The 51,166-nt window shown below is 67.6% G+C and carries 53 protein-coding genes and 1 tRNA gene; 30 read left to right on the forward strand and 24 right to left on the reverse strand.

The annotated features are described in order from the left end of the window. The 3 genes from OK17_RS03795 to OK17_RS03805 all read left to right on the forward strand — a co-directional run. Nucleotides 1–1,062: serine/threonine-protein kinase (locus OK17_RS03795; protein ID WP_461416710.1), on the forward strand; the 1,062-nt coding region annotated here is incomplete at its 5' end. Further along, nucleotides 1,062–1,979, forward strand: coding sequence for a serine hydrolase (locus OK17_RS03800; RefSeq protein WP_461416711.1), 918 nt, complete (start codon nt 1,062–1,064; stop codon nt 1,977–1,979). The genes OK17_RS03795 and OK17_RS03800, both read left to right, overlap by 1 nt. 149 nt (nt 1,980–2,128) lie before the next feature. Further along, complete coding sequence (locus OK17_RS03805) at nt 2,129–2,974, forward strand: hypothetical protein (protein ID WP_232719264.1); 846 nt, start codon at nt 2,129–2,131, stop codon at nt 2,972–2,974. A 10-nt stretch (nt 2,975–2,984) separates the two neighbouring features. On the opposite strand, the gene OK17_RS03810 is transcribed toward OK17_RS03805, so the two are convergent. The 5 genes from OK17_RS03810 to OK17_RS03830 form a co-directional block, all read right to left on the reverse strand. Then, nucleotides 2,985–4,316, reverse strand: coding sequence for a YibE/F family protein (locus OK17_RS03810; protein WP_232719213.1), 1,332 nt, complete (start codon nt 4,314–4,316; stop codon nt 2,985–2,987). Between the two features lie 89 nt (nt 4,317–4,405). Then, entirely contained in the window at nt 4,406–5,344 is a 939-nt protein-coding gene (locus tag OK17_RS03815; RefSeq protein ID WP_006867468.1) for a MetQ/NlpA family ABC transporter substrate-binding protein, read from the reverse strand. 70 nt (nt 5,345–5,414) lie between these two features. Continuing rightward, a complete protein-coding gene (locus OK17_RS03820; protein WP_232719212.1) occupies nt 5,415–6,122 on the reverse strand; it encodes a methionine ABC transporter permease in 708 nt (235 codons plus the stop codon). After that, nucleotides 6,119–7,192, reverse strand: coding sequence for a methionine ABC transporter ATP-binding protein (locus tag OK17_RS03825; RefSeq protein WP_461416712.1), 1,074 nt, complete (start codon nt 7,190–7,192; stop codon nt 6,119–6,121). Before OK17_RS03825 ends, OK17_RS03820 begins: the two co-directional genes overlap by 4 nt. Before the next feature lie 13 nt (nt 7,193–7,205). After that, nucleotides 7,206–8,663, reverse strand: a complete 1,458-nt coding sequence (locus OK17_RS03830; RefSeq protein WP_308196031.1) for an LLM class flavin-dependent oxidoreductase — start codon at nt 8,661–8,663, stop codon at nt 7,206–7,208. 92 nt (nt 8,664–8,755) lie between these two features. On the opposite strand from OK17_RS03830, the gene OK17_RS03835 reads away from it, so the two are divergent. Further along, a complete protein-coding gene (locus OK17_RS03835; protein ID WP_232719210.1) occupies nt 8,756–9,259 on the forward strand; it encodes a mycothiol transferase in 504 nt (167 codons plus the stop codon). Between the two features lie 12 nt (nt 9,260–9,271). Here OK17_RS03835 and OK17_RS03840 read toward each other — a convergent pair whose 3' ends face one another. Continuing rightward, nucleotides 9,272–10,255 carry an AraC family transcriptional regulator gene (locus OK17_RS03840; RefSeq protein ID WP_232719209.1) on the reverse strand — a complete coding sequence of 328 codons (984 nt, stop codon included), beginning with the start codon at nt 10,253–10,255 and terminating at the stop codon, nt 9,272–9,274. A 53-nt stretch (nt 10,256–10,308) separates the two neighbouring features. Between OK17_RS03840 and OK17_RS03845 the strand changes: the two genes are divergently transcribed. Next, nucleotides 10,309–11,034: an alpha/beta fold hydrolase gene (locus OK17_RS03845; protein WP_461416713.1), complete on the forward strand. Its 726-nt coding sequence runs from the start codon at nt 10,309–10,311 to the stop codon at nt 11,032–11,034. A gap of 44 nt (nt 11,035–11,078) precedes the next feature. Here OK17_RS03845 and OK17_RS03850 read toward each other — a convergent pair whose 3' ends face one another. Beyond that, entirely contained in the window at nt 11,079–11,495 is a 417-nt protein-coding gene (locus OK17_RS03850) for a DUF6764 family protein (protein ID WP_461416714.1), read from the reverse strand. 143 nt (nt 11,496–11,638) lie between these two features. On the opposite strand from OK17_RS03850, the gene OK17_RS03855 reads away from it, so the two are divergent. After that, nucleotides 11,639–12,571, forward strand: a complete 933-nt coding sequence (locus tag OK17_RS03855) for an LLM class F420-dependent oxidoreductase (RefSeq protein ID WP_461416715.1) — start codon at nt 11,639–11,641, stop codon at nt 12,569–12,571. A gap of 13 nt (nt 12,572–12,584) precedes the next feature. Here OK17_RS03855 and OK17_RS03860 read toward each other — a convergent pair whose 3' ends face one another. The 3 genes from OK17_RS03860 to OK17_RS03870 are packed head-to-tail and all read right to left on the reverse strand — an operon-like array spanning nt 12,585 to nt 14,769. Continuing rightward, nucleotides 12,585–13,313 carry a pirin family protein gene (locus tag OK17_RS03860; RefSeq protein WP_461416716.1) on the reverse strand — a complete coding sequence of 243 codons (729 nt, stop codon included), beginning with the start codon at nt 13,311–13,313 and terminating at the stop codon, nt 12,585–12,587. After that, entirely contained in the window at nt 13,313–13,795 is a 483-nt protein-coding gene (locus tag OK17_RS03865; RefSeq protein ID WP_461416717.1) for a MarR family winged helix-turn-helix transcriptional regulator, read from the reverse strand. The genes OK17_RS03860 and OK17_RS03865 overlap by 1 nt, the downstream gene beginning before the upstream one ends. Nucleotides 13,796–13,797: 2 nt before the next feature. Further along, entirely contained in the window at nt 13,798–14,769 is a 972-nt protein-coding gene (locus OK17_RS03870; protein WP_461416719.1) for a pirin family protein, read from the reverse strand. A gap of 128 nt (nt 14,770–14,897) precedes the next feature. Between OK17_RS03870 and OK17_RS03875 the strand changes: the two genes are divergently transcribed. Further along, a complete protein-coding gene (locus OK17_RS03875) occupies nt 14,898–15,278 on the forward strand; it encodes a hypothetical protein (RefSeq protein WP_232719203.1) in 381 nt (126 codons plus the stop codon). A gap of 50 nt (nt 15,279–15,328) precedes the next feature. Next, entirely contained in the window at nt 15,329–16,165 is an 837-nt protein-coding gene (locus OK17_RS03880) for a lysophospholipase (RefSeq protein WP_461416720.1), read from the forward strand. 12 nt (nt 16,166–16,177) lie between these two features. Here OK17_RS03880 and OK17_RS03885 read toward each other — a convergent pair whose 3' ends face one another. The 3 genes from OK17_RS03885 to OK17_RS03895 form a co-directional block, all read right to left on the reverse strand. After that, nucleotides 16,178–16,621 carry a hypothetical protein gene (locus OK17_RS03885; protein ID WP_461416721.1) on the reverse strand — a complete coding sequence of 148 codons (444 nt, stop codon included), beginning with the start codon at nt 16,619–16,621 and terminating at the stop codon, nt 16,178–16,180. Between the two features lie 122 nt (nt 16,622–16,743). Next, nucleotides 16,744–18,246: an alpha/beta hydrolase gene (locus OK17_RS03890; RefSeq protein WP_461416722.1), complete on the reverse strand. Its 1,503-nt coding sequence runs from the start codon at nt 18,244–18,246 to the stop codon at nt 16,744–16,746. Nucleotides 18,247–18,339: 93 nt separating this feature from the next. Next, nucleotides 18,340–19,143 (reverse strand): alpha/beta fold hydrolase, encoded by an 804-nt coding sequence (locus OK17_RS03895; RefSeq protein WP_461416723.1) that lies wholly within the window; start codon nt 19,141–19,143, stop codon nt 18,340–18,342. Nucleotides 19,144–19,283: 140 nt separating this feature from the next. Between OK17_RS03895 and OK17_RS03900 the strand changes: the two genes are divergently transcribed. Beyond that, entirely contained in the window at nt 19,284–20,519 is a 1,236-nt protein-coding gene (locus tag OK17_RS03900; protein WP_461416724.1) for a benzoate/H(+) symporter BenE family transporter, read from the forward strand. A gap of 100 nt (nt 20,520–20,619) precedes the next feature. Here the strand turns inward: OK17_RS03900 and OK17_RS03905 are convergent, their stop codons facing one another. Next, the gene (locus tag OK17_RS03905; protein WP_154882982.1) at nt 20,620–22,044 is read right to left on the reverse strand and encodes an aldehyde dehydrogenase family protein; all 1,425 of its coding nucleotides are present in this window, start codon (nt 22,042–22,044) and stop codon (nt 20,620–20,622) included. Nucleotides 22,045–22,229: 185 nt separating this feature from the next. On the opposite strand from OK17_RS03905, the gene OK17_RS03910 reads away from it, so the two are divergent. Next, nucleotides 22,230–22,550, forward strand: a complete 321-nt coding sequence (locus tag OK17_RS03910) for a putative quinol monooxygenase (RefSeq protein WP_461416725.1) — start codon at nt 22,230–22,232, stop codon at nt 22,548–22,550. Between the two features lie 5 nt (nt 22,551–22,555). Here OK17_RS03910 and OK17_RS03915 read toward each other — a convergent pair whose 3' ends face one another. Continuing rightward, nucleotides 22,556–22,801, reverse strand: a complete 246-nt coding sequence (locus tag OK17_RS03915) for a hypothetical protein (protein WP_461416726.1) — start codon at nt 22,799–22,801, stop codon at nt 22,556–22,558. Nucleotides 22,802–22,931: 130 nt separating this feature from the next. Between OK17_RS03915 and OK17_RS03920 the strand changes: the two genes are divergently transcribed. After that, nucleotides 22,932–23,771, forward strand: a complete 840-nt coding sequence (locus tag OK17_RS03920; RefSeq protein WP_461416727.1) for an SDR family NAD(P)-dependent oxidoreductase — start codon at nt 22,932–22,934, stop codon at nt 23,769–23,771. 76 nt (nt 23,772–23,847) lie between these two features. After that, the gene (locus tag OK17_RS03925) at nt 23,848–24,717 is read left to right on the forward strand and encodes an SGNH/GDSL hydrolase family protein (protein WP_461416728.1); all 870 of its coding nucleotides are present in this window, start codon (nt 23,848–23,850) and stop codon (nt 24,715–24,717) included. 14 nt (nt 24,718–24,731) lie between these two features. Here OK17_RS03925 and OK17_RS03930 read toward each other — a convergent pair. Then, a tRNA-Leu gene (locus OK17_RS03930) sits at nt 24,732–24,805 on the reverse strand. A 93-nt stretch (nt 24,806–24,898) separates the two neighbouring features. On the opposite strand from OK17_RS03930, the gene OK17_RS03935 reads away from it, so the two are divergent. From OK17_RS03935 to OK17_RS03955, 5 genes are all read left to right on the forward strand, one after another. Next, nucleotides 24,899–26,134 carry an oxygenase MpaB family protein gene (locus OK17_RS03935; RefSeq protein WP_461416729.1) on the forward strand — a complete coding sequence of 412 codons (1,236 nt, stop codon included), beginning with the start codon at nt 24,899–24,901 and terminating at the stop codon, nt 26,132–26,134. 54 nt (nt 26,135–26,188) lie between these two features. Next, nucleotides 26,189–28,504 carry an MMPL family transporter gene (locus OK17_RS03940; RefSeq protein WP_461416730.1) on the forward strand — a complete coding sequence of 772 codons (2,316 nt, stop codon included), beginning with the start codon at nt 26,189–26,191 and terminating at the stop codon, nt 28,502–28,504. Beyond that, nucleotides 28,461–29,162, forward strand: coding sequence for a TetR/AcrR family transcriptional regulator (locus tag OK17_RS03945; RefSeq protein WP_232719191.1), 702 nt, complete (start codon nt 28,461–28,463; stop codon nt 29,160–29,162). Before OK17_RS03940 ends, OK17_RS03945 begins: the two co-directional genes overlap by 44 nt. A 126-nt stretch (nt 29,163–29,288) precedes the next feature. Continuing rightward, nucleotides 29,289–30,155 carry a Bax inhibitor-1/YccA family protein gene (locus OK17_RS03950; protein WP_006867494.1) on the forward strand — a complete coding sequence of 289 codons (867 nt, stop codon included), beginning with the start codon at nt 29,289–29,291 and terminating at the stop codon, nt 30,153–30,155. A gap of 136 nt (nt 30,156–30,291) precedes the next feature. Then, a complete protein-coding gene (locus OK17_RS03955; RefSeq protein WP_232719190.1) occupies nt 30,292–30,852 on the forward strand; it encodes a DUF6790 family protein in 561 nt (186 codons plus the stop codon). Here the strand turns inward: OK17_RS03955 and OK17_RS03960 are convergent. Beyond that, nucleotides 30,845–32,068 (reverse strand): acetyl-CoA C-acetyltransferase, encoded by a 1,224-nt coding sequence (locus tag OK17_RS03960; protein ID WP_006867496.1) that lies wholly within the window; start codon nt 32,066–32,068, stop codon nt 30,845–30,847. The two genes, OK17_RS03955 and OK17_RS03960, sit on opposite strands and share 8 nt — an antisense overlap. Nucleotides 32,069–32,119: 51 nt before the next feature. Next, a complete protein-coding gene (locus tag OK17_RS03965) occupies nt 32,120–33,067 on the reverse strand; it encodes an SGNH/GDSL hydrolase family protein (protein ID WP_227026365.1) in 948 nt (315 codons plus the stop codon). Nucleotides 33,068–33,165: 98 nt separating this feature from the next. On the opposite strand from OK17_RS03965, the gene OK17_RS03970 reads away from it, so the two are divergent. From OK17_RS03970 to OK17_RS03985, 4 genes are all read left to right on the forward strand, one after another. Further along, the gene (locus OK17_RS03970; RefSeq protein ID WP_154882955.1) at nt 33,166–34,560 is read left to right on the forward strand and encodes a cystathionine beta-synthase; all 1,395 of its coding nucleotides are present in this window, start codon (nt 33,166–33,168) and stop codon (nt 34,558–34,560) included. Nucleotides 34,561–34,572: 12 nt separating this feature from the next. After that, on the forward strand, nt 34,573–35,745 hold the full coding sequence (locus OK17_RS03975) for a cystathionine gamma-synthase (protein ID WP_006867499.1): 1,173 nt from the start codon (nt 34,573–34,575) through the stop codon (nt 35,743–35,745). Nucleotides 35,746–35,750: 5 nt separating this feature from the next. Further along, nucleotides 35,751–36,953, forward strand: coding sequence for a threonine ammonia-lyase (gene ilvA, locus OK17_RS03980; RefSeq protein WP_461416731.1), 1,203 nt, complete (start codon nt 35,751–35,753; stop codon nt 36,951–36,953). A 78-nt stretch (nt 36,954–37,031) separates the two neighbouring features. Then, nucleotides 37,032–37,790: a hypothetical protein gene (locus tag OK17_RS03985; protein WP_461416732.1), complete on the forward strand. Its 759-nt coding sequence runs from the start codon at nt 37,032–37,034 to the stop codon at nt 37,788–37,790. 12 nt (nt 37,791–37,802) lie between these two features. Here OK17_RS03985 and OK17_RS03990 read toward each other — a convergent pair whose 3' ends face one another. Then, nucleotides 37,803–38,321: an SRPBCC family protein gene (locus tag OK17_RS03990; protein ID WP_461416733.1), complete on the reverse strand. Its 519-nt coding sequence runs from the start codon at nt 38,319–38,321 to the stop codon at nt 37,803–37,805. 183 nt (nt 38,322–38,504) lie between these two features. Here OK17_RS03990 and OK17_RS03995 point away from each other — a divergent pair, with 183 nt between their 5' ends. From OK17_RS03995 to OK17_RS04005, 3 genes are all read left to right on the forward strand, one after another. After that, nucleotides 38,505–39,431 (forward strand): hypothetical protein, encoded by a 927-nt coding sequence (locus OK17_RS03995; protein ID WP_461416734.1) that lies wholly within the window; start codon nt 38,505–38,507, stop codon nt 39,429–39,431. 195 nt (nt 39,432–39,626) lie between these two features. Continuing rightward, entirely contained in the window at nt 39,627–40,061 is a 435-nt protein-coding gene (locus OK17_RS04000) for an Ltp family lipoprotein (RefSeq protein ID WP_232719183.1), read from the forward strand. Nucleotides 40,062–40,239: 178 nt separating this feature from the next. Beyond that, complete coding sequence (locus OK17_RS04005) at nt 40,240–40,992, forward strand: DUF4352 domain-containing protein (protein ID WP_232719182.1); 753 nt, start codon at nt 40,240–40,242, stop codon at nt 40,990–40,992. Between the two features lie 95 nt (nt 40,993–41,087). On the opposite strand, the gene greA is transcribed toward OK17_RS04005, so the two are convergent. The 3 genes from greA to OK17_RS04020 all read right to left on the reverse strand — a co-directional run bounded on the left by greA (nt 41,088) and on the right by OK17_RS04020 (nt 42,943). Beyond that, nucleotides 41,088–41,582, reverse strand: a complete 495-nt coding sequence (gene greA, locus OK17_RS04010) for a transcription elongation factor GreA (RefSeq protein WP_006866060.1) — start codon at nt 41,580–41,582, stop codon at nt 41,088–41,090. Between the two features lie 129 nt (nt 41,583–41,711). Then, on the reverse strand, nt 41,712–42,488 hold the full coding sequence (locus OK17_RS04015) for a queuosine precursor transporter (RefSeq protein WP_232719181.1): 777 nt from the start codon (nt 42,486–42,488) through the stop codon (nt 41,712–41,714). Beyond that, nucleotides 42,485–42,943 (reverse strand): DUF4307 domain-containing protein, encoded by a 459-nt coding sequence (locus OK17_RS04020; protein WP_461416735.1) that lies wholly within the window; start codon nt 42,941–42,943, stop codon nt 42,485–42,487. The genes OK17_RS04015 and OK17_RS04020 overlap by 4 nt, the downstream gene beginning before the upstream one ends. Nucleotides 42,944–42,991: 48 nt before the next feature. Here OK17_RS04020 and mca point away from each other — a divergent pair, with 48 nt between their 5' ends. From mca to OK17_RS04040, 4 genes are read left to right on the forward strand one after another with little or no spacing between them, the layout of a single operon-like run. Beyond that, nucleotides 42,992–43,888 carry a mycothiol conjugate amidase Mca gene (gene mca / locus OK17_RS04025; protein ID WP_461416736.1) on the forward strand — a complete coding sequence of 299 codons (897 nt, stop codon included), beginning with the start codon at nt 42,992–42,994 and terminating at the stop codon, nt 43,886–43,888. Further along, nucleotides 43,888–44,208: a hypothetical protein gene (locus OK17_RS04030; RefSeq protein WP_232719178.1), complete on the forward strand. Its 321-nt coding sequence runs from the start codon at nt 43,888–43,890 to the stop codon at nt 44,206–44,208. The genes mca and OK17_RS04030 overlap by 1 nt, the downstream gene beginning before the upstream one ends. Nucleotides 44,209–44,221: 13 nt before the next feature. Beyond that, nucleotides 44,222–46,210, forward strand: coding sequence for a thioredoxin domain-containing protein (locus OK17_RS04035; protein ID WP_461416740.1), 1,989 nt, complete (start codon nt 44,222–44,224; stop codon nt 46,208–46,210). Nucleotides 46,211–46,263: 53 nt separating this feature from the next. Beyond that, on the forward strand, nt 46,264–46,758 hold the full coding sequence (locus OK17_RS04040; RefSeq protein WP_232719177.1) for a TspO/MBR family protein: 495 nt from the start codon (nt 46,264–46,266) through the stop codon (nt 46,756–46,758). Here OK17_RS04040 and rocD read toward each other — a convergent pair. Next, the gene (gene rocD, locus OK17_RS04045) at nt 46,750–48,846 is read right to left on the reverse strand and encodes an ornithine--oxo-acid transaminase (protein ID WP_461416737.1); all 2,097 of its coding nucleotides are present in this window, start codon (nt 48,844–48,846) and stop codon (nt 46,750–46,752) included. The genes OK17_RS04040 and rocD overlap by 9 nt on opposite strands. A gap of 97 nt (nt 48,847–48,943) precedes the next feature. Here rocD and OK17_RS04050 point away from each other — a divergent pair, with 97 nt between their 5' ends. Beyond that, nucleotides 48,944–49,390: an Lrp/AsnC family transcriptional regulator gene (locus OK17_RS04050; protein WP_461416738.1), complete on the forward strand. Its 447-nt coding sequence runs from the start codon at nt 48,944–48,946 to the stop codon at nt 49,388–49,390. A 249-nt stretch (nt 49,391–49,639) separates the two neighbouring features. Beyond that, complete coding sequence (locus OK17_RS04055) at nt 49,640–50,728, forward strand: 3-deoxy-7-phosphoheptulonate synthase (protein WP_232719175.1); 1,089 nt, start codon at nt 49,640–49,642, stop codon at nt 50,726–50,728. A 22-nt stretch (nt 50,729–50,750) separates the two neighbouring features. On the opposite strand, the gene trhA is transcribed toward OK17_RS04055, so the two are convergent. Beyond that, nucleotides 50,751–51,166, reverse strand: a 416-nt coding sequence (trhA, locus tag OK17_RS04060) for a PAQR family membrane homeostasis protein TrhA (RefSeq protein WP_461416739.1), incomplete at its 5' end; no start/stop codon positions are given.

The following is a 51,166-nucleotide window of genomic DNA, read 5'->3' on the forward strand; positions in this document are numbered from 1 at the left end:
TACGGCGCCGACGACACCCATCTCACGCAGACCGGTACCGCTGTCGGCTCGATCGCGTACATGGCGCCGGAGCTGTTCGACGCGGCATCGCCGGGACCCGGGACCGACATCTACGGCCTCACCTGTGTGCTGTTCGAATGCCTCACCGGCCAGGTGCCCCATCCGGCGAAGACCGCGAGCGCCGCGATCAAGGCGGCGGTGCTGTCGCCTCCGCCCGCACCCAGTTCGGTCAACGCCGAGGTCCCTCCGGCGATGGACGCGGTCATCCGCAAGGGCCTCGCCGCCGACCCGTCCGAGCGCTACCGGTCGGCGCGGGAACTGGCCGCGGCCGCCCGTGCAGCACTGACCGGTGTCTCGCTCGAGAAGGCGCCCGCCGACCCGGCGACCAGCATCATCAAGGCGCCCCACACCGTCATCGCACCCGTCGACTCGGCCCACGAACCGACTCAGATCCGCCAGACGACCGGTCCCGAGAACGCCCCCGGAACCCGGCAGATGTCCGGTCCGCAGACCTTCGGTGAGTCGCAGCAGATCGTGGCTCCGCCGTACTACTCAGGGCCCCAGCAGTATCCGGCCTACGGGCCGCCGCCCGGTTATCCGCCCTATCCGCAACCCGGGCAGCGGCGCTCGACCGCGATACCGATCCTTCTCGGTCTGATCGCGATCGTCCTGGTGGGCATCGCCGTCGTCGTCGGCATCCTGCTCGCCGACTCGGGTGGCGGCAGTTCGGAGCAGGCCGCCGAGCCGACCACCCCGACCGTCACCGAGACGGTCGCCCCGCCGACCGTCGAGAACGCACCCCAGGGGCCCCGCGCACCGGCGTCGCCGCCGCCGGGGTCCGCGCCGTGCGACGGGACGGTCGGAGTGGGGACGTCGGTGACCAGCTGTCCGTTCGCCTTCGCGGTCCGCGACGCGTACTTCCGCGCGGGACAGGACCGGTCCCCGCGGGTGGTGACCGCGGCGAGTCCGGTCACCGGTCAGTCGTATGCGATGAGCTGTGTCCCCGAGGGCGCGATCGTGGCATGCCGCGGCGGGAACGACGCGGTGGTGCACATCTACTGATGACGACTCCACAGCGGATGAAGTCCGTGGCAATGGCCCTCGGTTGTGTCGTGGCCGTCGCTGCCGGGTGCACGACCCCCGCCGATCCGGCTCCGATCAGCCCGGTCACCGTGACCGTGACCTCCACACCGTCGGTGCCGCAGACACCGTCGACCTCCGTCGGGGCTCCCGGGGCGCCGTCGGGTTCTGCCCCGTACGGCGCACTGGCCGCGAGCTTCCGGAAGGTCGCGTCGTCGACCGGGCTGACCGTCGGCATCGCGGTCGCGCCGGTAGGTGGCGATGCGGTCCCCGCGCTGACCCTGGGGGACACCACTCCTCGGGTCGCGTGGTCGACGATCAAGGTGCCGCTCGCGGTCGCCGCCGAACGTCAGAACGGGCCGATCCCCGCCGCCTCCGCGGCGATCATCAACTCCGACAACGGCTCCGCCGAGGCGCTGTGGGCCTCACTGGGCGGCGGCCAGCCGGCGGCCGACGCGGTCACCGCTGTTCTGCGGGACGGTGGTGACACCACCACGGTCGTCCCCGCGACGCCACGCCGACCGGGATACACGATCTTCGGGCAGACGATCTGGGCGCTACCCGACGCCGCGACCTTCACCGCACACCTCCCATGCCTCGACGGTGCGCGGTCGGTGGTCACCCTCATGGGGGAGGTCGCCGGAAACCAGCAATGGGGTGTCGAGGTCATGCAGGCGCCTCGGGCCACCGCCGTGAAGGGCGGCTGGGGCCCGGGGATGTCGGACGGATACCTCGTGCGGCAGATCGGCCTGTTCACCTACCGCGACGGCCAGCGGACAGCGGTGGCGATGAGCGCGGTCGGCGGATCGATGACGGCGGGGATCGCGGCACTGAATGCGGTGGCCGGCTGGCTCGACGCCAACATGACCCGGTTGCCGCGCGGCCGCTGCGACGCCTGACGACGGCTCCCGGTCGCAACAAGGTCCCGATTGGGTATACGAGCTGGTCACCCGTCCAACGGGCGCAGTAGTCTTCTGTTTCTAAAGTGACTCAGGAGAATATTGTGAAAGTTGTGACTCGGTGCGCGTTGGTCATCGGAGCCTTGATGATGTCCGTCGTCGTCGGAACCGGGAGCGCCAACGCGGTGCCGCTCCCAGCGCTACCGCCGCTGCCCGAACCGTTCGCATCCTGGTTCACCCCGCCGGAGCCCGTCGAGAAGAAGCTGGCCAAGAGCTACGCCGCACTCCAGAAGTCGATGAAGAAGTCGCTCCCCGGACAGCTCGGCGTCGCGATCGCACCGATCGGCGGCGACCAGGTCATCTCGCTGGGATCGCTCAAGGCGGGGCGGGCGTGGTCGACGATGAAGGTGCCGGTCTCGCTGGCGGCCCAACGCAAGCGCGGGCCGGCCGTCGCGGTGATGGAGAGCAAGGCGATCACCTTCTCCGACAACGACGCCGCGGGTGAGCTGTGGGGTGTGCTCGGCGGTGGTCATGCCTCTGTCGACGCCGTGACCGCGGTGCTCCGCGAGGGGCACGACACCCGGACGCACGTCTCATCGGAGGTCGACACCCCGGCGTCGTTCCCGGGTTACACCTCGTGGGCGCTGCGTGATCAGGCGTTGTTCGGTGCGCACCTGCCGTGTCTTCCCGGTAGCGAGAACATCATCCGGTTGATGAGTGATGTCGCCCCGAATCAGCAGTGGGGGATCGCCGAGGTCGGCCGGAACAAGGGAGCGGTGACCGCCGTCAAGGGCGGCTGGGGACCGGCCACGTCGAAATCCGGCGGCCACCTGGTGCGTCAGCTCGGCATCATCAGCACGGTCGACGGTCAGGTCGCGGTGTCGATGGCGGCGATCCCGCGGAGCGGATCGTTCACCGACGGCACCAAGATGCTCACCCGACTCGGCAACTGGCTCGGCAAGAATCTGGCCGAGCTGCCCAAGGGTCGCTGCTGAGCGGTCGGACTCAGCTCGCCGCGTGCGCGGGCGCGGACGCGGGTGTGCCGGCGGGGCGGCAGAGGGCTGCGGCGATCGCGGTGGTCAGCGGAACCGACAGGGCGATCGCAATGCCGCCGACGAAGGATCGGGCCAGTTCGACGGCCACCACGTCGGTGGTGAGCAGGCCACCGAGCGGTTGCTGAGCCACCGAGAACAGCAGCATCAGCGGCAGGGCGCTGCCGGCGTAGGCGAAGACCAGCGTGTAGACGGTGCTCGCGATGTGGTCGCGGCCGACGCGCATCGCAGCCTTGAAGGTCGCGAGCCGGGTGGGTTCACCGGCGGCGGCCAACTCGAAGGCCGCCGACGCCTGCGTGATGGTCACGTCGTTGAGGACGCCGAGCGTGCCGATGATGAATCCGGCGAGCAGGAGGCCGCTGACCGAGATGTTGCCCTGATAGACCTGCAGGTTGGTGGTCTGGTCGCCGGACAGGCCGGTCAGGTTCATCGTCTTGATCGCGAGCCAGCTCAGCAGACCGGCCATCAGCAGTGAGGTCAGGGTGCCCAGAAGGGCCGAACTCGTGCGGAGGCTGACGCCGTGCGCGAGGTAGAGGACGACAAACAGGATCACCGCCGAGGACACCACCGCGACGGCGACCGGAGACGAACCGTCGAGGATGGCCGGCAGGGTGAACACGCCGAGGACGATGAAGGCGAACGCGAGGCCGATGATCGACCGGAAGCCGCGCCATGCCGCGACCAGCACGATGGCCGCGATGAACAGGATCGCCCAGATGATCGTGGCGGTGCCGCGCTGGAAGTCGAAGAACGTGTACCGGTCGCCCTCCGGGCCGGGGACAGTGGACAGGCGGATCGCGTCGCCGACGTGCAGCGTGGGCTGACCGGCCTGGGGTTGGTCGAGCGATCCCGGTACGGGCGCGCCCGCGGGGCCTGGTTCGGCGCCGGACTGTGCGCCCTTGGTCGGGATCTCCAGCACCGTGTACCGCCCCTCGACCTCGCCGGAGTCGAAGCGCACCGCGTTGAGGATGCAGGGGCCGTCGGCGACCGGGTTGACGGGGATGTCGGCGGTCTCGAGGACCGCGCCCGCCGCCGGGTTCAGGCAATTGGCGCGGAACTGGTCGACGACCTCGCCGTTCACCGTCTGGATCGACCCGCCGTCGGCCGACCGGAACTGGGTGGGCACCGGATGCTCGGCATCCGACGGCCACAGGACGACCATGCCGATGGCCACGGCCACCGCGGTGACCGCCAGTGTCCCGATGACCAGCCACCGGGCGAACGGGGACAGCGTGTGGGAGATGTCGGTCAGCGAGTGCGGGTGACCGTGATGTTTGCGCTCCACGCCGGTGAGCCTATGCGGAAGCGCCCGGATCGCGGTATGCGACCCGGGCGTCCGGCGGTGGTGCGTGGAAACGCGTCACAGATCGTGACCTACAGCGGCAGGAGGATGTTCTTCACCTGCGGATCGGTGGCCAGGAACTCCTGCACGGCGGGATCTTTGAACGCGGCGACGAGGTTCTTGATGTTGTCGGTGTTCTCCCACTCGGTCCCGATGGTCAGCTGTCCGGCGAACTCGTCGGGTGCCGGGGGAGCGTAGATCTGCTTCTCGATCGGGATGTTCGCGGCCAGGTAGTACTCGGTGTAGCCGACGGTGGCGTCGAGATCGGCCAGCGATCGGGACTGCGCGGCGAAGTCGAGCAGCACGAACTGCAGGTTGCGCGGGTTGGTGGCGATGTCCTTCTGGGTCGCCTTCCACTTGTCGATGCCGGGCTTGAGGGTGATCAGGCCGGCGCGCTCCAGCAGCCAGAGGCCCTGGGCCTCGTTCGCGGGATCGGAGTAGAGCGAGACCTTCGCGTTCTGCGGGAGGTCCTGGGGGGTCTTGTACTTGTCCGACCAGATGCCGAAACCCCAACGGAAGACGGGCGTGGCGGCGACTTCCTTGAAGTCGGGGTTGGCCTCGAGGACCTGTGACAGCCACAGCTTGTGCTGGTAGATGGTGCCCGCGACCTCGCCGTCGCTGACCGCGCGATTCAGGGTCGTCGAGTCGGCGAGGCCCTTGAACGCGACCTTGATGTCGTACTTCGGCGCGACCTCTTCGGCGATGAACTCGACGAGGGCCTGCTCGGCGGCGTTGCCCTCGGCGGTGACCACGGTCAACGTCGCGCCCGGGGTCTCGTTGGGGGAGGCCTCATCCGAGCCGAGGAAGCGCCAGCCCAGCACACCGGCGAGCACGGCGACGACGACCAGGGCGCCGGCGATCAACGGCCAGCGTCGCCGCTTGGAGATCTCGATGTCGGAATTGCCTGCAGGAGGCGGTGTTTCGGACGAGGTGCCCGACACGCCGGTGGCGGAACCGGTGTCTTGAGACATGGCTGGACCTTTCAAGTGTGTGGTGGAGGTGATGTAAGGCGAGTGTGTGCGACGACCGGGAGGCCCGGGGTCAGTGGTTGACGCGCTTGGAGGTCACCGGGTTGAGGCTGCGCGCGAGCGCGTCGCCGGCCAGCTGGATGAGCGCCACGGTGATCACGAGGACGATGATCGTGGCGACCATGACGCCCTGGTCGAATCGCTGGTAGCCGTAGGTGACCGCCACGTAACCGAGGCCGCCGGCGCCGATCGTGCCGGCGATGGTCGAGTACTCGATCATCGCGATGGTGTTGATGGTCAGGCCGCCCACGATGCTCGGCAGTGCCTCGGGAACCTGTGCCTTCCAGATGATCTGGGCGTTCGATCCGCCAGAGGCGCGGGCGACGTCGATCGTCGACGCCGGCACCGACCGCAGCGAGTTCTCCACGATGCGGGTGAAGAAGGCGATACCGGCGATCGACATCGGGACGACCGCCGCGGCGATTCCGATGTTGGTGCCGGTGACGAGGCGGGTGAACGGGATGATCGCCGTCATCAGCACCAGGAACGGCAACGAGCGGCCGATGCTGATGACCCACGACAGCGGCGTGTGCAGCGCACGGTTCTCGAAAAGCCCGCCGGGGGCGAGGTTGTGGACCAGCGCGCCGAGCGGGACGCCGACGACGAGGACGACGACCATCACGATGCTGACCATGAGGACCGTGTCGATGAACGCCGGCCACAGCAGATCGGGGATCTCGCCGAGCGGCACGGTGATGGCCGCCAGGTTGATCGTGCTCATGCTGCCACCTCCGCCTTCTTCTTCTCGAGCGCGTCGCTGGCGGCCCGGTCCTCGAGACCGCCGACGGGATCGGTATCCGGTGCAGGTGCTTCCCCGACGCGCGCGGCGAGTCCGAGTTCGCTTGCCGCACCGACGAATGCCGACGCATGGCCGGCCGGGACGGAGACGGTGAGATCGCCGAAGGCGGTGCCGTCGATGGTCTGGACATTGGCTCCGAGGACCGAGATCGCGATGCCCAGGCTTCCGCCGAGGCGGGTGAGCCAGTCGGCCGGCACGGTCGTCGAGTTGTAGACGACGTTGACCGCGGTCTGGTCGTCGGTCGCGGACGCGCTGGGGCCCCGGGGCCGGAGAGCCCGTCCGAGAACGGAATCGGGGTCCAACACGAGCTCTTCGAGACGTCCGTGCTCGACGATCCGACCGTGGTCGAGTCGACCGACGGTGTCGGCGACACGCACGATGGTGTCCATCTCGTGCGTGATGAAGACGACCGCGAGGCCCAACTCGTCCCGGACCTCGGCCAGCAGCCGGAGGAAGGTGTCGGTGGCGGCCGGGTCGAGTCCGGAGGTGGCCTCGTCCGACAGCAGCACCGACGGCTTCAGCGCCAGTGCACGTGCGATGCCCACACGTTGACGCTGCCCGCCCGAGAGCTGGTGGGGGTACAGGTCGGCCTTGTCGGCCAGGCCCACCAGGTCGAGCAGGTCGGCGACCCGTGACTGGGTGGACGCCTTCGTCGCGCCCAGGTATTCCAGCGGCAGGGCGACGTTCTGGGCCGCGGTCCGCCGCGAGAGGAGGCTCGCCGACTGGAAGACCGTGCCGATCCGGCGCCGGGCGTCGCGCAGTCCGGAGGTGCCGAGGGCGGTGAGGTCCTCACCGTTGACGACGACCTTGCCCGACGTAGGGCGTTCCAAGAGGTTGAGGCAGCGTGCGAGCGTGCTCTTGCCTGCGCCGGACGGGCCGACGACGGCGAAGATCTCGCCGGAGTCGACGGTGAACTCCACTTCGTCGAGAACAGTGGTCGGGTTCGGCGAACCGACCCCGAAAACCTTGGTGAGTCCAACGACTTCGATCATCGTGCGGTCCCGATCACTTCGTCCCGGCGGCGGCGAGGCGGTTGCGCTCACGGATCGAGTCGTCGATCGTGGAGTTCACGCCGCCGACCCGGTAGGTCGAACCGCGGTGGTTCTCGGGCAGGTGGTCGCCACGGCCGAAGAGCTTGTGGCGCAGGGTGCCCGGGACGTACTCACGGTCGTAGACGCCGCGGCGCTCGAGGGCGGGGATCACGTGGGTGACGATGTCCTCGAAGGAACCCGGGGTGACGGCGTAGGCGACGTTGAAGCCGTCGACGTCGGTCTCGGCGACCCAGTCCTGCAGCTGCTCGGCGACCTCGTCGCCCGAGCCGATCAGGACGGGGCCCATACCGCCGATGCCGCCCCAGGCCGCGATCTCGCGGACGCGCCATTCCTCGCCGCTGTCGGAGGCCTGCTGGAACGCCGCAACCGCCGACTGGATGGCGTTGCTCTCCACGTTGCCGATCGGCTCGTCGATGTCGTAGCTCGCGAGGTCGATGCCCATCCATCCGGACATGAGGACCAGCGCACCCTCTTCGCTGGCATAGGACTGGTATTCGGCGGCTTTCGCGCGCGCCGCCTCGGGCGTCGAGTCGGTGATGATGGTGAGCAGCGTGTAGATCTTGGCGTCGTACGGATCGCGGCCTGCCAGGACGAGTTCCTCGCGGATCTGGCTGACCACGTTGCGCAGGATCGCCTTGGTCGGCGCACCGACGAAGATCGCCTCGGCGTTCTCTGCCGCGAAGCGGCGCCCGCGGGGAGAGGCACCGGCCTGGTAGATGACCGGCGAGCCCTGCGGCGACGGTTCGGACAGATGGATGCCCGGGACCTTGAAGTGCTTGCCCTCGTGACCGATGTGGTGGACCTTGGCGGGGTCGGCGAAGATGCCCGCCTCGCGGTCGCGACGCACCGCGTCACGCTCCCACGAACCCTCCCAGAGCTTGTAGAGCACGGTCAGGTACTCGTCGGCGTGGTCGTAGCGGTCGTCGTGCGCGAGCTGGTCGTCGTCGCCCATGTTGCGTGCACCCGACGGCAGGTAACCGGTCACGACGTTCCAGCCGACACGGCCCCGGGTCAGGTGATCGAGCGTCGACATGCGGCGCGCGAACGGGTAGGGATGCTCGAAACCGGTTGCGGTGGTGACGCCGAATCCGAGGTTCTCGGTCGCGTGCGCCATCGCCGAGACCAGCAGGAGTGGGTCGTTGACGGGGATCTGGGCGCCCTGGCGGATCGCGGCTTCATCGGTGCCGGACAGGACGTCGTAGGTCCCGAGGACGTCGGCGATGAACAGGCCGTCGAAGCCGCCGGTCTCCAGCAGACGGGCGAGATCGACCCAGTAGTCGATGGTGTTGTAGTTCCACGACCGGTCGCTCGGATGGCGCCACAGGCCCGGGGACTGGTGCGCAACGCAATTCATGTCGAAGGCGTTGAAGCGGATCTTGCGGGTGGAGCGCGTGCCGTTGTCGGGGGTCACGGCAGGCTGGTTCTGTTCGGACACCGGAGGAATGATGCTGACGGATCTGCAGACCCGCCATCTTTGCGCGCACGGCGAACTAAAATTGCCGCATGCGCGCCACAGATGTGCTAATCGACGGTCTCGGACGCATCTCCGAGAATGTTCACGCGGTGCTCGACGACGCGGATTCGGAGGTCCTGAATCGGGCGCCGGCGCCGGGCGCCAACACCATCGCCTGGCTGGTGTGGCATCTCGCGCGTGTCCAGGACTCCCACATCGCCGATGTCGCCGGCACCGACGAGGTGTGGGTGACCGGCGGATGGGTCGACCGGTTCGCCTTGCCCTTCTCGCCTGCCGACATCGGTTACGGCCATTCGGCCGAGGAGGCGGCGCGCGTCGTCGTCGACGATGCCGGCTTGCTCCGCGACTACTACGACGCCACACACGCCGTCAGCGTGGACTACATTGCGTCGCTGGCGGATTCGGATCTGGACCGGGTTGTCGACACCAACTGGGACCCGCCGGTGACGCTCGGTGTCCGGCTGGTCAGCGTCGTCGACGACGACGCGCAGCACATCGGGCAGGCCGCCTACCTGCGAGGCCTGTTCTCCTGAACGACTTCGGCGTCAGTCGCGAAGGGTCTGTGACGGCAGTCTTCCGTAGCGAAGGCGGTACATCTGGGAGAAGCGGCCAAGGTTGCCGAAACCCCACGAGTGGGCGATCTCCGCGACGGTGACGGTGGACGGGTTCTCCCGGAGAAGCCGATGGTGCGCGCGTTCGAGACGCGTCTGTCGGAGATACTCCGTCGGGCTCATCTGCAGATGCTGCCGGAATCCCTCCTGCAGTGCGCGGACACCGACCCCGGCGGCGACGGCGAGCCGTGTGGCGGTGAGGTCCTCCTCCGGTGAGCGTTCGATGAGTTCGACGGCCTTGCGGATCTGGCGCGGCACAGCGGGCCGGTCGTCGCCGGAGGTGGCCAGTAGCGGATGGGTTGCCACGAGTGTGGTCGCGATCATTCGCGACATCTGTCCGCTCAGAAGTGGTGAGCGGCTCAGTTCGCCGGCCATCCGGGCATCCCGCTCAGCGAGTGCGACGACGGACTGCCAGCTGCGCGCCGAGGCCGGTGTCGCGGGGTCGCCCAGTCCGAACCGCACCGGGCGAGAGGTTTCGGCGCCCATGAGCTGGGCGGCCTCGACGACGGAGGCGAGAGGTAGTCGGAGAGTTCGGAGTTGGCAGCTGTGCCGCCAGGTGAGTTCGAACGGGCGATAGGAGTCGATGGCGACGGATTCGCCCGGCGTGAGGGTGCGCGACTCGGCGCCCGATCGGATCGTGAGCCGGCCCCGCATCGGCGTGGACACGAGCACCCAGGCCCCCAGCGGGTCCGGATCGATGCGTACGTCCGTGCCGTAACGGAGAGTGTGGATAGCGACGTCGGATACCGTGACCTCGGTTTGGACGGCTCGAAACTCCCGTGAGGTGCCTTCGACGTGAACACGGTGCGGGCAGTAGCTGCTGGCGAGGAGTTCGGCAGCCTCATCCGGATCTGCGGTGTCCACCAGGACCGGTGGCGGCGGCGTGCGCATCGCCAGTTCTGCTCGCTTTCCGGACATCTCCTGCGTTTTGTGGGTAGAGCGTCACTATATGCCGTCCATACGTTGTCCGTATGACTACGTTTGTCCTGATTCACGGTTCCTGGCACGACGGTCCGCTATGGGAGCCGGTGATCAACGAACTCGAGGCTCTCGGCCACACCGCACACGGTCCCACCGTTGCGGGTCACGGGAAGGGGGTCGACAAGAACGTGACCCACGATGACTGTGTGAAATCGATCGTCGATTATGTGGAGAGCAACGACCTGACGGACTTTGTGCTCCTCGGTCACAGTTACGGCGGTACCGTGATCGCCCGTCTCGCCGAGGAGATCCCCGACCGGATTCAACGGTTGATCTTCTGGAATGCCTTTGTGCCGCAGCCGGGCAACAGCTTGATGGACGAGGCTCCGCCTCACTACCGGGAACTGTTCAGAAGCCTGGCGACCGCCACCGATGACAACACCGTCATGTTGCCGTTTCCGGTGTGGCGGGAGGCCTTCATCCAGGACGCCGATCTGGAGACCGCGACGCGGACCTACGAGCTGCTGTCGCCGGAACCGCTGCAGCCGATGGCCGACAAACTGGATCTCACGCGGTTCTACCAGAGTGAGATCCCCAAGAGTTACATCAACGCGACGGAGGACATCGCGCTGCCGCCGGGTGAGTGGGGCTGGCATCCGCGGATGTCGTCGCGGCTGGGTATGTACCGGCTCGTGCAGCTGCCGGGTTCGCATGAGGTGATGTTCACCAATCCGAAGCTGCTGGCGGCGAAGATCGTGGAAGCGGGCCGACCCTAGGGCTCCAGGCCGGTCGCCTCATTCGCACCCGCAGGTGCGAAGGATCAGGACCTGCAGCCCTTGAAGGTCTGGAAGTCGCCGGCGAACGCCGGACCGCCCTTGCAGGTCGGGCCGTTCTTGCCGTCGACGACGACCTCGGCGCCGGGCCCGGCGATACCGATGGCCAGGCCGCCGCGCTCACCTGTCATGGTGACGGTGGCACCCGGGCCCAGCGCGATGGCTGCGGGGCCGGCGAAGTTGTTCGCGGTGGAGCTCGCCTGGCCGCCGTTGTCGGTGATGGCGAGCGCGAGACCGTTGGGGCCGGACTCGGCGCTACAAGAGGTCGTCGTGGAGCTCTGACCGGGCAGGGCCGGGCACACCGACGGTGCTGCACCCGCAGACGGGGCGGCGGCGAGCGATACCGCGGTGGCACCTGCCGCCGCGACGACGAAACCGAGGGCTGTACGCGCAACTGTCTTCATTTTCGGACTCCTTTGTCGAGTACTCGGCGAGTACCGGGTTGGGGTGTCGTGCACATGCGATTCGGATTCGCCGCGGGGCCGGATGGCCGGCCGGGGAAATCGTCCCGCACGAGGTGGATGCCCATTGCGCGTAAGTTGAAACCGTGCAATTGCGAATTTTCACCGAACCCCAGCAAGGCGCGACCTACGATCAGTTGCTCGCCATGGCGAAGGCGGCCGAGGATCTCGGCTACGACGCCTTCTTCCGCTCCGACCACTACAGCGGCATGGGTGGCGACGGGTTACCGGGCCCGTCCGACGCGTGGATCACGCTGGCGGGTCTCGCGCGTGAGACCTCGCGCATCCGTCTCGGCACGCTGGTCTCGTCGGCCACCTTCCGCCTCCCGGGCCCGTTCGCGATCGCGGTCGCCAACGTCGACCAGATGAGCGGCGGCCGAATCGAACTGGGGCTCGGTGCCGGCTGGTACGAGCCCGAGCACGAGGCCTACGGCATCCCGTTCCCGCCGATCAAGGAACGGTTCGATCGTCTCGAGGAGAGCTTCGAGATCATCACCGGCCTGTGGGGTACGCCCGAGGGCAGTCAGTTCGACTACCGCGGTGAGCATTTCCGGATCAGCAACTCGCCGGCACTCCCGAAGCCGGTGCAAAACCCGCGCCCGCCGATCATCGTCGGTGGCAGCGGAAAGAAGCGCACGCCGGCGTTGGCGGCGCGGTTCGCCGATGAGTTCAACGTGGTGTTCCAGCCCGTCGACGTCGCTCGCGAGTTGATCGGCAACGTACGCGCGGCCTGCGCCACGGCAGGGCGTCGTCCCGAGACGATGACGTACTCGGGAGCACTCGTCTTGTGTTGCGGCAGCACCGAAGCCGAGTTCCGCCGTCGCGCCGAGGCGATCGGCCGGGAGCCGGACGAACTGCGCGAGAACGGCGCCGCGGGCACGCCGGACGAGGTCGCGGCCAAGATCGAGAGCTACCGCGAACTCGGTATCACCCGAATGTATCTCCAGACACTGGATCTCGACGACCTCGACCATCTCGACCTCGTCGCGTCGAAGGTGGCACCGCAGCTCGGCGGGTGACCCGGCAGCAGGCTCAGGCGACGCCGGCGTGCATCTCCCAGAACAGGATCTCGGCTCCGCCGGTGCTGTGTAGGAAGATCTCGCCGGCGTTTCTCGTGCGCACGGCATCACCCTCGCCGAGGGTGTGTCCGTCGAGTGCGACACCCCCTCGTGCGACGTACAGGTGACCGTAGGGTGCGTCGGGCAGCGTCACCGTCTTGTCGGCAGGCATCCGCGCGGCATGCAGGGCGGCGGCGGAGTTGTTGATCGTCACCGGTGTCGTCGTCGCGTGGCGGGACAGTCCGGAGACGACGACCACGAGTTCGCCGCTCGCCAGCGCACCGGTAACGTCGGCCTCGGCGTATCCGGGTTCGAGGCCGGCCTCGTCGGGCGCGACCCACATCTGGACGACGCGAAGGTCGGTGCCGTCGAGGCGGCCGGTGGCGTTGCCCTCGCTGTGGGCGATCCCGCGACCGGCCGTCATGCGTTGCACCACTCCGGGTTTCAAGATGCCGTCGTTTCCCGCTGAATCGCGGTGGCGCAGTGCGCCGTCGAGGACCCACGTCACGATCTCGGCGTCGCGATGCTGATGACGGTCGAGTCCCTCGCCCCCGTCGACCCGATCGTCGTTGTGCACCAGCAGGACTCCGTGGGCGTTGGCCGCGAGGTCGAAGTTGCCCGTCGCCGGGAAGGACTGCCAGGACTCGAGCCACTCGTTGCGCCAGTGGTGACGCTCTCGGGCGCGGATGATGGTGAGCGACATCAGGTCTCCTGATTTCTCGGGTGGGTGGTGTCGAGATGGGAGGCGAGTTTTCCCATCACCGCACGCAGTTCGCGTCCGTCCGAGGGGCGGAGTGCGCTGAAGAACAGCTCGTCGACGCATCGACCGTGGTCGTGGGCGGCTTCGCGGAAGGCGGCACGCCCCGCCTCGGTGAGCACCGCATAACTACCGCGCCGGTCCTCGGCGGCGCGTTCGCGCTGCAGCCAACCGCGTCTGACCATCGCGTCGACCTGGTAGGACAGACGCGACGTCGAGAACACCATGCGATGCGACAGATCTCGCATCCGCAGTCGGCCGCCCTCGCTCTCGTGCAGGATGAGCAACATGCTGTAGTCCGCGAGACTCATCCCGGCGGTGGCACGCAGGTCGTCGTCGAGCATGGTCTGCAGCCGCGCAGCGGTCTCGATGAAGACGCGCCACGCGGCCTGCAGATCGTCGGATGCGGCGGGGGAGTGTCGGGGCATGGTCAGCGAACGGTGTGCGGCATCAGCGCATCCGGTGGGATGACGCCGAGTCGGCCGGCCTGGTAGTCCTCGATCGCCTCGACGAGCTGCTGCTTGGTGTTCATGACGAACGGACCGTACTGGAACACACGCTCGCGGATCGGCTGACCTCCGAGCAGCAGGACCTCCAGCGCGGGACGGTTGCTGTCCTGGGAGCCGTCGGCGGCCACGGTGATCCGGTCACCCTTGCCGAGGACCGCGAGTGATCCCTGTTCGATCGGGCGACCTTCGGCGCCGACCCGTCCACGCCCGGACAGCACGTAGACCAGTGCGTTGAACTCGGGATTCCACGGAATCGACACCGCCGCACCCGGTTGCACGGTGGCGTGCGCCAAGGTGATCGGCGTGTGCGTGGAACCCGGCCCGCGGTGGCCCTCGATCTCGCCGGCGATGATCCGGATCAGCGACCCGGCGTCCGGGGAGGTCACCAGACCCACCTGACCGCCCTCGAGATTCTGGTAATTGGGCGGGAGGAACTTGTCCTTGGCGGGCAGGTTCACCCACAGCTGGATGCCGTGGAACAGTCCGCCGGACTCGACCAGTTCGGCCGGTGGCGTCTCGATGTGCAGGATGCCGGACCCGGCCGTCATCCATTGCGTCGCCCCGTCTTCGATGAGGCCGCCGCCCCCGGCGGAATCCTGGTGGGCGAACCGGCCGTCGATCATGTACGTCACGGTCTCGAAGCCGCGGTGCGGATGCCATGAGGTGCCCCGCGGTTCGCCGGGCTCGTAGTCGACCTCGCCCATCTGGTCCATGTGGATGAAGGGGTCGAGGTCGGCTGCGGAGACGCCGGCGAAGGCACGCACGACCGGGAACCCTTCTCCCTCGTATCCGCGCGGTCCGCGCGTGACCGAACGGACGGGGCGTTCGATGGTGTCGACCCCGGGTGAGGACAGGCGCGTCAGGGTCAAGGTGTCGGCGGAGACGGCGGGCATGGGGTGCTCCTTCGTTCGGTAGTCGCTCAAATTTGAGCAACTCTGTGTGCCTCAACCCCCGGGAGCGTCGGACTATTCCTCACGCGTTCGCTCTCCCGACGGACGACCGGTGGGCGATAATCCAGCCCATGGTCGACACCTCGTCATCGAAGCCGCCCGAGCGTCAGCGCATCAAGAAGCTGGCGCAGGCGGCATTCAACGCCGACGTGACGGTCGAGCAGCTCGAGGGGATCATCGCCGACATGGGCGAGACCCTGGAGGGCCTCGGCCCGACCATGGGCAACCTCGACGCGACGATCGAGAAGCTGGATGCGACGCTCGTGCGGATGTCGGGAACACTCGACAACGTGGATTCCACCGTCGGCCGGATGTCCGATGTCGTGGCACGTCTCGAACGGGTCGTCGCCCGGGTGGAGGTGCTGGTCGGCATCGGGGAGGCCGCGCTTCGTCCGCTCGGAGCGCTCGAGTCCGCGGGCAGGTCGGTCGCGGCACGGTTCGGCCTCCACTGATCCGGGTTCGGACGAGCAGGGCATACGAGCAGGCAACGAGAGAGCAGGGAATGACACCGGAAGAGCACAGTTTCCGCGGACCGCACGGTCAGACGATCGTCTACGACGTGCACCGGCCAGAGGGCGATCCGCGCGGCGTCGTGGTGATCGCCCACGGACTCGCCGAGCACGGTCGACGGTACGGTCACGTCGCCCAGCGCCTCGTCGACGCGGGTTATCTGGTGGCGATCCCCGACCACATCGGTCACGGACGGTCCGGCGGCAAGCGGATGCGCCTGCGACGCTTCGGCGAGTTCACCGGCGACCTCGACACCGTCATCGCCCACGTCTCCGACGACGCTCTCCCGACGTTCCTCATCGGGCACAGCATGGGCGGTTGTATCGCGCTCGACTACGCACTCGATCATCAGGAGAAGCTCGACGGTCTCGTCCTGTCGGGTGCCGCGGTGCTGCCCGGGAACGACCTGTCCCCGCTCGCGGTCAAGGTCGCGCCGATTCTCGGGCGGATCGCGCCGGGACTGCCGACCACCGCGCTGAGTTCGTCGAGCATCTCCCGCGATCCGGCCGTCGTCGCGGCCTACGACGCCGATCCGCTGGTCTCGCGCGGAAAGATCCCGGCCGGGCTGGGCGGGGCGATGATCGCAACGATGCAGTCGTTCCCCGAGCGCCTGCCGTCATTGCAGCTGCCGGTGCTCGTGATGCACGGCGGCGCCGACGCCCTCACCGACCCGAAGGGCAGCGAACTCGTCGAGCGGCTCGCGGGTTCGGAGGACAAGACGCTGGTCATCTACGACGACTTGTTCCACGAGATCTTCAACGAACCCGAGCAGGACGTGGTCCTCGACGAGGTCGTGAGCTGGTTGGAGCGGCACTCGCCAGCGTCGTAGGGCTCCCGCCGGTCAGGTCAGGCGGACGACGACGCCGGCGAGAAGCACCAGCACGCCGCCGATCTCACCCACGATCAGCGCGAGCATGAACAGATATGTCCCCGGCATCGGCTTGTCGAACTGGTTCGTGGTGTCGCGCAGAGCGCCGTGGATGCAGTACGCGGCGATCGCGGCGACGAAGAACACGATCGGCACCGCGGCGGCCACCAGGTTGACCACCGCTCCGAACGCACTCAGCTCGACGAGTGCCGCCAGAACGAGGGTCGCGAACGAATACATGAGCGCCGCACGGTGAGCGATGTCGACGTAGATGTGCGCGGTGTGCTCGGGCGACGTGCGGATGCCGTGGTACTTCCACACGCCCAGCGCCAGACCCCAGACCAGGATCAGCCCGGACGCGATCACCACGGCGATGGTGTCGGTGCCGACGAGGTCGGCGAGATCGGAGGAGTTCACCTCGTAAACCTAACCGCTGCGGTCGGTATCGACGCGGACTGACAGATGAGTCAGCAATAGGTATCGCTCAGCGATACCTATTGCTAGCGATACCTATTGCTGATTCTCTTGCCGGAGCAGGCTTACCGAACCTGCGTGGTGGTGGTCGTCGTCGACGATGCGGGCTGCTCCGAGACCGGCGGCGCCGACGGTGCGAGCTGCGGTCCGGAGGGGCCCGTCGTGGCGGCGGATTCCTCTGCAGGGGCGGCGGATTCGGCCGCTGCCGACTCGGGTGCAGCGGGCACGGAGGCCGACACGTCATCGCTCGACGGCGCAGCAGACTCCGATGCCTCGGACGGGGCAGCCGATTCCGACGACGACGGGGTCTCCGACGACGCGGAGGCGGCGTCGGTCGATTCCATGGCGGCCAGGATCGAGGCGTCGAGGGCGGGGGAGGCCGCGGCGGCCTGCTTCACGGCCATGGTGACCTTCGCGGGTGCCTCGGGATCGGGGCTGCCCGACGCCGACACGACCGTCGTCTTCGCGGTGACCGGCGGGTTGTTGCGCAGCGCCTCGAGGACGTGACCCTTTCCGTCGCCGAGAGCGCGACCCCAGTTCTCCCAGGTGTGGCCGCCGTAGTTGGGCAGCGAGATCACCGACGCACCGGACTGCTTGGCCTGCAGCTGCATCAGCACGGTCGACACCGCGGACAGGATCTCCAGCGCGATCGCCGAGATCTGGTCCTGAGGGGCGAGCTTCGCCAGTTCGGACGGGGTCAGGAAGCCGTTGCCCGACGAGATGACCAGTACCTGGCCGTTCTCCGCGAGCTTGCTGACGTTCTTCGACGGGTCGTTGTCGGTCCAGCGGGTCCCGCCCGGCTTTCCCCACATGTTGACGATGCCGCTGACGTAGTTCGACACCAGGCTCTGCGTCGCGAAGACGCCGAGGGCGCCGATGGGGTTGTCGGTCTGGTAGTAACCCGACATCGCCTGGACGACCTTGAACTGCTCGGGATGCCGTTCGGCGAGGGTCACCGCGGGACCGCCCGACATCGACAGACCGACGATCGCGTTGTTGTTGCGGGCGACGCCGAATTCCTTCTCCAGGTAGGCGGGGAGCTCGGAGGTCAGGAAGGTCTCCTGCTTGATGATGGTGTTGTCGCTGCCCGCACCGCCGTCCCAGTCGGTGTAGAACGACGACGCGCCGCCGACCGGCATGACCAGCGTCGTGTCGGCCTTGGCGTCGTAGACACGGGCGGCCTGGACATCGGTGGTCCACGCCGAGCGGGTCTCGCTGGCCCGCATGCCGTCGAGCAGATAGACACCGCTGTCACTGCCGCTCGATGCGCGGATCTGGACGATCACCTCGCGCTTCTGGGACTCCGACCACACCTTGCAGTTCTGCACGAAGTAACCGGACTTGTCCCAGGTGCAGCCCGGACGCAGCACCTCCGGGTGACCGCGCAGGGCGCTGGCCGTGTTCGACGAGTTCAGCAACGTGCTCGCCCCGAACAGACAGAGCGTGAGGATGGCGACGACCGAGATGCCGGTCAGTACCCGCCTGCGAGGCGAGAGACGACGGCGCTTCGGGCTGTTGGCCTCTGAACCGGGGGCCTCGGAAGGGTGGGCCTGCGATGAGTGCGACATAGAGCTCCTGACGTACGCGGCCACCCGAGGATCGCGTCGGTGCCGATGTCAAGAATGTCGTTCGACGACCCGACCGGCGTTACGCCGCTCTGTTCAGCCTGCCGCCTTCGCTGTTCGGATGGCGATCTCGGCGGTCTGTTCGGGGCGCTCCCACCAGAACATGTGACCGACACCGGCCCACTTCTCGAGGGACGCGCCGGGGATGGCGGCGGCCAGACGTTCGCCCTCGGCGACGCCGATGACCTCGTCGACGTCGCCGTGGATGACGGTGGTGGGGACGCTGATGTCGGCCAGCCGGTCGCGGGTGTCGTGGCCGGCACAAGCCGTCGCCTGGGCCGCGACCACCGCCGACGGCACCTTGCGCAGTGTGGAGAACTTGGTGAACTTCTCGAATGCGCTGTCACCGGAACAGAACTCGGGGGACAGGTTGACCTCGAATGCGGTGCGGGCGACGCGCGCTGCGTCGCGGGAGGCGATGGCCTCGACCAGTCGTAGCGCGCCGGAGGTACCGATTGCGCCCGGACCTCCCGCGGTGGTGCACCCGAGGACGACACTGCGCACGCGGTCGGCGTGGTCGAGAGTCAACTCCTGGGCGATCATGCCGCCCATCGACGTGCCCAGGACGTGCGCGGCGTCCCATCCGAGGCCGTCGAGGACGCCACGCGCGTCGTCGGCGAGATCGGCGATCGTGAACGAACCCTCGGCGCGGCTGCTCCCGCCGATGCCGCGGTGGTCGTAGATGGCGACCTCGAAGTGCGGGGTGAGTCGGTCGAGGAGTTCGGCGGTCCACATCTCCCGATGTGCGGACATGCCGGCGACGAGGAGAAGCGGCTCGCCGGTGCCGGTCACCTCGACATCGAGGACGGTCGTCGAGTCGGGGCCGGTGGGTATCAGCATGAAGGCCGATCGTAGTCACGGTCCATGCAACGCGTGGGCGTCCTGCGATAAACACCGGCGATCAATCCCGGGAATATGTGTCCTTGTCCTCGCCGAATGCGTCACTAGCCTCAGCCGAGAGACCTGACACGAGGAGACGCATGTACGCAACCGGCTTCGAACGGCCGACCGCCACCCGTCCGAGCCCATCGTCGATGCTGCGCGACGCGGGTGGGACCTACCTGGCGAACGGACTGATCGGACTGATCTTCGCCGCGTCGGGACCGGTGGCGGTGATCCTCGCGGCAGGTGCGGCGGGTGACCTCACCACCGCGCAGCTGACGTCGTGGATCTTCGGGGTCTTCGTGCTCAACGGGATCCTCACGGTGGTCGCCAGCTGGGTGTACCAGATGCCGCTGGGCTTCGCCTGGACGATCCCCGGCACGGTGCTCGTCGGTTCGGCGTTGGCGCACCTGAGGTGGGCCGAGGTCGTCGGTGCGTTTCTCCTGACCGGCCTGCTGATCGTCCTGGTGGGTCTGACCGGCCGTGTGCGACAGGCGATGTCGGCGATACCGATGCCCATCGTGATGGGCATGGTCGCCGGTGTGTTCCTGCAGTTCGGCCTCGACATCGTGGGCGCGGTGGGAGCCGACCCGTGGGTTGCGGTTCCGATCGTCGTCGCCTTCTTCGCGCTCCAGTGTCATCGGGCGGTGAGCCGGCGGGTGCCGCCGATCATCGGCGCGTTCGTGGTGGGCGCGATAGCGGTCGTCGCGACCGGGTCATTCCACATCGATGCCCCGGCGTCGTCGATCGTGGCGGCGCCGGTCTTCACCGTCCCGGAGTTCACCGTCCGGGCGGCGATGGAACTGGTGGTGCCGCTGGCCATCACCGTGATCGTCGTGCAGAACGGACAGGGCGTCGCGGTGCTGCGCGGCGCCGGACACCATCCGCCGGTCAACGTGATCACCGTGGCGAGCGGGTTGTGGTCGGCACTCGCGGCGTCGGTCGGGGCCATCTCGTCGTGCCTCACCGGTCCCACCAACGCGCTGCTTGTTGCCGGTGGCCGCCGCGACCGCCACTACATCGCGGCGTTGACCTTCGGGGTCCTGGCGATCGCGATCGGCGTGTTCGCGCCTTTGTTCGTGACGCTCATGCAGGCGATGCCGGCGGCGTTCATCGCCACGGTCGGCGGTCTGGCGCTCCTCGGTGCGTTGCAGGGAGCTTTCCGCGGAGCATTCGGCTCCCGGTTCACGATGGGCGCGCTGGTGACCTTCCTGGTCTCGGTGTCCGATCTGACGGTCCTGAACATCGGGTCGGCGTTCTGGGGGCTCGTTGCCGGGATGGCGGTGTCCTGGGTCGTCGAGCGCGACGACTTCCGCGCCGACGCCCCGGCCTGAGCCCAGACAAACGAGGCCCGGACAAACGAGGCCGGACAGAAACCGGCGGGCACATCCACAGTGGATGTGCCCGCCGGCTTGTGTGCGAGAGGGTGTGGCGTCAGACGCCGTAGCCGAGCAGCGACTTGACCTCGAGGAACTCGTCGAAGGCGTAGTCGCCCCATTCGCGGCCGTTGCCGCTCTTCTTGTAGCCACCGAACGGTGCAACCGGGTCGACCGTGGCGCCGTTGAGACCGATCGAACCCGCGCGGATGCGCGAACCGATGCGGCGGACCTCGTCGATGTCCTTGCCGGAGACGTAACCGGCCAGGCCGTACTCGGTGTCGTTGCCGATCTTGATCGCCTCGTCGATCGAGTCGTAGGCGATCACGACGAGGACCGGGCCGAAGACCTCGGTACGGGCGATCTCCATGTCGTTGGTGACGTTGGTGAACACCGTCGGCTTCACGTAGTAGCCCGTCTCGAGGCCCTCCGGGCGTCCGGCGCCGCCGATGACCGGGGTGGCGCCGTCGGCGATCGCCCGCTCGATGAGGCCCTGGATCTTCTCGAACTGTGCCTCGGAGACCACCGGGCCGAGCTGCACGTCGGTCGTCGGATCGCCGACGGTGATGTTCGGCTCGACCGACTTCGCGATCTCGGCGACCTCGTCGAGGCGGGAGGACGGCACGAGCATGCGGCTCGGGGCGTTGCACGACTGGCCGGAGTTCATCATCATCGCCGCGATGCCGCCGGCGACGTTCTTCGCGAAATCCTCGTCGTCGAGGATGATGTTCGGGCTCTTGCCGCCGAGTTCCTGGGCGACGCGCTTGACCGACGGTGCCGCGGTCTTGGCGACCTCGATGCCTGCGCGGGTGGAGCCGGTGAACGAGATCATGTCGATGTCGGGGTGGGCGGCCAGCGCTGCGCCGACGCCCGGTCCGTCACCGTTGACGAGGTTGAACACGCCGGCGGGAACTCCTGCGGCGTCGAAGATCTCGGCCACGATGGCGGCAGAGAACGGGGCCACCTCGGAGGGCTTGAGCACCATGGTGCAGCCGGTGGCCAGCGCCGGGGCGACCTTGCACATGACCTGGTTGAGCGGCCAGTTCCACGGCGTGATGAAGCCGCAGACGCCGATCGGCTCCTTGACGATGCGGTGTCCGCCGCGGTCCTCGCTGAAGGAGAAGCCGGGCAGCTGGGCGGCGGCGGTCATCAGGTGGCCGAGGCCGATCGGGACCTGCGCGGCGTTGGTGAGGCCGACGGGGGAGCCCATCTCCTCGGTGACCGCGGCGGCGAGGTCGCCCATGCGGTTCTGGTACTCGGCGATGACCCGGTTGATGACCTCGAGGCGCTCCTCGACGGTGGTCTGACCCCAGGTCTCGAAGGCGCGGCGGGCGGCTTCCACCGCGGCGTCGACATCGGCGGCGCTTCCGATCGCGACCTGCCCGGCGGCCTTCTCCGTGGCCGGGTTGATCACGTCGATGACGTTGAGCTCGGCGGGTTCCACCCACTGGCCGTCGATGTAGAACTTGGTGATGTCCGGCATATCGCCTCCGTTGTCGCACTGATGTGAGGACATTTGTTGTCGATTTCACACTCTATGCCGTGAGGCGTCGGAGGTCTCGTGAATCCGGCAGCCGGAGTGGGCCGTCGAGCGAGACGTTTTGGGACAGCCGTCCCAGTCGCATTTTGCGACAGTTCGTCAGGAGGTTCGGGGACTAAGGTCGAGGCATGATTCTCATCGTCGTGAAATGGCCCATCAAGCCCGAGTATGCGGACGAATGGCCGGAGCTGTCGCGAGAGTTCACCGAGGCGACGCGCGCCGAGCCGGGCAACAAGTGGTTCGACTGGTCGCGTTCGCTCGACGACCCGCACACCTACGTGCTGGTCGAGGCATTCGACGACGACGCGGCCGAGGCGCATGTGACCTCACCGCATTTCAAGCAGGCGCAGCAGGAGTTGCCCAAGTACCTGCAGCGGACCCCGGACGTCATCAACACCACGATCGAGGGCGACACCTGGTTCGAGCTGGGCGAGTTCCGGGTCGAGTAGGGGGCTCAGCCCCCGTGCACGCTGCTGAGGATCGCGATGATCACGCCCGCGATCGTCAGCACGCCGACCACCCACGCCATCGTGATCGCGAGGCGACGGCGACGGAACCGTGCCGCGTTGATCGCGACGCCGAGGCACACGAGGATCGCGATCGAGTAGATCGAAATGCCGAGGGTGAGCAGCGCGGCCGAGGAATCGGCGGCTACAGAGTCGGCGGCTGGGGAGTCGGCGGCCAGAACCCGGGTGGACATGCCCACGAGTACATCACCACGGCTGCATCACCCTGGCGCTGACCCGAGCCAACCGCGGGCGAACTCCCGGCCGGGCAGGGCAACCAAGCGCTTGCTAGGGTTCCCGCATCGGCTCGGTCGAGGAGGATGCGTGGACGTCGACGGCAAGGATCTGACGGGCAAGGTCTTCGTGGTGACCGGTGCGGGCAACGGTATCGGCCGTTGCGTCGCACTGGAACTGATCTCCCGCGGTGCGACGGTGGTCGGCGCGGACATCAACGAGGTCGGTCTCGCGGAGACCGGGCGGCTGGTGGGGGACTCCCGGTTCCATGCGCACAAGCTGGACATCGGCGATCGCGAAGCGGTGCAACGGTTTCCGGACGCTGTGCTCGCTGACGTCGAGCACGTCGACGGGCTGTTCAACATCGCCGGCATCCCGCAGGACACCCAACCGATCGCCGAGGTCGACGACGACCGCATCGACCTGCTCATGCGCGTCAACTACTACGGCACCGTCTGGCTCACCCGGGCCTTCCTGCCGCATCTCGAACAGCGTCGCGACGGCGGGCTGATTCTCATCACGTCCAGCTTGTCCGGGCTCGCGCCGTTCCCCGGCGCCGCGTTCTACGGAGCCAGCAAGGCGGCGGTCGCGTTCTTCGGTTACGGACTCGCCCAGGACCAGCGCGGAAAGAAGTCGAAGGTCACCGTCACGACGGTCCTCCCCGGGACCATCTGGACCGACCTCGTCCGCAACACCTCCAAGGCTCTCGGCACCCCCGAAGCCCTCGCCAGGAACTTTGCGATGGCCCCGGAGAAGGCTGCACGCCTGATCATCGACGCCGCTCTCGCCGGACGGGTCCGTGCGGTGGTCGGCAAGGACGCCCACGTGTTCAACGGGGCACGCAGGCTGAGTTCGCGGCTGAGCGAGCGGATGGCATACGCACAGGTGGGCCGATTCGTGTATCGGCCGGCGCGTCGTCGGAACGAATGACACCGAGCCGGGAGCCGGACCTACTGGTTGAATTCGATCCATGCTCTCTCCCGGATCATCCTCTGCGCGCACCGTCATGACCCGTGTCGTCACTGCTGTGATCGCCCTGTCCGTCGTCGTAGGGCTCGGTGCCGCTCCGGCGCTCGCCGCGCCGGCGGCCGAAGAACGTGGGTCGCTCAGCTACGTCGCGCTGGGTGATTCGCGGGCGGCCAGCCCGACGACGCTCACCCAGTTCCAGGGATGCTCACGGTCGGATACCGCCTACCCGAACCTCCTGGCGAAGACCGTCGGCGCGACGTCGTTCCGCACGGTTGCCTGTGTCGGTGCGCGCGGAGAGAACATCACCTCGGCGCCGCAGCTGCGCTTCGACGGATTCCATCCGCCGCAGATCCAGGCGGTGCGTCCGGACACCGACCTGATCACGATCTCGATCGGCGCCAACGATGCCAACTGGGGCAACCTCTCGCGCTGGTGTATCGCGCCGATCCAGGGCATGGACTCGCACTGCCGGACCAACCCCTTCTACGTGAACGGGGTCAACGACGGGCTGCGTGCGCTCGAGGGCTCGGTCGATTCGTCGCTGAGGGCGGTCCGCGCGCGGGCGCCCAGGGCCGTCATCGCCGTGGTCGGCCAGGGCGGGTACTTCGGGAACCGCGGCTGCTATCCCGCCAATCCGGCGAGCGACGCCGACATCTCGTTCATCCGGAACAGCTTCCTCGGTCGGTACAACACGATCCTGAAGAAGGTGTCCGAACGGCACCGCGCCGTCTTCGTCGACATCCAGAACCAGGTCGTCGGGCATGACGCCTGCTCGCGGGACAAGTGGTTCGAAGGCTTCGTGCCGACCAGCATCTACCTCGGATTCCACCAGAACCTCAAGGGGAATCAGGCCATGGCCCGCCTGATCGCCGAGGCGTTGCCGCAGGACCTCCGTACCTCGCGCTGAGCCCGGAATCCCGGTGCCCCCAGTCGGACTCGAACCGACACTGTGCCGATTTTAAGTCGGCTGCCTCTGCCAATTGGGCTATGGGGGCTTCGGAGTGAGCATAGTCAGGCTCCGTGACCTGCCTGTTCGTCGACCCGTCTCTTCCTTGACCCGCCCACCTGAGCGGGTGATCATCGGAGACATGGACGCGGCAGCGGTGACCGGCGCACGGAACTGGGAGGCTGTCCGAACGCGGCATCCCGAACTCGTCGACCGTCTGGAGGTCGGCCTGTCACAGGGCGATCCGCTTGCCGATGCGGTGGTCGTCGAGGCCCGCGAACGGGGCATGTCGTTCTCGACACTCGTCGATCTCCTCGAGTCCCATGCGGATTCGGAGACGGCGGATGATCCCGACCGGATCGAGATGCCGGCGTCGATGCGTCTTCTGTTGCAGGTGACGAGCACCCCGCCGACCTGGTTCGACGCGGCGTTCGCGGCATCGGGGGCACGCGCGTGGTGGCGATTCGGCACGCTGCAGTCCTCGACGCTCTATCAATCGCTGATCTACGGGTACAAGGCGCAGGGGTTCGTCCGACCCCTGGTCGCGACCGGGCGCCTCGGGTTGGGGACCCGCGACCGGGTGCAGTCGACCGCGCGCTGGGTCGCGGAGGCGACCACGCCCGGCGCGATGCTGCCGGGTAACCCCGGTTGGATTGCGACGCTGCGGATCCGACTTCTCCATGCCTACATCCGCGATGCCCTCACCCATCCCCGTGATGCAGACGGGGAGGACCAGGGTTGGGACGAGGCCGCGTGGGGCGTGCCGATCAACCAGACGTACTCGGTCATGACCATCTCGTGCGGGTTCCTCGCCCTGCCGCTGTTGGTCGCGCGCGACCTGGGCATCCACTACAGCAGCGCCGAGCGGGAGGCGATCACCCATCTGTGGCGATGGATCGGCTGGGTGATCGGCGTCGACGACGACCTGCTCCCGGCCAACCACGGTGAGGCGGCCGATCTCTTCCGGGTCGCCGCGGAGTTCGAACTCGAGCCCGACGACTCGTCGAAGGTGCTCATCAGGGCTTTGCTCCACGAGGGCTACGACCTGCCCGGCGTCGTCCACGGTGCTGCGCCGATCCCGGTGCCGTCGGTCCTGGTGTCCGCGCTCGATGCGGTCACCGGTCCCATCCTCCGATCGTCCTTCGCCGCGATCTCGACGCGGTGGGTGGAACGACCGGTCGCGCGGCGCATGGGGTTACGTCGTTCGCCGTTGCATCACCTCGTCGACGTCGCGCGCCCGGCGATCCGGTTGCGGGAGATCATCCGCACGACCGGGCTGCTCGGCTCGGAGTCCGCCGTCATCGAACGCGAACTCCGCACCGTGCGTCGCGGGCTCGGGATGGAAGTTCACGCAGGGAAAACATCGTTGACCCGCTAACTTACTGCTGATAACTTAACGCCGTAAAGTCGACCGAGGCGAGGGGGACGCACGGTGGTTCGATTGACACGGCTGATCATCGCGATGCCGAAGAGGGTGCTACTCGGCGCCTTCGTCCTGATCGTGGTGTGCGGCGCCTACGGGGCGACCGCTGCCGAACATCTCCTGGCAGGTGGCTACAGCGCTCCCAACGCCGAATCCGCAAGAGCCGACAAGGTGCTCGACGAGACGTTCAACCGGGGCGGCATCCAGGTCGTCCTCAAGCTCGACGGCCCCGACGGCGTGGACATCTCGCGCGATCCGACCGCGAAAGCCGTGTCCGACAACATCATCCGTGAACTCGATGCCAATCAGCACGTGCAGGACCAGATCCTGTCGGTCTGGTCCGACCCGACCCTCGACTCCGCGCTGGTCAGCCGCGACCGGACGTCGACGCTGATCATCGTCGCCCTCGAAGGTGGCGAGGACCTCGCGCCGGCCCGGGCGGCAGAGATCGACGAGGAATTCACCGGCGAACGCGACGGGATCTCGATCCGGGTCGGCGGCCAGGCGCTCGTCTACTCCCAGGTCAACGAGCAGACCGCGTCCGACCTGTTGACGGCCGAGGCGATCGCCATCCCCATCACCTTCATCGTGCTGATCTTCGTCTTCGGCGGACTGATCGCGGCGGCCCTGCCCGTCGGCATCGGCATCATCTCGATCATCCTGACCTTCGCGCTGCTGCGGGCGATCGGATCGGTCACCGACGTCTCGGTGTTCGCTCTCAACCTGACCACCGCGCTGGGTCTCGCCCTGGCGATCGACTACACGTTGCTGCTGCTCACGCGGTACCGGGAAGAGGTCGATCGGGGACTCGAACGTCCCGACGCCATCGTCCGAACTCTCGCGACCGCCGGTCGGACCGTGGCGTTCTCCGCGGTGACCGTGGCGCTCTCGCTCAGTGCGCTGGTGCTCTTCTCGCAGTACTTCCTGCGTTCCTTCGCGTTTGCCGGCCTGGGTGTCGTGGCGGTGGCTGCGCTCTCCGCGCTCATCATCACCCCGGCCGTGCTGATGGTCCTCGGGGACCGGATCGACGCCCTCGACGCACGCAAACCCATGCGTCGACTGCTGCGTCTGCCGCCACCGCGGCCCCGCGAGCCGGAGGACACCCGGTGGTACCGCCTCGTCCAGTGGGTACTCCGCCATGCACTGCCGGTCGCCGCGGTGGTCACCATCTTCCTGCTGGTCCTCGGCGCACCGTTCCTGTCGCTCCGGATGGGCTTTCCCGACGACCGCGTGCTCCCGGGGTCCGCGAGTTCGCACGCCATCCAGCAGGAGATCCGCGACGGCTACGAAGACGATCTCTCCTCGGCGATCACCATCGTCGTGCAGGGGCCGGCGGGGCCGGAGTCGCTCGCCGCATACACGAGGGCGCTGTCTCAGGTCGACGACGTCAACTCGGCCGGCTCGTCAGCGGGAACCTTCGTCCGCGGCGAGGCGCTCGCGCCCGGCAGTCCCGACGACAGTCGCGGCGACGTGCACGTCGTCAACGTGTCCACCGATCGCGACCCGACGAGCGATGCGGGTATGCAGCAGCTCGACGCCTTGCGCGCGGTGCCCGCACCCGAGGGAACGGACACCCTGTTCACCGGTCTCGCCGCGACCACCGACGACACCGTCAGCTCGATCTTCGCCCACACGCCCTGGGTGCTGGCCATCATCGCCGTCGCCACGTTCGTCCTGCTGTTCCTCTTCACCGGCAGTGTCGTCCTCCCGCTGAAGGCCCTCGTCCTCAACATCCTGTCGCTGTCGGCGACCTTCGGTGCGATGGTCTGGTTCTTCCAGGAGGGCCACCTCGACGGCCTGGGCACGACGGCGACCGGAACGCTCAATGCGACCGTGCCCGTCTTGCTGTTCTGCGTGGCGTTCGGCCTGTCCATGGACTACGAGATGTTCCTCCTGGGACGCGTGCGGGAGGAATGGCTGAAGTCCGACCGCACCCGCGCGGCGAACGATCACGCGGTGGCGTTGGGCCTCGCACGCACCGGCCGGGTGATCACGGCGGCGGCCCTGCTGATGAGCATCGTGTTCGCCGCGATCGCAGCCTCACAGGTGTCGTTCATGCGTATGTTCGGGGTGGGGCTGGCGCTCGCGGTGGTGATGGACGCGACCCTGGTCAGGATGTTCCTGGTGCCGGCGTTCATGCGCCTCGTCGGACGCGCCAACTGGTGGGCGCCGCCGCCGCTGAGGAAACTCCATGACCGCTTCGGGTTGTCCGAGGAAGTGCCGGACGACGACCCACCCGGTCCCCACCGAACTCAAGAGAAGGATCGAGCGCAGGAGAGCAGTGACGACACACAGACGGGCGAGGTCACCTCGCGGGGCAGGTGAGATCCTCGCCGAGGAGATCATCGAGGCCGCGGGCGAGCTCCTGGTCGAGCACGGAGACGACACCGCCATGTCGATCCGGGCGGTCGCCACTCGCGTCGGGGTGACCCCGCCGTCGATCTACCTGCACTTCGCCGACAAGGACGCGCTGCTCGACGCCGTGTGCGCCCGGTACTTCGAGCGGCTCGACGTTCAGCTCGCCACCGCCACCGAGGGCATCACCGACCCGTTGGACCGTGCGCTGCAACTCGGGCTCGCCTACATCCGCTTCGCGGTCGCGACCCCGGTGCTCTACCGGGTCGCCTTCGGCAAGCCCGCCGACGCGGCACATCCCTCCAAGGTCGACCAGGTGTTGACCGCCAGCGCCTACGCGCGGTTCGTGGACACGGTGACCGAACTCGCCGACGAGGGTTTCTTCGACCGCGACGAGGTGAACGACGTCGTCCTCGAACTCTGGGCCGCCGCGCACGGCATCGCCTCGCTGATGCTCGCCAAGCCCGGCCTGGGCTGGGGGGACCAGTTCGAGCGGGCCGAGTCGATGCTGAAGGCGGTGTGCCTGGGACGTGCGGTGATGGCCGTGAACGCACGAACTCGGGACTCCGAAACCGCTCGCGACTGGCTGATGACGCTCCGTTCCGGGCAGGACGGGGAGCAGGCGTGAACGACAGAATGGTCAAGGGCCGGTAAAGTCGCATTCGACACGGTCGTCTTGTGATCCCGTCAGGGAACTCACAGGAATGACCCGACGTTGAGACGGTATACATCCGTACCGATTAAGGAGCGCTTCGTGCGAGAGAGCAGCAATCCGGTGATGCGCGGCGTGGTCCGCGACAATCAATCCGGATACGCGGGATTCGGGGCCGGCATGGCCGGCGCCGGCGTCTCGATGAACAAATACGGTCAGGCCACCGACCCGTACACCCCGCAGGCACCGTCGGCCACCCGGCAGCTCACGATCGACGATGTGGTCACCAAGACCGCCATCACCCTGGGCGTCCTGACGGTTGTCGCGATCGCGACCTACTTCGGCATCTCCAGCCGGGCCACCGAGGCCGCTCAGACGAGCCTCGCGCTGCCGCTGATGATGGTCGGTGCGATCGGCGGCCTCGTCCTCGTCCTGGTCGCGACCTTCGGTCGCAAGCAGGACAACCCGGCCATCGTGCTCGCCTACGCGGCATTCGAGGGTCTGTTCGTCGGTTCGATCTCGTTCGTCTTCGCGAACCTGGTCGTCGGCGGTGACATCTCGGCCGGAGCCCTGATCGGGCAGGCGGTCCTCGGTACGTTCGGCGTGTTCTTCGGCATGCTGTTCGTCTACAAGATCGGCGCCATCCGCGTCACGCCGCGCTTCACCCGCATGCTGTTCGCCGGCATGATCGGCGTGCTCGTGCTGATGCTCGGCAACCTGGTCATCGGCCTGTTCACCGGTGAGGCCGGCATCCTGCGCGACGGCGGCCCGATCGCGATCATCTTCTCGCTGGTCTGCATCGCGCTGGCGGCGTTCAGCTTCCTGCTCGACTTCGACTCGGCGGACCGCCTGATCCGCGCCGGTGCACCCGACCGCGCCGCCTGGGGCGTCGCGCTCGGTCTGACCGTCACCCTGGTCTGGCTGTACGTCGAGATCCTGCGCCTGCTGAGCTACTTCAACTCGGACTAGTTTCCGACGCGGTAGCTCCGCAACCGGCTCACACGAACCCCACACCCCTGTTGGTGTGGGGTTCGTTGTCGTCTGACCGGGGGAAATCAGGGTCAACTGCGCGAACGCGGATCGCGACTGTGCCGACCATCGAGAAATGGTGTGGTTTCTGTTTCAGCTGGCGCTGATGGTCGTCGGCGCGATCGTGCACATATTGGTGGACCGGTCGGCGCGCAGGCGCACCACCGGCCGCGTGGCAGAGCTCGTGATGCTCTGGATTCTCGTACCGGGCGGGATCTTCGGGATCCTGGCCGGCATCGGACATGTCGGCCCGAACGCGGCGGAGGTCGCCAAGGACATCGGACCCGACTTCCACCCCGGCATGTTCCAGTGGGAACTCGGGTGGAACGACATCGCAGTGGGACTGCTGTGCGTGCTGACCTTCCGGGTGCGTAACCGGGGCGGATGGCTCGACGCCGCGGTCTGGGCGCTGGCGATCAGCTACGGCGGCGACCTCGCCGGCCACATCTCGCAGTACTACATCCACGACAACCACGCGACCAACAACGCGTGGGCGATCCCGGCCGAGATCTACATCGTCGGCGTCGTGGTGATCGCGTGGGGGATCTACCGACGAACAACCCCTCGCAGCGTTGCGATCCTGGGACCGAACGCGGCGAGGGGCGTCGACGAAGGGGTCGAGGCTCGGGTCAGCTGAGGCGCTCGAGCACCATGGCCATACCCTGACCGCCGCCGACACACATCGACTCGATGCCGAAGGTCTTGTCGTGGGTGCGGAGGTTGTTGAGCAGGGTCGTGGTGATCCGCGCGCCGGTCATGCCGAACGGGTGGCCGAGAGCGATGGCGCCGCCCGACACGTTCAGCTTGTCGTGGTCGATGCCGAGCTCGTTGGCCGAGCCGAGCACCTGGACGGCGAAGGCCTCGTTGATCTCCACGAGGTCGATGTCGGACAGCGACATCCCGGAGACCTTGAGCACCTTGCGGATCGCCTCGATCGGGCCCAGGCCCATGATCTCCGGCGACAGGCCGGTGGCGGCGGTGGCGACGACCCGGGCGAGCGGGGTCAGACCCAACTCCTTGGCCTTGGTGTCGCTCATGATGACCAGCGCGGCCGCACCGTCGTTGAGCGGGCAGGCGTTGCCGGCGGTGATGGTGCCGTCGGGGCGGAAGACCGGCTTCAGCTGCGAGATCTTCTCGTAGGTCGTACCCGCGCGCGGGCCGTCGTCGGTGGTGACCTGCGTGCCGTCGGGCAGGGTGACCGGGTCGATCTCCCGCTCGAAGAAGCCGGACTTGATGGCTTCCTCCGCACGGTTCTGGCTGAGGACGCCCCAGCGGTCCTGGTCCTCACGCGAGATGCCGGTGAAGGAGGCGACGTTCTCGGCGGTCTGGCCCATCGCGATGTAGACGTCCGGGATGAGTCCGTCCTGGCGGGGGTCGTGCCAGATCCCGGCGTCGCCCGCGGCGGAGAGTTCGGTGCGCGCCATCGCGTCGTCGAACAGCGGGTTCTTGGAGTTCGGGGCGCCGTCGGCACCGCCGGAGATGCCGAAGCTCGACACGCTCTCGACGCCGCCGGAGATGATGACGTCGGCCTCACCGGCCTTGATGGCGTGCAGCGCCATGCGGGTGGTCTGTAGCGACGACGAGCAGTAGCGGTTCACGGTCACGCCGGGGATGTGGTCGTGGCCGAGTTCGACGGCGATCACGCGGGCGATGTTGTAGCCGCCCTGTCCGCCGGGCTGACCGATGCCCCAGTGGATGTCCTCGATGTCGGCCGGGTCGAGTTCGGGCACCTTCGCGAGGGCCGCTTCGACCATCTGACGGGACAGTTCGTCGGGACGGACGTCTTTGAGGGATCCCTTGGCGGCGCGGCCGATCGGGGAGCGGGCGGTGGATACTATAACTGCTTCAGCCATGCGCTCACGCTACCCCAACCAAGCAGATGCTTGGTCGCACTGGGTGGGTGATCACACCTGTTTGAGCAGGCGGCGGAGTCCAGTGGCCACTCGCGTCTCCTCCACCGCGGGAGATTCTTCCGGGGGCTCGGGCAGCGGGGCCGAACCCCATTCGCCGATGGCGTCGAGGACCGGCGGCAACAGGATGTCGGCGGCGAGCGCATATCCCGCCGCCGACGGGTGGTACTGATCCGGTGACAGCATGAAATCGTGCTGGGCCCGGAATTCCTTGGCCATGAGGTCGGCGAGTGGAACCGGGTGTCCACCTGCGGCACGCACCGCCGATCGCTGCGCCGCTGCGAGTCGAAGACCCCACTGCCGCAACACGGTTCGCAACGGTTGCGGGATGGCGGTGATCACCCCGAAGTCGGGACAGGTGCCGACGACGACCTTCGCGCCGCCGCCGATGAGCAGGCGTACCGCGTCGCCGAGCCGACGGGCCGACGCACGAATGCCGTTGCGGGAGGTCACATCGTTCGCGCCGATCAAGATGATCGCGACATCCGGTCGTTCGCGGGCGATGAACATCGCGTCGATCTGGGCGGCCAGGCCCTTCGACGTCGCACCGACGATCGCCTTGTTGGCGTAGCGGACCGTCTTGCCCGTCTCGGCCGCGACGCGACGCGCGACCTGCACGCCGGGCGTCTCGTCGGCCGTCTCGACGCCGAGCCCGGCCGCGGTGGAATCGCCGAACACCGTCAGGAACAGGTCGATGGGGGTGTCGCGGGTGTAGCGCGTGACCCGGCCGTCCGGGTGATAGACGCCGTCGCCGTCGGGCGCGTTGTCGGTGCGGTGGGGGATCACCGTGCGGGCGGTCGCGGCCTGGTCGTTGAGGAAATTCCACACCGCCCATCCCGCCCCGGCCCCGGCCGCGGTGGCTGCCGCCGTGGCCCCGACGTCGCGGGCGACCCGACCCCAGAATCGACCGTCGGTACCGACCCTGCGACTCAAACCGGACACGGCCGCCAGTCTAGAGGGGTCGGCCGGGTGTCGAAGGGACCCGCGGGTTGACGACGGCCGGGTGACAGGGGCGACGACGGTTCTGGGACCATGGAGGCATGCGCATCGCCAATCACGTTGTGGACCTGGTGGGCAACACCCCTCTGGTCAAGCTGAACTCCGTCACCGCGCCCGGATCCGGGCTGGTCGCGGCCAAGGTGGAATACCTCAATCCCGGCGGGAGCAGCAAGGACCGCATCGCGGTTCGGATGATCGACGCCGCGGAGGCCTCCGGCGAACTCAAGCCCGGCGGCACCATCATCGAACCGACGTCCGGCAACACCGGCGTCGGTCTCGCGCTCGTCGCGCAGCAGCGCGGTTACAAGTGCGTGTTCGTCTGCCCCGACAAGGTCGGCGAGGACAAGCGCAACGTGCTGCGCGCCTACGGGGCCGAGGTCGTCGTGTGCCCGACCGCCGTGCCGCCGGAGCACCCGGACAGCTACTACAGCGTGTCCGACCGCCTGGTGCGGGAGATCGAGGGTGGGTGGAAGCCCAACCAGTACGCCAACCCTGCCGGCCCGCAGAGCCACTACGAGACCACCGGCCCGGAGATCTGGGCCGACACCGACGGCAAGGTCACCCACTTCGTCGCCGGCGTCGGAACCGGCGGCACCATCACCGGCACCGGGCGTTACCTCAAGGAGGTCTCCAACGGTGCGGTGAAGGTCGTCGGCGTCGACCCCGAGGGTTCGGTCTACTCCGGCGGAACCGGACGCCCGTACCTCGTCGAGGGTGTCGGCGAGGACTTCTGGCCGGCCGCCTACGACCCGGACATCCCGGACGAGATCATCGCCGTCTCCGACGCCGACTCGTTCGACATGACGCGCCGCCTCGCCCGCGAGGAAGGTCTTCTCGTCGGCGGTTCCTGCGGTATGGCCGTGGTGGCCGCCCTCCAGGTCGCCGAGCGTGAGGGACCCGACGCCGTCGTCGTCGTGCTCCTCCCGGACGGTGGACGCGGTTACATGGCCAAGATCTTCAACGACGAGTGGATGAGCAGCTACGGCTTCCTCCGCACGCCGCTGGACGCCAACACCAAGGAGTCGCTGGTCGGCGACGTGCTGCGCGGCAAGACCGGCGCACTCCCCGACCTCGTCCACACCCACCCGCAGGAGACGCTGCGCGACGCCATCGAGATCCTCCGTGAATACGGGGTGTCCCAGATGCCGGTCGTCGGCGCCGAACCGCCGGTCATGGCCGGCGAGGTCGCGGGCGCGGTCACCGAACGCGATCTGCTCAGCGCGGTCTTCGAGGGTCGCGCCAGCCTGGCCGATCCCGTCTCGGCCCACATGGGAGATCCGTTCCCGCTCATCGGTTCCGGTGAGCCGGTCAGTGCCGCCACCAAGGCCCTCGGCGACAGCGATGCCCTGATGGTCGTCGAGGACGGCAAGCCCATCGGCGTCATCACGCGCCACGACCTGCTCGCGTTCGTCTCGAGCCACCCCATCGTCGGATAGGAGCACCACACTGTGAGTGAACGACGCAGCGCCGCGGATTCGGTTCGCTGGCAAGGTTTCTCGACCCGCGCCATCCATGCCGGATACGACCCGGATCCCCAGACCGGTGCGGTGAACGTGCCGATCTACGCCAGCTCGACCTTCGCCCAGGACGGCGTCGGCGGACTGCGCGACGGCTTCGAGTACGCGCGCACCGGCAACCCGACGCGACGCGCGCTGGAGGCCAATCTCGCCGCACTCGAGCACGGAACCTACGGTCGCGCCTTCGCCTCCGGCATGGCCGCCACCGACTGTCTGCTGCGTTCGACGCTGCGTCCGGGCGACCACCTGGTGATCCCCAACGACGCCTACGGCGGCACCTTCCGTCTCATCGACAAGGTGTTCACCCAGTGGGGCATCACCTACTCGGTGGCGCCGGTGTCCGACGTCGCTGCTGTGCGTGACGCCATCCGTCCGGAGACCAAGCTCGTCTGGACCGAGACGCCCACCAACCCGCTGCTCAACGTCGGCGACATCGAGACGATCGCCTCCATCGCGCACGAGGCCGGTGCGAAGCTCGTGGTGGACAACACCTTTGCCTCGCCCTACCTGCAGCAGCCGCTGACGCTCGGCGCCGACGTCGTGCTGCACTCGACCACCAAGTACCTCGGCGGCCACTCCGACGTCGTCGGCGGTGCGCTGGTCACCGACAGCGAAGAACTCGACGAGGCCTTCGCCTTCCTGCAGAACGGCGCGGGCGCGGTTCCCGGACCGTTCGACGGCTACCTGACGATGCGCGGCACCAAGACGCTCGCCGTCCGCATGGACCGCCACTGCGACAACGCCGAGAAGGTCGTCGAGTTCCTGAACTCGCACGACAAGATCGAGGCCGTCCTGTACCCGGGACTCGAGAACCACCCGGGTCACGAGGTCGCGGCGAAGCAGATGAAGCGCTTCGGCGGCATGGTGTCGGTCCTGGTCAAGGGTGGCATCGAAGAGGCCAAGGCCTTCTGCGCCCGCACCGAGGTCTTCACGCTCGCCGAATCGCTGGGCGGCATCGAGTCGCTGATCGAACACCCCGGCGCGATGACCCACGCGTCGACGGCCGGTTCGCTGCTGGAGGTCCCCGCCAACCTGGTCCGACTGTCGGTGGGTATCGAGGACATCGACGACATCCTGGGTGACCTGGAGAACGCGCTGCGCTGAGCGCCATGCTGCTGACCCCGGCCGACATCGATAAGGCGACCACCGAGCTGTCCGGCGTGGTCCGCCGGACGCCGATGGTCGCATCCCGCGTACTGTCCGAGCGGAGCGGGGCCGACGTCTGGCTCAAGTGCGAGAACCTGCAGCGGACCGGCTCGTTCAAGCCGCGCGGTGCGTATCTGCGGATCTCTCGGCTGACCGCCGAGGAGCGCGTCCGCGGCGTCGTCGCGGCGAGCGCGGGCAACCATGCGCAGGGTGTCGCCTGGTCGGCGACCGAGCTGGGCCTCACCGCACGCGTGTACATGCCGACCGGTGCGTCGTTGCCCAAGATCGCGGCGACGAAAGCCTATGGCGCCGAAGTGGTTCTGGCCGGCGAGACGGTGGACGACGCGCTCGTCGAGGCCCAGCGGTACGCGGATCAGACCGGGGCCGTGCTGATTCATCCGTTCGACCACCTCGACATCGTCGCCGGCCATGCGACGGTCGGGATCGAGATCCTCGAGCAGATGCCCGACGTGACGACGATCGTCGTACCACTCGGCGGCGGCGGTCTGCTCGCCGGAGTCGCCGCGGCAGTACAGGCGTCGAGGCCGGACGTCCGAGTGATCGGTGTGCAGGCGGCGCAGGCCGCGGCCTGGCCGACATCTCTGGCGGCGACACGTCCGGTTCCCGCGGCGTCGATGAACACCATGGCCGACGGCATTGCCGTGGCCCGGCCGGGTGACGTTCCGTTCGCCCACGTCACCGAGTACGTCGACGAGGTCGTCACGGTCAGCGAGGAAGAGCTGAGCACGGCGCTCCTGCTGATGCTCGAGCGGGCGAAGATGGTCGTCGAACCCGCCGGTGCCGCAGGCGTTGCCGCGGCGGTCGGCGGCACCCTCGACCTGTCGGGGAAGGTCTGCGTCGTGTTGTCCGGCGGCAACATCGACCCCTTGCTTCTGCGCCACGTCACCACCCACGGCCTCACCGCCGCGGGCAGGTTCCTGACGTTCACCGCCACCGTCTCCGACCGCCCGGGCGGACTCCTCGCACTGCTCGAACTGCTCCGCGATCTCGGCGCGAGCGTCATCGACATCGTGCACTCACGCGTCGCCGACGACCTGTACCTCGGCGAGGTACAGGTGACGGTCAGCGTCGAGACCCGCGGGCCCGACCACCAGCAGGACGTGCGCCGAGCACTGAGTGAGGCCGGATTCCTGCGGGCGGGTTGACCGTCGGGTTGTGGATGGAGCGGTCACCTGTGCAGTCATCTGGTCGTCGGGCGTCGGTACGCACATACCTTGCCGTGCATGGGAAGACGTTCACACTCAACCGAGTCGGCCTGGGGACCTGAGCATGCGGAGCGGATCCGGCAGGATCTGCACGAGAGCTGGCGATGGCTTCGGCGTACCTGCGAGACGCTGCTCGAAGAACTCGAGTCGCTCAACGGACCGGTCTGCGGGGAGCACCATGCGCGTCGGGCACGGTTGGCGAAGGCGAAGCCGCGCTTGGAGACGACACGGGATGCAGGGGAGTATGCCGTGCGGACACTGCCGCAGCTGCCTTTGACGTGGATCGAGAGGTCAGCGGTACCGGTGTTGACGCGAGCCGGCGAGTCCTACGATGCCGGTGACCTCTGGGACATTCTCGAATGTGTGGAGTGGAACGAAGCGGGCTGGGTGCTCTTCGAGACATCGGCCGGACGTCATCGTCTCGACGACACCATCACCGGACGGGTGCTCGATGTGTCCATCGACGGGCTTTACTGGCACCACGTCGACGTGATCTTCCAAGAGTTGCCCGACAAGAAGCTCGACGGGATGGTCATCCACATTCTGACCAGGGACCGGGGTCTCCGCCGCGACCACGCCTCGACCGGGCGTCGTCCGTCGGTGGTCGAGGCCGAGGTCGACGTCACGCTGCTGGCGCCGATAGGTATTGCGCCGAAGGTTGATTCGGTTCCCGTCCGCCTGGTGGCAGCACTGCACGACGAAGTCGGAGTCGACGAGTCGGTACCACTGCACCTGGAAATGCTGGACGAGCAAACCCGGACCGTCTTCGCCGCGTGAACCCCTGAGGGCCTAGGTCTCCGGTGGCAGGTGCGCGAAGTGCTTGAGCGTGTCCGCTTCGATCGACTTGTACACGGTCGACGACGCCGGGCCGGAGAACGCGGTGACGGCCTTCGATTTGGTGGGCAGTTCCAATGCGAAGGTCCACCGCAGGCGGCAGCCGACGTCGGCGGGGTCGATCTGGGTGGCCTCGCCGAATCGTCGGATACCCGGCACATTGGCGCTCTTGACCCGGAATGCGTTGTGGTACCGGCCCGCTTCGGGTTCTTCGGTCCAGTGGAAGAAATCCTCCTCGAGCGTCACGTATCCCGGGCCGAGCACTGCTTTGCGGGTCGCGCCGGCACCGTAGGGCGGGGGAGACGTGAACTCGATCTTCTTGATCGCGCGGCACCAGTCGAGGGTGTTCTGGCGGGTGAACTCCGCCCAGGCGCGCTGCGGGGTGACCGGCAGCCGAACGTCGATCACGTGGCGCACGGGCGCGTCGTCGAAGAAGTCGAGGTCGAAGGTCTCCAGCGAATAGGAACGTCCCATGTGGCCCATTCAAGCATCGACCAGTCGGTCACACAGGCGCTTCCGCGACGGGACCGGCGAACCTCAACTCGACTCACAGACTTCGATCGACGTCTGCCTGCCGAGTTGAGGTTCGCCGGTCAGCGCGGCTGGGCCGCGTCGAAAACAGGTGAACCAAATGTGGGTGCGCTGCGTCCAAGAGATATGACTCTTTTTCCGACTGACCGGCACGGACTCATCCGACGCGAAACCACACTCAGGCTCGGCATATCCGATGATGTCGTCGCACGGGCGGTCCGGCGAGGTGAACTCGTCCGGCTTGCTCCCGGCGTCTGCGTCGTGCCGGTACCCGAATCCGACACTGCCGACGACGAGCTGTACCGCTTGAAGTCGATCGCCGTCGCGACCTCTGCGCGCGACGGCGACACGTCGACACTCAGTCATGACTCGGCAGCCGCCGTGCTCGGACTGTCGCAGCTCCATCCGGAGCGCGACCTCGTTCATCTCACGAAGGCACGTGAGCGTGGTGGTTTCGTGCGCGGCCATCGCATCGTCCACGCCGGCCCGTTGTCTCCGGAGGACATCACCGACGTCGACGGCGTCGCGGTCACGACCCTCGAGCGAACTGCGGTCGACGTCGCGATGGCCGGCGACTTCGAACGAGCCCTGGTCGTCTTCGACCGTGCACTGGCACTCAAAGCCGACCTGGTAAGGATGCGGACGATCCTCGAATCACGCGGTCGATGGCGCGGTGTGGGTACCGCACGCCGGGCGCTTTCGCTTGCCGACGCCGCGTCGGAGAGCGTGGGTGAATCGTGGAGTCGGGCCCAGATGATCGCGGCCGGACTCCCGGTCCCCCGTCTGCAGCACACATTTCAGACGAGCGATGGTCCTGCGCGTGCCGACTTCGATTGGGAGGGGAAGCTTGTCGGCGAGTTCGACGGCCTGCAGAAATACGGACGGTTGTTGCGACCGGGGGAGACCGCCCGCGACGCGCTGATCCGGGAGAAGCGACGCGAGGATGCCCTTCGTGCGCAAGGGATCATGGTGGTCCGCTGGACGTGGGCGACGCCCGAGCGCGGGGAGCTGATCGGTCTGCTCGCGCCGTGGCTGGACACGCTCGCCGCCTGACCGGCGAACCCTGGTCCCGACGTGCAGACGTCGATCGACGTCTGCACGTCGTAACGAAGTCGACGTGATTGCCGGTCGAACCGGAATCATCTGATCGGGTGACACTGTGCGCCAACGTTTTTGTCAGACCCTCGTGACACCTTGCTCTCAGACGTAGCTCGGCTTCCCAGAGCTGCTCCTGAAGAAGGAAGAACGATGATCAACCCCCAGAAGAAGTGGCCGTGGGCGGCAGGCGTCCTGGCAGCGTTCGTGATGGCGATCGGTGCCGTGGCAGGCTTCGGCACCAGCGCGGCCCCGCAGGCGGCGCCTGGTGTGCCGACCCCCGTGATCAAGCTCGTGTCGGAGAAGTCGAGCGCGATCGCCATGGCGAGGGACTACCTCGAGTACACAAGTTTCTCGAAGTCGGGACTGGTCGACCAGCTTGAATTCGAGGGCTTTTCGTACTCGGACTCGTCCGCCGCCGTCGATCAGCTCGAGGCCGACGGCGAGGTGAATTGGTATGTACAGGCAGCAAAGTCGGCCCGTCAGTACCGTGAGTACTCCCCGTTCTCGCGGCAGAGCTTGATCGAGCAGCTGGAGTTCGAGGGTTTCACCCACGAACAGGCCGTGTACGGGGCCGACCACAGCTAGAGAGAAGTATCTGGTCTTGCGCCTCCGCCGTTACCGAAATGTCTCGGGAATGACTGTGATCGTCGCGATTCAGCGCTCGATTCGTCTCAGTAAACGACACGTCGGAAGCGTCAGACCTGTTGTGCAGAATGACATTTGAGCGGCCCGCTTCCCGGGACCGCAGTGAAGAAGGAACATGATGACCGACCCCCAGAATCCCCAGCCCGGCCAGCCCTACCCGGGACAGCCCCAGCCCGGACAGCCGTACGGGCAGCAGCCCCCGCCCGGACAGCCCTACGGGCAGCAGCCCCAGTACGCCCCCGGGCCGTACGGCGCTCCGCCGGCGTACCAGGCGCCGATCCAGCCGCCGAAGAAGAAAAAGAAGTGGCCGTGGATCGTGGGCATCCTGGTCGTGCTCATCGTGATCATCGCGGCAGTGTCCGGCGGTGGGGACGATTCGTCCGACAACACTGCATCGTCGGGCAGCTCGAACTCCGGCGATCAGGCCGGATCGGGTACCGACGACGGCGACGAGAAGACCGACGAGCAGGCCGCCGGGCTCAACACGCCGGTGCGCGACGGCAAGTTCGAGTTCGTCGTGAAGAACGTCGAGGCAGGGCTGTCGTCGGTCGGCGACAACCAGTTCCTCACCGAGGAAGCACAGGGCCAGTTCGTGATCGTCACCATGACGGTGAGCAACACCAGCAAGGAGCCGAAGAGCTTCTCGCCCAGCGACCAGAAGCTCTTCGACACCGAAGGCCGCAGCTTCGAGCCCGACACCTCGGCGCAGATCTCGCTGGGCGCGGGCGACATCCCCGTCTGGGACAACATCAACCCGGGTAACACCGTCGAGGTCAAGGTTGTCTACGACATGCCCACCGACGCCAAGCCGGCCAGCATCGAGCTTCACGACTCGATGTTCTCCGACGGCGTGAAGGTGAATCTGGGCTGATCGGGCAACCCGACTGAGAAACCCACCACAAATGGACAATCCCACCACCCTGAAGGGTGGTGGGATTGTCTAAAAGTGGTGGGTTTCAACCCATCTCAGCCGTGGTACGGCTCCGCGCTGACGAGGGTCACCTTGATCGTCGCGCCGCTGGGCACCGAGTACTCGCGGGTCTCGCCGACCTTGGCGTCGATCAGGGCCGAGCCCAGGGGCGAGCTGGGGGAGTAGGTCTCGAGCTTGCCGCCCGAGGCGCCTTCTTCGCGGGTCGCGATGAGGAAGGTCTCGGTGTCCTTCTCGTCGCCGTCGTAGTAGACGGTCACGACGGAACCGGGCAGGGCGACGCCGGACTGGGTCGGCGCCTCGCCGACCTTCGCGTTGTTCAGCAGTTCCTGCAGCTGGCGGATACGCGCTTCCTGCTGGCCCTGCTCTTCGCGGGCGGCGTGGTAGCCGCCGTTCTCCTTGAGGTCGCCCTCTTCGCGTCGCTCATTGATCTCGGCGGCAATGACCGGACGATTGGCGATCAATGAGTCGAGTTCGCTCTTGAGGCGATCGTGCGACTCTTGGGTCAACCAGGTCACCTGGGTGTCGGTCATCGGTCACTCCTTCGTGTTGTCCGCGCCGCGATGCGACTCTTTCACCGCGCGGCATATGGACTGCTATAAATGCAGCAACACGACCCCTCGCGGAGCCGTGTATCCGATCATCATACCAGCCGATGAGACCTATGGCACATCAGTTGTTCCAGCCGTTGCCGCGTCGAGTGCTTCCTGGTAGGTGGGTTCGGCTCGCTTCAACCATCCCACAACGAAATACGTCACGGGCATGATGACGATCTCCACCAGGGTTTTCCAGACAAATCCGACAATCGTGTAGTTGACGAAGTCTCCCCAGGTGGAGATACCCAGCGCAGTTGCCGCGATCGAGCAGAAGACGAGGGTGTCCGCGAATTCGCCGACGACCGTCGATCCCAAAAGGCGCGCCCACAGATGCCGCTCACCGGCACGCTCTTTCATTTTGACCAACACGAATGAATTCAGGAATTCGCCGACCACATATCCGGCGAGGCCGGCGAGCAGGAATTGTGGAACGACGCCGGCGACCGTTTCGAAAGCCTCCTGGCCTTCATAGAAATCGGCGGCGGGTAGATGGATGGTCAGCCAGAAGCACAGCGAGGCGAGGATGAGCACGGCGAAGCCGGCGAGGATCGTGCGACGCATCGCGCGGAAGCCGTACACCTCGCTGATCACGTCGCCCAGGACATAGGCGAGCGGGAACAGGAAGAACGCACCGTCGGTGACCAGGCCCTGCATGTGGATGGGGCCCAGGTCGATGTTGAGCCAGTCGTCGAACAGCACGACGCCCTTGGTGCCGGTGACGTTGCTGATCAGCATCACACCGACGAACAGTGCGACGAGGAGCGGGAAGTAGCGGCTGCCGATGGCGGCGAACGCGGCGCGGGGTGTTGCCGCGTCGCCTGGTTCGGTCTGCCGCGTGCTCACGACTCGGGCTGGAGGTAGGCGGGCACGTCGACGGTGCAGCCGAAGACCTCACCGATGACCGGCGGCTTGGAGGTGGTGACCTCGGTGCGGACGCCGATCCGTTCGGCGGAGTCGGCCGGGATCAGGATCTCGCGCCGTCCGGTCTCGCTGCCGTCCTTCGATCGTCCGCGCACCACGCAGGCCGCGGGCTTGCTCGGATCGGAGCGGTCGACGGTGAACTGCACGGCGACGGTGTTGTCGTCGAGGATCTCGTACCCGGTCGCCTCGCCGGAGACGTCGGCGGTGCCGAACTTGCTGTAGCCGATCGCCGCCAGCGTGACGCCGACCACGACGACGAGTATCGACAGGGCGAGGAACCAGCGGCGACGGGTCTGAGCGGACGCGGAATTCTCCGGGTAGGTCGCGCGCGGGCCGCTGCGAGGGCGCTCCGCGGCGCCCCCATCCGAACTGTTCACGCGTCAATACCTACCATGGGACCAGTAACGATCCGAAGGTGAGGAACTGTGACCGAATCCCATGCCGACGGCCCGCAGCCGGGTGTGTTCCGTCTGATGGCGGTCCACGCGCACCCCGACGATGAGTCGAGCAAGGGTGCGGCCACGACCGCCAAGTACGCGGCCGAAGGCAACGAGGTGCTCGTCGTCACCCTGACAGGTGGCGAGCGCGGCGACATCCTGAATCCGGCGATGGACCGTCCCGGCATCAAGGAGCGGATGACCGAGGTCCGCCGCGAGGAGATGGCCCGGGCCGCCGAGGCTCTCGGCGTGAAGCAGACGTGGCTGGGCTTCGTCGACTCCGGACTCCCCGAGGGCGACCCATTGCCGCCGCTGCCGGAGGGCTCGTTCGCGACCGTCCCGCTCGAGGAGGCGACCGAGACGCTCGTCCGTCTGGTCCGCGAGTTCCGTCCGCACGTGATGATCACCTACGACGAGCACGGCGGGTACCCGCATCCGGATCACATCCGGTGCCACGAGGTGTCGGTCGCGGCCTACGACCAGGCCGGCGACCCCGACGCATTCCCCGGAACCGGTGAGCCGTGGACGGTGTCGAAGCTGTACTACACGCACGGTTTCATCCGCGACCGGATGGAGCTCTTCTCCGACGAGTTCGAGCGCCACGGCCAGGAGAGCCCGTTCACCGAGTGGCTCAGCAAGTGGGACCCGAGCCGGGGCGACCTCATGGGTCGAGTCACCACCCAGGTCGAGTGCGCCAAGTACTTCCCGCAGCGTGACGACGCGTTGCGCGCGCATGCGACGCAGATCGACCCCAACGGCATGTTCTTCGCCGTACCGTTGGAGTGGCAGCAGCGACTCTGGCCGACCGAGGAGTTCGAGCTGGCCAAGACGCGCGTGAAGACCGCCCTGCCCGAAACCGATCTGTTCACCGGAATCGAGGCGTGATGAACATCGACATCGTCAACACCGTGATGGTCGTGGCGGCCGAGGAGCCGCAGGGGCCGGAGTTCGGCAAGTCGTCGCCGCTGGGATTGCTGGTGATCCTGTTGCTGCTGGTCGGGACCGCGTTCCTGATCTGGTCGATGAGTCGCCAGCTCAAGAAGCTGCCGGAGTCCTTCGACACCGATCACCCCGAGGCAGATCAGGCGTTCGACGAAGGCACCGACCCGTCGGGGCCGGTCACCACCGCCGACGACGCCGCCCCCGGAAGTCAGGACGCGACGAGCACGACCGGGACCGATGAGCGACGCCCGGCGGACACCTGACGCCTCGTCGAACATGCTGGGCTCGGCGACGAGCCCATATCTCCGGCAGCACGCCGACAATCCCGTCCACTGGCAGGAGTGGTCCGACGCCGCGCTGAACCAGGCGCGCGAACGCGATGTGCCGGTTCTGCTGTCGGTCGGCTACGCGGCCTGTCACTGGTGCCACGTGATGGCGCACGAGTCCTTCGAGGACGACGCCACCGCGGCACAGATGAACCGTGACTTCGTCTGCGTCAAGGTCGATCGGGAGGAACGCCCCGACATCGACGCCATCTACATGAGTGCCACCGTCGCGATGACCGGGCAGGGCGGCTGGCCCATGACCTGCTTTCTCACGCCGGACGGCGACCCGTTCTACACCGGCACCTACTACCCGCCGCGGCCGCACGGGCAGATCCCTTCTTTCCGGCAGGTTCTGACTGCGGTCAGCGAGGCATGGACGCAGCGTCGAGCCGATCTCGACGACACCGCCGCGAAGGTGCGCGAACACATCGTGGCGAACACAGCCCCGTTGCCGGTCGGCACCGTCGCCGTCGACGACCGACTGCTCGCGCACGGAGTCCGCACCGTCCTCGGCGAGGAGGACCCCGAGTTCGGTGGGTTCGGCGGCGCACCCAAATTCCCGCCCTCGGCGCTGCTCGAAGCGCTGATCCGGCACACCGAACGCACCGGCGACGCCGCTGCCGTCGAGGCCGCCGGACGGACCATGCACGCGATGGCCCGGGGCGGCATCTACGACCAGCTCGCCGGTGGTTTCGCCCGGTACTCGGTCGACGCCGGCTGGGTGGTGCCCCACTTCGAGAAGATGCTCTACGACAACGCGCAGCTGCTGCGGGCCTACGCCCACCTCGCACGGCGGACCGGAGATCCGTTGGCGCGCCGCATCGTCGAGGAGACGGTCACCTTCCTCCGGCGGGACCTGCAGGTGCCGGGCGGGTTCGCCTCGTCTCTCGACGCCGATGCCGACGGGGTGGAGGGGTCCACCTACGTGTGGACGCCGGCGGAACTCGCCGAGGTCCTCGGATCGGAGACCGGACGCTGGGCGGCCGAACTGTTCGCCGTGACCGAGCAGGGCACCTTCGAACACGGTCGCTCGACGCTGCAGCTCCCGGCCGACCCCGACGACCGCGAGCGCTTCGACACGGTGCGCGCCGCACTCCTCGACGCGCGGGGCAGACGCGTCCAACCCGCCCGCGACGACAAGGTCGTCACCGCGTGGAACGCCATGACGATCACCGCACTCGCCGAGGCCGGTGCCGGCCTGGGCGACACCACCTACGTCGACGCCGCCGTTCGGTGCGCAGACGAGCTGTTGAGCATGCACCTGATCGGCGGCCGGCTCCGACGTTCGTCGCTCGGCGGGGACGTGGGGGAGACCGATGGTGGGCTCGACGACCACGCGGCGCTGAGTACGGCCCTTCTCACGCTGTTCCAGGTCACCGGTGAAACCCGGTGGCTGGGCGCCGGATTGGGGTTGCTCGACTCCGCGGTCGAGCGCTTCGCCGACCCGGAGGCACCCGGCGCCTGGTTCGACGCCACCGGTGAAGGGCTCATCGCCCGGCCCCGGGACCCGATCGACGGTGCCACCCCGTCGGGGGCGTCGCTCATGGCCGAGGCGCTGCTCACCGCATCGATGCTCGCCGACCCGGCCAAGGCGGTCGGTTACGCAGAACTGCTGGAGCACAGCCTGTCCCGCGCATCGGTGATCGTCGCCAAGCTGCCGCGATCGGCCGGGCACTGGATGTCGGTGATGTCGGCGCGGGTCGCCGGGCCGATCCAGATAGCCGTGGCCGAAGGGCCCGCGTCGGATCATGCCCTGACTCGGGCGGCCTGGGCCCACATCCCCGGCGGGGCGGTCGTTGTTGCCGGCGAACAGGATTCGCATCCGTTACTCGTCGCACGAGGCCCGGTCGACGGACGCGACGCCGCCTACGTGTGCCGGGGAACGGTCTGCGGGCTGCCGGTCACGGACGAGAAGAACCTGGCCGCGCAGTTCGGCTGAGGGCAGCTCACACGGCGCAGGTGTCGGATTCGTCGGAACGGGTATTGAGGGGTATGCGCATCTCCACTCTGATCGGGACCTCGCTCGCCACCGCCGCAGCCGGCGCCATCGGCAGCGTGGTCACCAAACCCGCGGTCGAGACCTGGTATCCGCGGCTGAAGAAGCCGTCCTTCGTGCCACCGGCCTGGGTGTTCCCGGTGGCCTGGACCGCCCTGTACGCCGACATCGCGGTCACCTCCGCCACCGCGATCGACGGACTGGGCGAGTGGCCGGACCAGGACGAGAAGCAGGCGTACATCGCCGCGCTCGGCGCCAATCTCGCACTCAACGGGGCATGGAGCTGGATCTACTTCGGCAAGGGGGCGCTGGGCACCGCGTCGGTGGCCGCCGCGGCCCTCACGGTCAGCAGCGCCGACCTGACACGGCGTACCGCGGCCGTGAATCCGAAGGCCGGGGCCGCGCTCGCCGCCTACCCGGCGTGGTGCGCCTTCGCCACGGTTCTGTCGACGTCGACGTGGTGGCTCAACCGCGACCGCGTATCACGCTGACCGGGAACGGAGTTCGTCCAGCACTTCGGCGAATCGCTCGATCGCCCAGTCGATCTCCTGTGCGGTGATGACGAGCGGCGGGGCGAGTCGCAGCGTCGAACCGTGCGTGTCCTTGGCCAGCACGCCGTGCCCGGCGAGGCGCAGGCAGAACTCCTTGCCGGTGCCGAGTTCCGGATCGAGATCGATACCCGCCCACAGTCCCAGGCCTCGGGTCGCGACGACTCCGTGGCCGACGAATTCCCTCAGGCGGGTGTGCAGGTGGTCGCCGAGATCGGTGGCGCGTTCCTGCCAGGTGCCCTCGGCGAGCATGTCGACGACGGTGTGGCCGATCGCCGCGGCGAGGGGGTTGCCGCCGAAGGTCGAGCCGTGCTGTCCGGGGTGCAGGACGCCGAGGACGTCGCGATTCGCCACCACCGCGCTGACCGGCACGATGCCGCCACCGAGCGCCTTGCCGAGCAGGTAGACGTCGGGTTCGACGCCCCAGTGTTCGACGGCGAAGGTGCGTCCCGTGCGACCGAGCCCGGACTGGATCTCGTCGGCGATCAACAGGACGTCGTGGTCGGTACACAGGGCTCGTACCCGCGGGAGGTAGTCGTCCGGCGGGACGATGATCCCGGCCTCGCCCTGGATGGGTTCGAGCAGGACACCGACCGTCGTCTCGTCGATCGCGGCGGCGATCGCCTCGACGTCTCCGTAGGGGACCCGGACGAAACCCGGTGTGTACGGACCGAATCCGGCGCGTGCGTCCGGGTCGTCGCTGAACGAGATGATCGTCGTGGTGCGTCCGTGGAAGTTACCGCCGGCGACGATGATCGTCGCGCGGCCGTCGGAGACGCCCTTGATGTCGTAACCCCATTTACGAGCGACCTTGATCGCCGACTCGACGGCCTCGGCGCCGGTGTTCATCGGCAACACCATCTCCTTGCCGCAGAGCCCCGCGAGTGCGGCGCAGAACGGTTCGAGACGATCCGAACGGAATGCGCGACTGGTGAGGGTGACCCGCTCGATCTGGTCGAGAGCTGCGGCGACGATCCGCGGATGGCGATGTCCGAAGTTGACCGCCGAATACGCGCCCAGGCAGTCGAGGTGACGCTTGCCGTCGACATCGGTGATCCACGCACCCTCGGCGGTCGCAGCGGTGACCGGGATCGGGGAGTAGTTGTGTGCCACATGCGGTTCGGCGTCGAGCATCGGACCTGCGGGAAGCGTCACATCGTGGGGGATGAGCGTGTCGGACATGGTGTGGGTACTCCTCAGTTCCAAGGTGCAGCACTTGACCCCGCCGCCGCCCTTGAGCAACTCGGAGAGATCGACGGTCACCGGGCGGAACCCGGCGTCGCGGAGCTCTGCCTCGAGATGCGTTGCGCGGTCGGTCATCACAACGTTGCGCCCGTCGGAGACCAGGTTGAGGCCGAGTACGGATGCGTCGGCGTCGGTGGCGATGATGGCGTCGGGGAACAGCGCGTCGAGCCGGCGCTGTGAGCGTTCGGAGAACGCGGCGGGGTAGTAGGCGATCGTGTGGTCGTCGAGGACGCCCAGTGCGGTGTCGAGGTGATAGAACCGCGGATCGACGAGCTCGAGGGTGATGACCGGTCGGCCGGTGATCGCGGCGACCTCGTCGTGCGCGGAACGCTGGGTACGGAAACCGGTGCCGGCGAGGATTCGGTCGCCGACGACCAGGAAGTCGCCCTCGCCCTCCTGGATGCCGGTGGTGCGATGGACGGTGCCGAAGCCGTTGCGGGCGAACCACTCCACGTACAGATCGCCTTCCGCGGCCCGCTCCGGGAAGGCGAAACGGGCGGCGACGACGGTGTCGCCGACGCTGAGACCGCCGTTGGCGGCGTAGACCATGTCGGGCAGGCCGGGCACCGGGTCCACCAGATGCACCGTGTGGCCGAGTGATTCGTACACCGAGCGGAGGGCGTGCCACTGGGCGAGGGCGCGGTCGGTGTCCACCGGGACCGAGGTGTCCATCCAGGGATTGATCGCATAGGACACGGTGAAGTGCACGGGCGGGGTCATCGCGTAGGTCCGCAGCCGCGCCTCGCGTACCGGAGGCACACTGATACCCGGGCTCGTCAACGTCATGAATCGAGCGTATCGTCGGCGAACAGCGCAAACAATCACCGTGGATTGCGTATCCATGCAACAAATCATCACCGTGAGAGGGGAAGGTGAGTATCCATTGCGTACGCTCGACGATCTCGACGAGAAGGTGCTCGCCTGCCTCACCCGCGACGCCCGCGCGACCTATGCGCAAATCGGTGACGAGGTCGGGCTGTCGGCCCCGGCCGTCAAGCGTCGCGTCGACCGTCTCCTCGCCGACGGGGTGATCCGGGGCTTCACCGCCATCGTCGACCCGCACGCCATGCAATGGACCACCGAGGCCTATGTGCAGGTGTACTGCCGCGGCAACATCTCGCCCGAGGAGCTCAAGGCGTCGTGGGAGCCGATCCCCGAGGTCGTGAGCGCCGCGACCATCTCGGGTCAGGCCGACGCCATCCTGCGGGTGCGGGCCCGCGACGTACGCCACCTCGAACAGGCACTGGAACGCATCCGGGCGGCCGGCCCGGTGGACAAGTCCGAGTCGATCATCGTGCTCAGTGAACTGATCGACCGAGGTCACCCGTAGGCCACGGTCGTCGAACAACCCGTTGTGCTATTCTTGTCGCCGTGATCAGCACCGTGCGCGCATATTGGCGCTTTATCGAGGCTCCGGGTGGGGCCACGATGAAGCGCTGACCAAGCGCGCGCACGTAACACCCGGAGCCCGAGCAGCGACCATACGGTCGCTGCTCTTTGTTTTGAGCGGGGCTCCACCATCGTGAAGGCGTGCCCCGGTTGGACCACCGACAGGGCATGACCTCGAAAGGCACACACCGTGACCACTCTCCCGGATCTCTCCACACGCACGGCCGACAAGGCCGAATCGACTTCTGATCGTCGGATCAAGTCCTTCCGTCCGATCCCGTCGCCGGACACCGTCCGCGCCGAGCTGCCCCTGACCGCTCGTCGTGCGCTGGCCGTCGCCCGCGACCGCGACGAGATCGCCGACATCCTCGCCGGCCGCGATGACCGTCTGCTCGTCATCGTCGGACCGTGCTCGGTGCACGATCCGATCGCCGCGATCGACTACGCGCGTCGTCTGGCGCCGCTGGCCGACGCGTACTCCGACCGTCTGAAGATCGTCATGCGGGTCTACTTCGAGAAGCCGCGCACCACGGTCGGTTGGAAGGGCCTCATCAACGACCCGGGCATGGACAACACCTTCGACGTCGAGCGCGGCCTGCGGACCGCCCGGTCGTTGCTGCTCGACATCATCGACCTCGGTCTGCCCGTCGGCTGTGAGTTCCTCGAGCCGACCAGCCCGCAGTACATCGCCGACGCCGTCGCCTGGGGTGCCATCGGCGCCCGCACCACCGAGTCGCAGGTCCATCGCCAGCTCGCTTCGGGTCTGTCGATGCCGATCGGCTTCAAGAACGGCACCGACGGCAACGTCCAGGTCGCCATCGACGGCGTGAAAGCCGCTGCGGCCGAACATGTCTTCTTCGGGGTCGACGACTTCGGCAACGGCGCGGTCGTGGAGACCGCGGGCAACGAGGACTGCCACATCATCCTGCGCGGCGGCACCCGTGGACCCAACTTCGACGCCGAGTCGGTTGCGTCGGCGGCTGCGGCCCTCGAGAAGGCCGGACTGCCCGCACGCGTGATGATCGACTGCTCGCACGCCAACTCCGGCAAGGACCACGTCCGCCAGGCGGAGGTCGCGACGGAGATCGCCGCGACCCTGCGTGCCACCCGCGAGGCCGGCAAGGCGTCGAACATCAGCGGCGTCATGCTGGAGAGCTTCCTCGAGCCCGGCGCGCAGTCGACCGATGCCACCCCGCTGGTCTACGGCAAGTCCGTCACCGACAAGTGCATGGGCTGGGAGGCCAGCGCCACCGTCCTCGACGCGCTCGCCCGCGCCTGAGTTCCGCCCTACGCCTGGCTGGTCAGTTGACGACGACCAGCCAGGCGGCGGCGTAGTGGAGTAGTGCCGCGACCGCGGTGCAGAGGTGGAAGACCTCGTGGTGGCCGAAGGTGTGCGGCCACGGATTGGGCCAGCGCACCGCGTAGAGGACGCCGCCGACGCTGTAGAGCACGCCGCCGATCGCCAGCAGGATCATGATCAGGTAGCCGGTCTGGGAGACCAGGGCCGGGGCGACCACGACGATGACCCAGCCGAGCAGGATGTAGAGGGTCACGCCCAGCCAGCGCGGAGCGCCCGGCCAGAGGATCTTCAGCAGCGACCCGCCGAGCGCGCCCGCCCAGACGATGCCGAGCACCCACCAGCTCGTCGGCGACGGTAGGCCGAGGGCGCAGAACGGTGTGTAGGTGCCGGCGATGAAGAGGAAGATCATCGCGTGAT

Source organism: Gordonia sp. GN26, assembly GCF_054823965.1.

Bases quoted from the DNA above. Each gene is read 5' to 3' on its own strand.
- OK17_RS03800 (WP_461416711.1), top strand. From the start codon at position 1,062: ATGACGACTCCACAGCGGATGAAGTCCGTGGCAATGGCCCTCGGTTGT.
- OK17_RS03805 (WP_232719264.1), top strand. From the start codon at position 2,129: ATGTCCGTCGTCGTCGGAACCGGGAGCGCCAACGCGGTGCCGCTCCCA.
- OK17_RS03815 (WP_006867468.1), bottom strand. From the start codon at position 5,344: ATGTCTCAAGACACCGGTTCCGCCACCGGCGTGTCGGGCACCTCGTCC.
- OK17_RS03820 (WP_232719212.1), bottom strand. From the start codon at position 6,122: ATGAGCACGATCAACCTGGCGGCCATCACCGTGCCGCTCGGCGAGATC.
- OK17_RS03825 (WP_461416712.1), bottom strand. From the start codon at position 7,192: ATGATCGAAGTCGTTGGACTCACCAAGGTTTTCGGGGTCGGTTCGCCG.
- OK17_RS03835 (WP_232719210.1), top strand. From the start codon at position 8,756: ATGCGCGCCACAGATGTGCTAATCGACGGTCTCGGACGCATCTCCGAG.
- OK17_RS03840 (WP_232719209.1), bottom strand. From the start codon at position 10,255: ATGTCCGGAAAGCGAGCAGAACTGGCGATGCGCACGCCGCCGCCACCG.
- OK17_RS03845 (WP_461416713.1), top strand. From the start codon at position 10,309: ATGACTACGTTTGTCCTGATTCACGGTTCCTGGCACGACGGTCCGCTA.
- OK17_RS03850 (WP_461416714.1), bottom strand. From the start codon at position 11,495: ATGAAGACAGTTGCGCGTACAGCCCTCGGTTTCGTCGTCGCGGCGGCA.
- OK17_RS03860 (WP_461416716.1), bottom strand. From the start codon at position 13,313: ATGTCGCTCACCATCATCCGCGCCCGAGAGCGTCACCACTGGCGCAAC.
- OK17_RS03865 (WP_461416717.1), bottom strand. From the start codon at position 13,795: ATGCCCCGACACTCCCCCGCCGCATCCGACGATCTGCAGGCCGCGTGG.
- OK17_RS03870 (WP_461416719.1), bottom strand. From the start codon at position 14,769: ATGCCCGCCGTCTCCGCCGACACCTTGACCCTGACGCGCCTGTCCTCA.
- OK17_RS03875 (WP_232719203.1), top strand. From the start codon at position 14,898: ATGGTCGACACCTCGTCATCGAAGCCGCCCGAGCGTCAGCGCATCAAG.
- OK17_RS03880 (WP_461416720.1), top strand. From the start codon at position 15,329: ATGACACCGGAAGAGCACAGTTTCCGCGGACCGCACGGTCAGACGATC.
- OK17_RS03890 (WP_461416722.1), bottom strand. From the start codon at position 18,246: ATGTCGCACTCATCGCAGGCCCACCCTTCCGAGGCCCCCGGTTCAGAG.
- OK17_RS03895 (WP_461416723.1), bottom strand. From the start codon at position 19,143: ATGCTGATACCCACCGGCCCCGACTCGACGACCGTCCTCGATGTCGAG.
- OK17_RS03900 (WP_461416724.1), top strand. From the start codon at position 19,284: ATGTACGCAACCGGCTTCGAACGGCCGACCGCCACCCGTCCGAGCCCA.
- OK17_RS03905 (WP_154882982.1), bottom strand. From the start codon at position 22,044: ATGCCGGACATCACCAAGTTCTACATCGACGGCCAGTGGGTGGAACCC.
- OK17_RS03910 (WP_461416725.1), top strand. From the start codon at position 22,230: ATGATTCTCATCGTCGTGAAATGGCCCATCAAGCCCGAGTATGCGGAC.
- OK17_RS03915 (WP_461416726.1), bottom strand. From the start codon at position 22,801: ATGTCCACCCGGGTTCTGGCCGCCGACTCCCCAGCCGCCGACTCTGTA.
- OK17_RS03925 (WP_461416728.1), top strand. From the start codon at position 23,848: ATGACCCGTGTCGTCACTGCTGTGATCGCCCTGTCCGTCGTCGTAGGG.
- OK17_RS03935 (WP_461416729.1), top strand. From the start codon at position 24,899: ATGGACGCGGCAGCGGTGACCGGCGCACGGAACTGGGAGGCTGTCCGA.
- OK17_RS03955 (WP_232719190.1), top strand. From the start codon at position 30,292: ATGGTGTGGTTTCTGTTTCAGCTGGCGCTGATGGTCGTCGGCGCGATC.
- OK17_RS03960 (WP_006867496.1), bottom strand. From the start codon at position 32,068: ATGGCTGAAGCAGTTATAGTATCCACCGCCCGCTCCCCGATCGGCCGC.
- OK17_RS03970 (WP_154882955.1), top strand. From the start codon at position 33,166: ATGCGCATCGCCAATCACGTTGTGGACCTGGTGGGCAACACCCCTCTG.
- ilvA (WP_461416731.1), top strand. From the start codon at position 35,751: ATGCTGCTGACCCCGGCCGACATCGATAAGGCGACCACCGAGCTGTCC.
- OK17_RS03985 (WP_461416732.1), top strand. From the start codon at position 37,032: ATGGGAAGACGTTCACACTCAACCGAGTCGGCCTGGGGACCTGAGCAT.
- OK17_RS03990 (WP_461416733.1), bottom strand. From the start codon at position 38,321: ATGGGACGTTCCTATTCGCTGGAGACCTTCGACCTCGACTTCTTCGAC.
- OK17_RS03995 (WP_461416734.1), top strand. From the start codon at position 38,505: ATGACTCTTTTTCCGACTGACCGGCACGGACTCATCCGACGCGAAACC.
- OK17_RS04000 (WP_232719183.1), top strand. From the start codon at position 39,627: ATGATCAACCCCCAGAAGAAGTGGCCGTGGGCGGCAGGCGTCCTGGCA.
- OK17_RS04005 (WP_232719182.1), top strand. From the start codon at position 40,240: ATGACCGACCCCCAGAATCCCCAGCCCGGCCAGCCCTACCCGGGACAG.
- greA (WP_006866060.1), bottom strand. From the start codon at position 41,582: ATGACCGACACCCAGGTGACCTGGTTGACCCAAGAGTCGCACGATCGC.
- OK17_RS04030 (WP_232719178.1), top strand. From the start codon at position 43,888: ATGAACATCGACATCGTCAACACCGTGATGGTCGTGGCGGCCGAGGAG.
- OK17_RS04035 (WP_461416740.1), top strand. From the start codon at position 44,222: ATGCTGGGCTCGGCGACGAGCCCATATCTCCGGCAGCACGCCGACAAT.
- OK17_RS04040 (WP_232719177.1), top strand. From the start codon at position 46,264: ATGCGCATCTCCACTCTGATCGGGACCTCGCTCGCCACCGCCGCAGCC.
- rocD (WP_461416737.1), bottom strand. From the start codon at position 48,846: ATGACGTTGACGAGCCCGGGTATCAGTGTGCCTCCGGTACGCGAGGCG.